The sequence below is a fragment of the Leptolyngbya sp. ST-U4 genome (assembly GCF_039962215.1).
GTDB lineage: Bacteria > Cyanobacteriota > Cyanobacteriia > Elainellales > Elainellaceae > Leptolyngbya_A.
Genome location: NZ_JAMPKZ010000022.1, coordinates 1 through 57,671 on the forward strand (window position 1 = coordinate 1; position 57,671 = coordinate 57,671).

The 57,671-nt window shown below is 49.1% G+C and carries 38 protein-coding genes and 2 pseudogenes (1 of these 40 running past the window's edge); 23 read left to right on the forward strand and 17 right to left on the reverse strand.

Going from position 1 to position 57,671, the window contains the following annotated elements:
- Positions 1–366: 366 nt before the first annotated feature.
- On the reverse strand, positions 367–1,839 hold the full coding sequence (locus tag NDA02_RS21780; protein WP_348255871.1) for an amidohydrolase family protein: 1,473 nt from the start codon (positions 1,837–1,839) through the stop codon (positions 367–369).
- A gap of 109 nt (positions 1,840–1,948) precedes the next feature.
- Here NDA02_RS21780 and NDA02_RS21785 point away from each other — a divergent pair, with 109 nt between their 5' ends.
- On the forward strand, positions 1,949–2,749 hold the full coding sequence (locus NDA02_RS21785; protein ID WP_348255873.1) for an aspartyl/asparaginyl beta-hydroxylase domain-containing protein: 801 nt from the start codon (positions 1,949–1,951) through the stop codon (positions 2,747–2,749).
- 15 nt (positions 2,750–2,764) lie between these two features.
- Here the strand turns inward: NDA02_RS21785 and NDA02_RS21790 are convergent, their stop codons facing one another.
- A complete protein-coding gene (locus NDA02_RS21790) occupies positions 2,765–3,160 on the reverse strand; it encodes a nuclear transport factor 2 family protein (protein ID WP_190789661.1) in 396 nt (131 codons plus the stop codon).
- A 30-nt stretch (positions 3,161–3,190) separates the two neighbouring features.
- On the reverse strand, positions 3,191–4,198 hold the full coding sequence (locus tag NDA02_RS21795) for a zinc-binding dehydrogenase (RefSeq protein ID WP_348255897.1): 1,008 nt from the start codon (positions 4,196–4,198) through the stop codon (positions 3,191–3,193).
- A gap of 183 nt (positions 4,199–4,381) precedes the next feature.
- Between NDA02_RS21795 and NDA02_RS21800 the strand changes: the two genes are divergently transcribed.
- On the forward strand, positions 4,382–5,275 hold the full coding sequence (locus NDA02_RS21800; protein WP_348255875.1) for a DUF4437 domain-containing protein: 894 nt from the start codon (positions 4,382–4,384) through the stop codon (positions 5,273–5,275).
- A gap of 40 nt (positions 5,276–5,315) precedes the next feature.
- Here NDA02_RS21800 and NDA02_RS21805 read toward each other — a convergent pair whose 3' ends face one another.
- The 3 genes from NDA02_RS21805 to NDA02_RS21815 are packed head-to-tail and all read right to left on the reverse strand — an operon-like array spanning position 5,316 to position 8,283.
- Positions 5,316–5,762 (reverse strand): DUF3598 family protein, encoded by a 447-nt coding sequence (locus NDA02_RS21805; protein WP_348255877.1) that lies wholly within the window; start codon positions 5,760–5,762, stop codon positions 5,316–5,318.
- 13 nt (positions 5,763–5,775) lie between these two features.
- Entirely contained in the window at positions 5,776–7,188 is a 1,413-nt protein-coding gene (locus NDA02_RS21810) for an aldehyde dehydrogenase family protein (RefSeq protein ID WP_348255878.1), read from the reverse strand.
- A gap of 39 nt (positions 7,189–7,227) precedes the next feature.
- Positions 7,228–8,283: a nitrilase-related carbon-nitrogen hydrolase gene (locus NDA02_RS21815; protein ID WP_190789657.1), complete on the reverse strand. Its 1,056-nt coding sequence runs from the start codon at positions 8,281–8,283 to the stop codon at positions 7,228–7,230.
- 334 nt (positions 8,284–8,617) lie between these two features.
- Between NDA02_RS21815 and NDA02_RS21820 the strand changes: the two genes are divergently transcribed.
- Positions 8,618–9,427 carry a DUF1838 domain-containing protein gene (locus tag NDA02_RS21820; protein ID WP_190789656.1) on the forward strand — a complete coding sequence of 270 codons (810 nt, stop codon included), beginning with the start codon at positions 8,618–8,620 and terminating at the stop codon, positions 9,425–9,427.
- On the opposite strand, the gene NDA02_RS21825 is transcribed toward NDA02_RS21820, so the two are convergent.
- The gene (locus NDA02_RS21825) at positions 9,424–10,458 is read right to left on the reverse strand and encodes a VOC family protein (RefSeq protein WP_190789655.1); all 1,035 of its coding nucleotides are present in this window, start codon (positions 10,456–10,458) and stop codon (positions 9,424–9,426) included. The genes NDA02_RS21820 and NDA02_RS21825 overlap by 4 nt on opposite strands.
- A gap of 134 nt (positions 10,459–10,592) precedes the next feature.
- Here NDA02_RS21825 and NDA02_RS21830 point away from each other — a divergent pair.
- Positions 10,593–10,817: pseudogene (locus tag NDA02_RS21830) on the forward strand (DDE-type integrase/transposase/recombinase); the annotation flags it as partial.
- A gap of 206 nt (positions 10,818–11,023) precedes the next feature.
- Here the strand turns inward: NDA02_RS21830 and NDA02_RS21835 are convergent.
- Complete coding sequence (locus NDA02_RS21835; protein WP_348255881.1) at positions 11,024–11,206, reverse strand: hypothetical protein; 183 nt, start codon at positions 11,204–11,206, stop codon at positions 11,024–11,026.
- 831 nt (positions 11,207–12,037) lie between these two features.
- On the opposite strand from NDA02_RS21835, the gene NDA02_RS21840 reads away from it, so the two are divergent.
- Both NDA02_RS21840 and NDA02_RS21845 read left to right on the forward strand, forming a co-directional pair.
- Positions 12,038–13,072, forward strand: a complete 1,035-nt coding sequence (locus tag NDA02_RS21840) for an aliphatic sulfonate ABC transporter substrate-binding protein (protein ID WP_348255883.1) — start codon at positions 12,038–12,040, stop codon at positions 13,070–13,072.
- A gap of 233 nt (positions 13,073–13,305) precedes the next feature.
- The gene (locus NDA02_RS21845; protein WP_348248132.1) at positions 13,306–14,217 is read left to right on the forward strand and encodes a TauD/TfdA family dioxygenase; all 912 of its coding nucleotides are present in this window, start codon (positions 13,306–13,308) and stop codon (positions 14,215–14,217) included.
- Between the two features lie 157 nt (positions 14,218–14,374).
- Here the strand turns inward: NDA02_RS21845 and NDA02_RS21850 are convergent.
- The 3 genes and pseudogenes from NDA02_RS21850 to NDA02_RS21860 form a co-directional block, all read right to left on the reverse strand.
- A pseudogene (locus NDA02_RS21850) lies at positions 14,375–14,719 on the reverse strand (transposase); the annotation flags it as partial.
- A 375-nt stretch (positions 14,720–15,094) separates the two neighbouring features.
- Positions 15,095–15,871 (reverse strand): DUF5602 domain-containing protein, encoded by a 777-nt coding sequence (locus tag NDA02_RS21855; RefSeq protein ID WP_190791825.1) that lies wholly within the window; start codon positions 15,869–15,871, stop codon positions 15,095–15,097.
- A 199-nt stretch (positions 15,872–16,070) separates the two neighbouring features.
- Complete coding sequence (locus tag NDA02_RS21860; protein WP_190791826.1) at positions 16,071–16,211, reverse strand: hypothetical protein; 141 nt, start codon at positions 16,209–16,211, stop codon at positions 16,071–16,073.
- A gap of 393 nt (positions 16,212–16,604) precedes the next feature.
- Between NDA02_RS21860 and NDA02_RS21865 the strand changes: the two genes are divergently transcribed.
- Both NDA02_RS21865 and NDA02_RS21870 read left to right on the forward strand, forming a co-directional pair.
- Complete coding sequence (locus tag NDA02_RS21865; RefSeq protein ID WP_348255884.1) at positions 16,605–21,161, forward strand: ATP-binding protein; 4,557 nt, start codon at positions 16,605–16,607, stop codon at positions 21,159–21,161.
- 42 nt (positions 21,162–21,203) lie between these two features.
- A complete protein-coding gene (locus NDA02_RS21870; protein WP_190793202.1) occupies positions 21,204–22,505 on the forward strand; it encodes a S41 family peptidase in 1,302 nt (433 codons plus the stop codon).
- Between the two features lie 123 nt (positions 22,506–22,628).
- Here NDA02_RS21870 and NDA02_RS21875 read toward each other — a convergent pair whose 3' ends face one another.
- Positions 22,629–23,132, reverse strand: coding sequence for a GNAT family N-acetyltransferase (locus NDA02_RS21875; RefSeq protein ID WP_190793203.1), 504 nt, complete (start codon positions 23,130–23,132; stop codon positions 22,629–22,631).
- A 485-nt stretch (positions 23,133–23,617) separates the two neighbouring features.
- On the opposite strand from NDA02_RS21875, the gene NDA02_RS21880 reads away from it, so the two are divergent.
- The 6 genes from NDA02_RS21880 (at position 23,618) to NDA02_RS21905 (ending at position 34,033) form a co-directional block, all read left to right on the forward strand.
- A complete protein-coding gene (locus NDA02_RS21880) occupies positions 23,618–24,235 on the forward strand; it encodes an Lrp/AsnC family transcriptional regulator (protein WP_242067460.1) in 618 nt (205 codons plus the stop codon).
- A gap of 433 nt (positions 24,236–24,668) precedes the next feature.
- On the forward strand, positions 24,669–25,553 hold the full coding sequence (locus NDA02_RS21885) for an alpha/beta hydrolase (protein ID WP_190793204.1): 885 nt from the start codon (positions 24,669–24,671) through the stop codon (positions 25,551–25,553).
- 109 nt (positions 25,554–25,662) lie between these two features.
- Complete coding sequence (locus NDA02_RS21890; protein WP_190793205.1) at positions 25,663–27,729, forward strand: AMP-binding protein; 2,067 nt, start codon at positions 25,663–25,665, stop codon at positions 27,727–27,729.
- Between the two features lie 41 nt (positions 27,730–27,770).
- Positions 27,771–30,194, forward strand: a complete 2,424-nt coding sequence (locus tag NDA02_RS21895) for a 3-hydroxyacyl-CoA dehydrogenase/enoyl-CoA hydratase family protein (RefSeq protein ID WP_190793206.1) — start codon at positions 27,771–27,773, stop codon at positions 30,192–30,194.
- A 44-nt stretch (positions 30,195–30,238) separates the two neighbouring features.
- A complete protein-coding gene (locus tag NDA02_RS21900; protein WP_190793211.1) occupies positions 30,239–31,420 on the forward strand; it encodes an acetyl-CoA C-acyltransferase in 1,182 nt (393 codons plus the stop codon).
- A gap of 204 nt (positions 31,421–31,624) precedes the next feature.
- Positions 31,625–34,033: an acyl-CoA dehydrogenase gene (locus tag NDA02_RS21905; RefSeq protein ID WP_348255885.1), complete on the forward strand. Its 2,409-nt coding sequence runs from the start codon at positions 31,625–31,627 to the stop codon at positions 34,031–34,033.
- Between the two features lie 129 nt (positions 34,034–34,162).
- Here NDA02_RS21905 and NDA02_RS21910 read toward each other — a convergent pair whose 3' ends face one another.
- From NDA02_RS21910 to NDA02_RS21920, 3 genes are all read right to left on the reverse strand, one after another.
- Positions 34,163–35,422 (reverse strand): cysteine desulfurase-like protein, encoded by a 1,260-nt coding sequence (locus NDA02_RS21910; RefSeq protein WP_190793208.1) that lies wholly within the window; start codon positions 35,420–35,422, stop codon positions 34,163–34,165.
- Positions 35,419–36,135, reverse strand: coding sequence for a 2OG-Fe dioxygenase family protein (locus NDA02_RS21915; protein ID WP_348255887.1), 717 nt, complete (start codon positions 36,133–36,135; stop codon positions 35,419–35,421). Before NDA02_RS21915 ends, NDA02_RS21910 begins: the two co-directional genes overlap by 4 nt.
- Before the next feature lie 536 nt (positions 36,136–36,671).
- A complete protein-coding gene (locus NDA02_RS21920; protein WP_199296594.1) occupies positions 36,672–36,899 on the reverse strand; it encodes a hypothetical protein in 228 nt (75 codons plus the stop codon).
- Between the two features lie 151 nt (positions 36,900–37,050).
- On the opposite strand from NDA02_RS21920, the gene NDA02_RS21925 reads away from it, so the two are divergent.
- The 5 genes from NDA02_RS21925 to NDA02_RS21945 all read left to right on the forward strand — a co-directional run bounded on the left by NDA02_RS21925 (position 37,051) and on the right by NDA02_RS21945 (position 46,606).
- Positions 37,051–38,226 carry an MFS transporter gene (locus NDA02_RS21925; protein ID WP_348255889.1) on the forward strand — a complete coding sequence of 392 codons (1,176 nt, stop codon included), beginning with the start codon at positions 37,051–37,053 and terminating at the stop codon, positions 38,224–38,226.
- 217 nt (positions 38,227–38,443) lie between these two features.
- Positions 38,444–38,737, forward strand: coding sequence for a helix-turn-helix transcriptional regulator (locus NDA02_RS21930; RefSeq protein WP_190794643.1), 294 nt, complete (start codon positions 38,444–38,446; stop codon positions 38,735–38,737).
- 329 nt (positions 38,738–39,066) lie between these two features.
- Positions 39,067–39,249: a hypothetical protein gene (locus NDA02_RS21935; RefSeq protein ID WP_190794642.1), complete on the forward strand. Its 183-nt coding sequence runs from the start codon at positions 39,067–39,069 to the stop codon at positions 39,247–39,249.
- 59 nt (positions 39,250–39,308) lie between these two features.
- Positions 39,309–42,686, forward strand: a complete 3,378-nt coding sequence (locus tag NDA02_RS21940; protein WP_190794641.1) for a GAF domain-containing protein — start codon at positions 39,309–39,311, stop codon at positions 42,684–42,686.
- Positions 42,632–46,606 carry a PAS domain-containing protein gene (locus tag NDA02_RS21945; RefSeq protein WP_190794640.1) on the forward strand — a complete coding sequence of 1,325 codons (3,975 nt, stop codon included), beginning with the start codon at positions 42,632–42,634 and terminating at the stop codon, positions 46,604–46,606. Before NDA02_RS21940 ends, NDA02_RS21945 begins: the two co-directional genes overlap by 55 nt.
- 171 nt (positions 46,607–46,777) lie before the next feature.
- Here the strand turns inward: NDA02_RS21945 and NDA02_RS21950 are convergent, their stop codons facing one another.
- Complete coding sequence (locus tag NDA02_RS21950; protein WP_190794639.1) at positions 46,778–50,566, reverse strand: NB-ARC domain-containing protein; 3,789 nt, start codon at positions 50,564–50,566, stop codon at positions 46,778–46,780.
- Between the two features lie 448 nt (positions 50,567–51,014).
- On the opposite strand from NDA02_RS21950, the gene NDA02_RS21955 reads away from it, so the two are divergent.
- From NDA02_RS21955 to NDA02_RS21970, 4 genes are all read left to right on the forward strand, one after another.
- On the forward strand, positions 51,015–52,184 hold the full coding sequence (locus tag NDA02_RS21955) for a calcium-binding protein (protein ID WP_190794638.1): 1,170 nt from the start codon (positions 51,015–51,017) through the stop codon (positions 52,182–52,184).
- Between the two features lie 132 nt (positions 52,185–52,316).
- The gene (locus tag NDA02_RS21960) at positions 52,317–53,603 is read left to right on the forward strand and encodes a calcium-binding protein (protein ID WP_190794637.1); all 1,287 of its coding nucleotides are present in this window, start codon (positions 52,317–52,319) and stop codon (positions 53,601–53,603) included.
- Positions 53,604–53,678: 75 nt separating this feature from the next.
- Positions 53,679–54,827, forward strand: coding sequence for an acyl-CoA dehydrogenase family protein (locus NDA02_RS21965; RefSeq protein WP_190794636.1), 1,149 nt, complete (start codon positions 53,679–53,681; stop codon positions 54,825–54,827).
- 411 nt (positions 54,828–55,238) lie between these two features.
- Positions 55,239–55,565, forward strand: a complete 327-nt coding sequence (locus NDA02_RS21970) for a hypothetical protein (RefSeq protein ID WP_190794635.1) — start codon at positions 55,239–55,241, stop codon at positions 55,563–55,565.
- A gap of 219 nt (positions 55,566–55,784) precedes the next feature.
- Here NDA02_RS21970 and NDA02_RS21975 read toward each other — a convergent pair whose 3' ends face one another.
- A protein-coding gene (locus NDA02_RS21975; RefSeq protein ID WP_242067594.1) for a glycerophosphodiester phosphodiesterase family protein crosses the window boundary here: on the reverse strand, positions 55,785–57,671 show its 3' end. The gene runs 2,016 nt beyond the window's last position; the window shows 1,887 of its 3,903 coding nt (coding positions 2,017–3,903); its start codon lies beyond the right edge, outside the window; its stop codon occupies positions 55,785–55,787.

Sequence of the window (57,671 nt, forward strand, 5' to 3'; positions counted from 1 at the left end):
CAACAAGATACGGGCACGGGTCAGTTTGCGAGCCGAGTGCTTTCCAGTCCTCAACAGGGTTTCTAGCTGTTGAACTTCGGCATCCGTTAAATCGACGATGTAACGCTTCTGACTCATAATGATCTTCCTGGATTTGAGTCACCTTACCAGAAATAACCCCACCAGGCAAAGTTCCCTTGGCAGACTACTAGGCACTTCTAGGGGATGCCAGTGCGAATTTACCTAACGCATTTGCTTCATAGGTCACGCAAGTTCAGACAATATCATTTGTCGAGTAATGCTTCAGATATCGGAGTGATTGGGCTGTACATCAACCGTTACTTTGGTCTCTCTATCTAACCAGCAACCAGCAACCCATGTAAAACATTACCGAAACCGCTTCAAATAATGCCCCTGAGGTGAACCCAATACCTGTCCCCGATCGTAAATCAAATTCCCACGCAGAAATGTATGCTTCACTCGCCCTGTTAGTTCCATTCCCTCAAAGGGGGTATAGCCTTGTTTCGACTCAGATTCAGCAGCACGAACCACAAACGTTTCATTGGGGTCGAGTAACGCTAGGTCAGCATCATACCCGATCGCGATGTCACCCTTTTGAGGAAGTCCAAACCGTTGCGCCGGATTCCAGCACAGTAATTTTGCCATATGGTTGTAGGACATCCCCCGCTTACTGCCTTCGCTGACAATTCCTGAGAGTAGATATTCTGTGCCTCCAAAGCCCGCCTTTGCGAGCCAGATATTGTCCGGATCCTGAAAGTTCGCTTTTTTCTCGGCAGAACAACAGGCATGATCGCTCACAATCCAATCCACTTGATTCTGCAACACTGCATTCCACAAGTACTCGACATCCGATCGCGGTCGAATTGGCGGATTCACTTTTGCCCATTTACCCGTAGGAACCTCGACATCAAGCAGCAGATGACCCACGGTCACTTCTCGCCTGAAATTGATGTGGGGAAAGGTCGTTTGCATCATCAAAGCTGCTTCCACCGCTTTGCGGGAACTGAGATGGAGCAAATTGATGTTGACGCAGTTTGTTTCATGGGCTAGATAAGAAGCAATACAAATGGCTAACCCCTCGGAGTGGGGAGGACGAGCAGCGCTATAAGCACTCAGTCCGGTGAGGCTTGAGTCTTGCTGCACAATTTTGGTATAGGCATTTAGAATATCAGCGACTTCGCAATGAAGACTAAGGCTAATGGTGTCTTGCAGAGTGGGATAACGTTCCCTTAACTGAGACAAACTGCGCATGATGAATTCAAAGTGGGCGAAGTCGTAACGCTCTTCTTTGTTGATCATCAGAAATAGATTTTGCTGATCGGAGAGACCATGCAAACCATACCCGCCATAAAACATAAAAATTTTGAACGAAGCAACGCCATGCTGTTCAAATAGCCATTGCATTTCGTCAATATGCTGGCTACTAATTGGTGCAACATGATAGCCATAATCGACAAAGAAGTTGCCTTCCGATAGGGCAAGCACCTCTGGAAAAAAATCTCGATAAGACCCGCCTTTATTCAGATAATACTGACCTGTGCGGATGTAGTTCAGGCTGGTCGTTACGCCTCCCATTGCGGCTGCTTTGCTTTCGGCGATCGCGTCTTGGTCAAGCGGTTGATAGATGCCAATGTGCATGTGAGCATCCACCACTCCTGGAAAGCCGAGCAGATTCTGAGCATCAAACACTTCCTTGGCCTGCTCAGGGGGAATTTCAGGTGAAATCTGGGCAAATTTGCCATCCTTAATGCCCAAATCGAGGGACTCCACGCTAGCTTGATTTGGACGAACGACACGAACGTTTTTGATCAATCTATCCAGAACTAGAGTTTCGGGCACAGCGCCTCCTGTAAAATTCAGTGAAACAGGTTTTTCCTGGAGTGGTTCAAGATAAAACTTTTAGAATGAAATTACAGGGCTAGGCTTAATTGAGTTTAGGAGGAGAACGATGGAAGCGTTTAATGAATATCATTTAGACCCCAAGCAGTTTCCTTTCTTGAACATTCTTCAGGAGAATTGGCAAATCATTCGTGATGAGTTTACATCGTTTCGGCAGAATGCTTCTCAGGAAGAGATGCAGTTTGCTTTTGATGTGATGGGTCCTAAGAGTAAAACAATTAAAACCAAAGGCAAGTCAAAATATAGTGCTTTTGGGGTGCTATTTCAAGGAATGTTTATTGATCAATACATTCAATTTCATCATATTGAATATCCTCACCATGAGTTACAGAGTGTTTCAGAGAAAGCACTCGAATTAAGAAAACGATACTTTCCAGGTTTGACGGGAGCGATCGAAGAAGCGAATTTGAGCAACGACAATGTTCTGAGAAATGTTTATTTTGGGACATTTCTTCCCGGCCTGGATGTCAAACTTCATGTAAACTACAACCCGCATATGAATCGCGGTTATCTAGGTCTGATTGTGCCTGAGGGAGATATCGCGATGAAAATATGCCATGACAAGCTGTATTGGCATGAAGGTGAATTTATGGTTTTAGATCACAGCTATCCTCACTGTCCGCACAACTACACGGAGAATGAGCGAACTGTTTTGGTGGTCGATTTCTTCAAAACAGATCAGCCGAGAGCAGAGGTCGAGCGATTTGAGCAGGATTTAGTCAGACAGCGGATGGAAGAGAACCATTACAGCCTGGGTGTTTTTGGTAAGAATGATCAAGCAAAACCAGAAGATTTTATCAAGTATGGTTTAAGTCATCAGCTGGAATGGGACAAAGCTTTGGGAGTATAGTTCACATTCATTTCATTAGTTTGATTTACCATCGCTACCTAGATATTCTCGGTAGCCGCAAATTTTATCGCCGCGAACATCAAACGAAACTGCGACTCGATTTTTATAAGGGTTTCCCCACATCAGCCCTTCATCACGAAACTCGAAAACAACGGTTGTTTCGTTGCTGGTCACCCGATCGAGGGTCAGGGTTAATCCCTCGCTGTACACTTCAGAGACATAGCTGAAGAACTCGATCGCACGCTCTTTTCCGACATTCAACCCATGAAACTGACCGAGCGGAAACCAGAATGAAAAATCGTCGGTGAGCATCTCGAAGAAGGCCTGCCAGTCTCCAGTTGACAGTCCATGTTCAAAATGGGCAAAGGCTTGCCGAGCAACGGCTAATGTATTGGCTGATTCTGTAGTCATAACGAGAGCTTTACGACTAGAGTTTTACGACTAAAGCTGTACAACAACCTTACCGCAATTCTTACCGCTCAGCAGATATTCCACGGCATCTGGAATCGCCTCAATGCCACGAAACACGGTCGGATCAACCGCCACCTTGATTTTGCCTGTATAAAACAAATCGAGCAAGCGATCGCGTCCCTCCTCCGCATACTCAGAAAAGTGAGGCATTAAAAACCCGCGTATCGAAGCGGCTTTCCAGAACAGCTTTTGATAAATTCGAGGTTGAGTCACACATTCTAAATCGTTTGTATATTCAGAAATAAAACCAACGACAACTAAGCGTCCTCGGATTGCTAAGTGATTTACACAAATATCAAAAACCTGTCTACCCACGCAATCAAACACCAGATTAATCCCGTTAGGATATTCTTCTCGGAGAACCGTATCGAGCGTTTCAGTTCGGTAATTGATAATTCGATCGCATCCTAACTTCTTTAGTAATGCTGCCTTCGCCTCAGAGCCACAAACCCCAATCACATGATTTCCAGCTAACTTGGCAAGCTGCACAGCAATATGTCCGGTTCCTCCTGCTGCCGCAGTGACTAAAACGACTTCCCCACGCTTCATTTCTCCAACTTTTTCTAGGGCAACGAGCGCGGAGAGCCCCGTGGGCATGAGCGTCAAAAGATCAGGCGTAGTATCGCGGATTTTGACTGCCAGATCTGCAGAGATAGCCTGATACTCGCGATAGCCCCCTCCCCGGACTGTTGTGGCAACCGCATCTCCAACTTGCAGGGTGTGAACATCTTGCCCGATCGCCACGACTTCCCCCACGGCTTCGACACCGAGATCAAACGGAGGAGTGAGATTTACATAGGGAACATTTCCTTTGCAAACCAGGGTGTCAAATCCGGCATTAATACCCGCAAATTTGTTGCGAATCAGAATCTCGCCAGAATTTGGGGCAGGAATTGGGAGTTCTTCAATCGCGATCGCTGAGCGAAAATCAGCGCTAAATTGTTTCGCAACCAGCTTTTTGTAGGTTTTGGAGTGCATGGCAACGCATCCACCTTCACAATAGAACGTTTCGTAAGGATGGCGATCGCAGTCCTCAAACATAAACATTAATCGTCACCCATTCCATTCAATTATTCCATTCAATCATGAGTCTATGAGACAGCAAGGGTATAGGATTAGATTAACGAACTCGCTTCAGATTTGTTTACAGGTTGTAAAGGTATGGATGACCAAAATCAATCCTCTGTCTCTATATCTTCAGAAGCAGATAATTTTTTAGAGGTAGTTCCAATTCCTGAAGATTGGGGTGGAGACGGTCAAGGGCGGATGAGTTTGTCTAGACGATGTACCGCGATCGCAGCAGGGCATGTTCCGAGCCAGTATCAGTATTTCTATACTCATCACATTTCAGAACAAGCGTGGCAGATTTATGGCATAGCAGAACAGACAGTAACAGCAACCTGTCAAATGCTTTCTTGGCATGAAAACAGCGCATCCACTGCGAAAGTTGTGCTGCCGTCCCAATTTGAAATGCCTGCGGGCAGGTTTACGGCAGATCTGGAAATTTTTGTGCTGAGTGGTGCTATTCAAGTGGGAGCGTGGAAACTTAGCAAACACGGCTACTCCTTCATTCCGGCAGGAGTCAGAGTTGGACCGTGGAAAGTCTTAAACGGTGAAGCGGCGGAAATTTTATGGATGGAAAACGGCAGTGTCCAGTATCAAGATTTGCCGAATCACTCACAAGCTCGAATCAATGAGTTTATTCCCGCATTAGACAGCAAATTGTTGCCCTGGGGAAAGACAGACACAAGACAGTTTACCGAATCGAACAAGAAGTGGCTGAGAAAAGCTCCAAACGGTGGGGGAGCATGGCTACTTGCCATCCTGCCTCATTATGACGGGAAGCAAGCGATGATTCAGTCTTATAACGAAGAAGCTTACTGCCTAGCAGGATGTTGCAATATTGGAAATTACCCGTTTGCGAAGGACCATTTTGGCTATGTTCCCAGCTTCACTACGTCTCCCAGACACATCTCAGAAGACGGTTGTTTATTCTTTATTCGAGTCGATCGAGATTTATCCCAATCTGGAGCAGTCTTGTCCTACGCCCATTAATTAATGCTTGCAACTTCTCAAAGTTATTTAATCATGATTCCTAGCGTTGTCGCTCCTCCTGAATCAGGGTGCGCTGATAGATTTGATTATTCTTAAACCAGTGCCAAGTGCGGGCGCGATGGCTGTTACAAGGACTAATTTGGATCATTTCATAAAGATAGAAATCGGGAACTGTTTTGTAAGCAAACCAAAGAATAACCGTTGAGTCATCAGCTTCCCACGCATGACCTTTGATGCGATCGGTATCAAACCAAAGCTTTTTGTCATGATAGGTTCCTGGAAAACGATGTTCTTCCTGCTTCCCATCTGCCCAGGTGTAACGATTGATTTGATAGTACTTTAGAGGATCATCTACCGGAAATTCACACGTTAAATGCGATTGATGGCGATCGAGGATGTTCCCATTGCAGTCGATCAAGGTATAGGTTCCAGTCCAATCTCCTGCATGTCGTGCAAGAACAGGCATTTCGTCCCGAATGTTTGCCATCATTACCTCCTTGTTATGATTTAAACCACCATGGATCATTCACAGGTTTTGTTTTAATTAAATACGCTTTCTTTCGCATAAATCGTTTCAAGGCTGCGGGTCCCATTCGCGATCCTCCCATGCCAGAGTAGTTGAAAGCATTCTTTTCTCCTTCATGGATTAAGGCGGTGAGCGCTGCATCGTTAATACTGACTGCGCCTGCCTTGATGCCATCGGCAACTTCTAACGCTTCTGTTTGTGAACCTGCAAAGACTGCGGCACTCAAACCATAGATCGTGTCATTTGCAAGGTAAATTGCTTCTTTGACAGTTCTAAATGTCATCATTGGCATGATGGGTCCAAAGGTTTCCTCAGTCATGATTTTCATTGTGTGATTCACATTGGTTAAAACCGTTGGGAAGCACCACAATCCACCATTCAAAATTTCAATCTTTCCACCGCATTGCACCATTGCTCCTTTCTCGATCGCATCTTGCAGATGATCTGCAATGATTGTTGCTTGTCGTTCTGCAATAATCGGACCAATTTCGCCGCTATTAACGGTTGGGTAAGCGAGTTTGAGTTGGGTTGCTTTAGCAACGAGTTGTTCTGTAAACGGTTTGACGATCGCTTCCGCTACATAAATCCGCTCGATCGAGAGACAAGACTGTCCTGTGTTCACCACTGAACCCCATAGAATAGCAGAGGTTGTTAGATCCAGATCCGCAGACTCCAGGACGATCGCAGGATCTTTTCCTCCCAATTCTAAGAATGCGGGAATAAATCGCTTCGCTGCGGTTTCTGCAACTTGCCGCCCTGTTTTCACACCACCTGTAAAACAAACGAGATCGACATAATCAATTAAAGCTGCTCCCGTATCTCCTGCACCTTCAATAAAAGTGAATACATCTCGTAACTTGGGAACTTTATCTAGTGTTTTTAGCAATGGAGTGATGAATCGCGGCGCAATTTCACTCGGTTTTACAATCACCGCACAACCGGATAACAGTGCTGGAATCGTGTCGATCATCGCGAGCAGCAATGGAAAATTCCACGGGCTGATGACACCCACGAGCGAATAAGGAACAGAATCTTGCTGCAAATGAATGAATGGAATTGCAGTAGGCTTCTCAATTTCTTGTAACAGTTCTGGAGCAAGCTGACACCAGCGATCGAGACTGGACAATACAGAATCAACCTCTAACACTGAAACTCCCAATCGACCCGTATCGTCAACTAATGCCTGGAGCAAATCTTCACGGTGTTCCTGAATCGCTTGTTTCCACTGCTGTAATGCGTTAATTCGTTGCTCTAAACCTGCTTTGTGCCAGCCAGTTTGAGCAGTACGGAGACGATCGCACTGTGCGGAAAGTTGATCTGGGGTGGGGGAAGAAATCCAGTCGTCGATTGCTCCAGTGCGAGGATTACGAACAGGAATTTTCGACATGATACAAGCCCTCCAAAGTTATTGCTACGATCGCTGGATTTAAATCACTCCCTGCTGGGCTAGACGCTCGATCGTGGCTAACTGAGTTTGGATAAAATGTTTGCGCTCAACCGCTCCATTTCGCATTGTGTTACTGGGATAGAACTGTGACTGGCGGTAGCTATCCATATAAGCATCAAATCGCTGACGCGAGAGCAAATTCATTAATCCAGGGTGCCGCCGATAGCGCCGCAAAGCGGCTAAGTCCACTTCTGCAAAGGCTGCCATGCTTTCTCCCGCTCCGGTTTCGGCTAACACTAATCCCCGGTAGTCCACGATTTTTGAACCCCCATCGACCGACGCGATCGGAATCGAACTATTGGCAATCCCTGCTGTATTTGCCGAAATCACGTACATCATATTTTCCACCGCACGGCTAATTTTAGCGGCCTCCTTGGGTGCTCGCGCCTGTCCATACACTTCTGATGTAGGATGAAGCAACACTTCTGCGCCACGCATTGCTAAACAGCGAGCAACTTCTGGAAACAGGATTTCGTCTGATGCGACAGCAGCAAGATTTCCAATTTCAGTTTTGGCAACCGGAAATACGCCGTCGAGTCCGTAATGCTCAAGGTATTGGTCCCACACATCATGAGGCGTAGGGGCAAACAATGAGTTGAGCCGACGATAGCGCAAAACTACAGACCCACTCGGATCTAAAACAAAACAGGTTTGAAAGTATAGCCCTGGAAAATGTGGATCAACCTCATAAGCGTTTCCTGCTAGGAAGATACGATGCTTTTGAGCGATGTTTCCCAGTGCTTCATACTCTGCCCCTGCCATGTCCAAACAAGCTTTTTCTGCCCAATCCTCCAGGGCTTCACTGATTGGAAAGCCAGTCAGAAAATATTCTGGTAGCACGACCAAACGGCAGTCCGATCCAATAAAAGCAAGACTCGCAGCAATTTGTTGTCCTAAACGCTCGATCGCGGTTTGCATTAAAGATCGAGCTTCCTGCCGATCGCGGCTTTGGTTGACTGCATGGCAGGTAACTTGCAGCGCTAGTGCTTTGTAAGCAAGCCCAGTATCAATCAACTCCTGGTCAGTAATTTTCATATTAATTTAAGCAACGTCAGTGCTTCTGAACATTCAATTTCTTTAGAATCTTAGAATCATCCTTATGGAGTTGCTGGAGTGAATGTTCGATTGAATTAAGGCTACTGAATTAAGGCTACTGAATTAAGGCTATTGTAGAGAAACCACTGCTCGATACGTTTAGAAACTTGATACGTTTAAAAAATTCAATTTTAGAAGATTAAATGTGAATTTTAGCATTGATGTAGCATTCTTGAATCCTAACGTTGTAAAACTTGAGGGAAACCGTGATTCCTTCGTTTACAGCTAGTCTTGCCAAGCTCTAGATCATGAAGTGATATAAAGGAACTTGAAGATGGCGGTTCTAACTCAACTGCTTAATGCCCAAAACTGGGTGAAGGTGCGATCGTCTCTTGATTCCACGCGATCGACTTTCTTAGCCTGGACAGGTTCGATTTACGCCTTCATTCCCGGCGAGAAGCGGCAACGCCTGTTCAAAATGGTCGGCATGAGTGTGAGCCGATGTCTTTTAGTCGAAGAGGGTCACTGGGCGTTTACTTCTAGAGAATTGACATATTACTTAGATCCAGAAACCGAAGAGAAACTCCAAACCTGGAAGAACCCGTGGACTGAGGAAGTGTTACCCGTGATGCACGTTGCTAACAATCCGGTTCAAGGCAACTTTAAGGGGCAATTTCCGGCCCAAGTAGACGAAGAAACGACAACACTCGTCTTTGATATCTTTCCTGCCTATCCAAATCCCCTGGCTGATCCAAAATTTGCGGAATACAGTTCCAATCCTCATTACCAAGCTGCCGAATTGTTTAAATTTAAGGTTCCAACTGCCGAGTTATTTGATGAGAAGTTACCGTCCGTTTCTAAACTATGGTTGACTTGGGATCGAATTGGCCCCTGGGTACCGTGGATGAAAATGGGCGATCGAGCTGGACAATTAATCTATAGTGCTTCAGGGACAAAAGTGGATGATTTTGATCAGCTCCCACAACTGCTCCAGGACGAAATTAATACACGAATGCCTCTTTACCGACACGCACCAGAGGCTCCACTGGATGACGAAGATATGACCTCCTGGCTCTACTTCCAGAAGCATTTTGACGCTTATCTTGCCGGGGAATCATTTCCGATTCCTGAACCCATAGATTAGTTTTCAACGAGTGTCCAGAAGTAGCCATCTGGGGCAATAAACGAAAAACTACGATCGCTAAATTCATTCATATACACCTCTGTAACCGCTTCAGCGGAACTTGTCTGCACCCGATCGCGGTAGGCTTCAATGTCACTCACGCGATAGGTGTACAGTGATATCCCTAAACAACCAGGTTGCGACATCTCAAACCGCTCAGGCACCGATTGTGTCTCTGGAAAGCGAACAATGTACAATCTACCCGATCGAGCTGCCTGCAAATCTGTTACCGACGATCGCGGATCATCAAAGGCAGTCACAAAAAATTTTTCGCCTGGCTGCAAATCAAAAATTTGCCGTCCTGCCTGAGAAGACTCATAGGTGGTCTCTACGTCATCCCGCACTCGCAGCAGTCCCAAAACGTCCTCATAGAACTTAAGCGTTTCCTTGCTGTCATCCTGAACAACCATTCCCATATGTGTAACTTGACTAGCTTTGAATGCCGCCTGCTCATTAATCTGTCCATAGTGCGGCAGCGTATATCCAAAGCGTTGAAATAACACTTGTCGCGTTAAGGGTTGTAGCAATAGCATCTCACGCACTCCAATCGCAGGATCAATAAACGGACGCATCTTGCGATCTTTGTTGTAGATAATTTCCCAGTGCGGCGTTGTATAGCGAATTGGTAATCCCGCCCGATCTGCTTCTTCAGCCTGATTGAGAATGGTTAATATATCAGCCGTGAGGGTCGTTGCCCAGCGATTGCCTCTTGCTTTCATCGAGCCTAGTCCCAACCCCTCATTTCGCGGCTGCTCCCACTGCATCAGTCGAATCAAACCATGATCAGCAGTTTGATGCAAAAGACGAACGGAGCGGAGGCCAGAATTAGTATGATACAAAGCTTGAGCGGTTTCTGCTGAAAGGTTTCCTTCTTCACCAACACAGTATCCAAACTGCTCCCAATATTCGATCGATGTATCTAAATCAGGTACACCGATACCCACTTCATAAATTCCGATAAGGGAGGGGGTAACTGCCTGGGATGATGACATATCGCAATCCTAAGCCAGACGTGAAAAATTAGAGTAATACCAATTTAACTTAAACTTGCATAGAATTAGGGTCAAAGCTTGGCAATACTCACTTAGGGCTAGACAAGCGCAACTCGAGATTGCGAGAGCGCAGAAGGCAAAGCAAATATCTGGATAATATTGTCGAGCAGGAGCATCGGAACATCAAGCGCCTTGTGAAGCCGATGATGGGGTTCAAGTCATTTAACACGGCAAGAAGGACATTGAGCGGGATTGAAGCGATGAATATGATTTGCAAAGAACAAGTCAATGGCATCGCACGAGGGGATATTGTCTCTCAGGCCAGATTTATCGAAGCACTTTTTGAAGTTGCTGCCTAAGACGATGACTTTAATAGATATCGTTTGTCTTTAAGAAGTTTTTGCGACACGATCTATCTGCCTTTTGCACCCACGCCAGCCCCACTTTTAAGCTTGAGCAAATTGGTTGCTTCGAGCAGCTTCAGCGATCGTCCCAAATTCGTTGCATCTCGAGATTCAGTCCGGCTATCTATGCCAAATTTGTCTTTTACAGACTATTGATAAATCTATTGATTAACCTGCTGTAAGTCTTTCTGTGGCTCGGCGGAATGAGAATCACTGAATCGATCGCGAATTGCGTGATAGAGCACTAAATAAACCAAGCTTGCTAGCAGTAATGCACAAACCCTTGCTACCACAAGATAGGGATACAAAATTTGCCAAACCGACCGAACAGGAGAAATGCTCATACGTTACATGAATCGAGAATAAGACGAAAATAATTTGAACGATTCAATCGCTCCAGAATAGGCAAACGCTCGATCGCTCAAACCAAAATCTGCAACTAAGCAAAGAGAATTGCTGCTCCAGACTCAAAGTACTAAAACCCTACCGATTTACCGTATTTTATTGGTAGATAGTAGGATATCACATATTACGCAGGAAAATCAAGCTCATTGAATTCAGCCTGAGAATAATTAGAACAGAAGCAATTGAAATCAGTTGCTCTGGATTGAATAACCTACCCCAGAATACACGGCTTAACTGCCCTTGAGGTAGAGAATTGATTAAACGACCCGAAGCGAAAGGCTTTGGCTTTAGAGCCATACTGACCAGGGTACCGAATGCAGAAAGGTTGAAACACGAGAACTATAGTACGATAAGTCGACCAACTTATAGGAATTTCATAAATACTTAAGAAGAAAACAGGCAGGAATCTGGCACTACATCTTGCAAGAAATACGAAAACATCCTATTTTTAAATAGTAAATACGGTATTCCGACCAATTTACTGTATTTATATGGAAACCACATTTATACTTCAGCAGCTCGGCGATCATTCTGCAATTTTCTGAGCTACCTCTTTATGCCAGTGCTATTTCTTTCTAGAGTAAGGTTGTGGCTCAGAAGGGTTGTGTTTCTTTGTGCTTGAGCGAGTTTTCAAGAAAAGCAGCTCTTAACAATTAATTCTTGCTGTGGAAACAGGCTTACTTTTGTTTCTCATATGTCATTTCTTGCAAGAAAAGCAGGAAGTTTGTCGATATAACCATCAGTTAAGCTAGGAAACAAGGATTCTAACGATGCGCATAAAGCGAAGGACATTTCTCTCTGGTCTGGTCGGTCTGAGTCTTCCGTTTGCTGTTTCAAGCTGCACGAACGATACATCGAATTTAACTGCGAGTTCACCTCAATCAGCTTCCAGTTCTGCTACTCCATCCAGTAATGCTGCATCAGGCACAACCATTCGAATTGGTTATCAAAAAGCAACCGAACTTGATCTGCTGCGCTCTAGGGGTAAGCTCGATCAGCAACTCAAAGAACAGGGGATCGCGATCGAATGGTCGCTGTTTCCGGCAGGTCCGCCCATGCTGGAAGCAATGAATGCAGGCCAAATTGACTTTGGCGGCGTAGGCGAATCTCCACCAATCTTTGCCCAAGCCGGAGGTGGACAGTTTTACTATGTCAGCGTCACGCCTTTGAGCTCTCAAACGCAGGATATTGTAGTGCCCAGGAATTCCGCAATCCAAGCGGCAGCTGATTTGAAGGGCAAGCGGATAGCCTTTCAGAAAGGATCGAGTGCCCATTACCTGCTGCTGAAAGTGCTGGAGGAACAGGGCATAAGTATCAAGGATATTGAAGCCGTTTCCCTTCCCCCTGCTGATGCGCGAGCTGCCTTTGAGCAGGGTAATGTTGATGCCTGGTCGATTTGGGATCCGTTTCTTGCTGTTGCTGAAGGGACAGGTAGCATTCGCAATCTCAATCTGGGGCGTGAGCGACGTGCCTACTTCCTTGCTTCGCAAAAGTTTGCCCAGAACCAGCCGGATTCTGTCAAAACGATTCTCGCAGCCGCAAAAGAAAACGGACAATGGGCAAAACAGAATTTCCGACAAGTTGCAGAGCAGTTTTCTGGAGAAATCAAAGTAGATGCCAATATTCTAGAAAAAGTGTATCAGCGACGAAGCTGGGAGGTGCTGCCTGTAGATGCTCAGATTCAGCAGGCGCAGCAAGAGGTAGCAGACATCTTTTATAAAGCGCAAATCATTCCTAAATCGATCGACGTGAAGGAAGCCTTCTTGCCCTCAGAAGAATACAGCAAAGTATTCCCAGCTAGATAACGTTTCACTACAAGGCAATGTTTATGCAGCCGACAAACTCAACCATCAGCAGCGTTCCCCTACTCGTTATTAGCCTCAGCTGCACACTTGGCTTTTTTCTATCCCTAGCGTTGGCTTTTACTAAGTACATCCAGTGACAATTAAAGCGATCGCTGTTTCATCTCCTTGAGACGACTTGAAGCATAAACAATTCGCTCCACTTCTATCTGTTCTTTAGTTTTACAGCAATCATCATGAGTTTTACAACGTTTGATCTCACTCCGCTCTCTGGACGTATCGGTGCAGAAATTCTAGGTGTTAATCTGAATGCGGCTCTCAGCGATACTCTAATTCAAGAAATTCGTCAGGCATTAATCCAATACAAAGTTATTTTCTTTCGGCGGCAGTCGCTAGATGCAGCAGGGCAAATTGCTTTTGCTCGCCGCTTTGGTGAAATCACTACGGCTCATCCGACACTTCCGCCTCTGGGCGAACATCACGAAGTTCTGGATCTCGACTATGGGCGCACGGCAACCCGATCGAATGAATGGCATACCGATGTCACCTTTGTCGATCGTCCCCCACTCGGCTCCATTCTTCGGGCAGTAGAGATTCCGCCAGTCGGAGGAGATACTGTTTGGGCAAACACCGCGGCGGCTTATCAAGATCTACCCGATCATCTCCGCACCCTTGCTGATCAACTTTGGGCAGTGCATAGCAATGTGTATGACTACGCTGAAGCTGCAATTACCGTGTCTGACGCATTAAAGGACTATCAAAAAGTCTTTACCTCAACCGTGTACGAGACATTGCATCCTGTTGTGCGTGTGCATCCAGAGTCCGGTGAGCGAGGGTTATTTATCGGTGCATTTGTCCAGCGCATTCAGGGGCTATCCGAAACAGAATCGAAGGATTTGCTGCGACTGTTGCAAGCTTATGTAACGCGATTAGAAAACACGGTGCGCTGGAAGTGGCAGGTGGGCGATATTGCCTTCTGGGATAATCGATCGACTCAACACTATGCCATTTACGACTATGAAGGACAACCCCGTCGAGTCCAGCGAGTGACGATCGTAGGCGATTTGCCACGAAGCATTGATGGCAAATTCAGTCAGGCGATTAAAGGTAATTCTTCAAACTATGTTCGTCAACCCGTTCTAGCTTAAACCCTCTTTTGTTACTACCGCAGAGGAGAAGATTTTCAAGTCCTATCAAGCTGCTTTCAGGTCTGGAATTGAAAGAATCTGGAAGGTATCCATCCAATCCATCAACTGATGTAAGGCTCGTTTGAGTCTAGGCACTGGAAAAACATGTAACCATTGTTCTAGGTTTATAAATCTTGGACAGCAAGGGATAGGTAATGCCATCAACAACGGCATAGGCATTGACACTGACGATTCCATTGGCAGTTTTACCCAGATTACCAATGTATTGTTTGGCAACGTAGTCAGTGGTGCTGCCCTTCTTGGCATCTCCTGTTTTATCAATACACAAGCTGATGGGTCGAGTTCCAATCTGTTGCCGAATCAGATGCAACCGAATAGCTCTGGCTTGTTCAATCTGCCACATCGCATCGCGCAGAAAGTGATGTAAATTTTGCCCATCTTTGAGTCCGGTGAGTTTGGCATTATGCTGCAAGTTCCCGGTAGGGACGTGATTAGAATATATTTGGCTAGGCGTTTGAGAGTAGGTTTGCCCAGTTGCAGCCGCATAACGTTCCGCTTGCACACCGACCGTATTGGGGTAATCGATTGAGTCCGAAAAGCCACTAGCGGCGACTGAAGCGGATGTGTTAACTGGCGCTGCCCCAAGCCCTTGCCCTTGTTCTGTAAGGTGATTAGCCATTTCCGAAACTGCTCAGGAAGCGACCCTTGCGGTATCTGCGAAGCAGCACGGGTGGGGCAGCGGAAGGCGATCGCTCAGTAGGAGAGGATTGATGATCCTAGAGAAGCAATTTGGGAACCCTCATTCTCTAGTCATTTTAGAGGAGGGTGAACCCTGTGATGCAAAATGTGTCGAAAATCAATCCCGTCAAATCAGCTTTTAATGGTTTGGGGCCTGGCTGATTGGGGCCGATCGCGTAAAATCAGTTAGTGCAATAACGTGTTCTCCGGTAGCTTCGTTGTAGGTAATGCGATAAGCGGTCGGATAGGCACCCGGTCTGGCATAACGGGCAGGAAGCGCGATTGCACCCTCAAACTCTTGTTGGCTTTGTAAAAAGTCGATCGTCACCATCGGTTCTACAAACGCCATTTCCCCGTTGTAAAAACCATAAATCATTGTGTGGTCAAACCCGTGTGGAACACCGTGAAACTCGTCTGCGGTGGGGTCGATCCAATGGGCACCCTGACGAGGTTCCGCACTTTCTGGAGCTAACACATACCCCGCTGGAATTAACTCTGGGGCAGGGGTGGCATACACCGTTTCTAGATTGGCTCCGGTTGCCGTAATCGCTTCTCGCTCTTGGGGGGAGATGACATAAGCATGAACATCAAAATGAGGGAGATGATAAATCTCATCGGGGGCGTGACCATGCGAGCGCCAATCCAACCCAATGTGGGTAATGGCAGTGGTTGAAGCCTCGGGAGGGAGTTGCAGCAGATATTCCTCTGCATGATCGGGAAGGTTAGACAGGGCATCGCCGGATAAGATCACACCAACTTCCGTAGGGCTGCCCTTGTCGTCTAACTCAACATAAGTGCGAACGGTGCCGTCCCCAAGCGATCGCGGTTGGCTCTCAAAGGTAGATGCTTGGCATCCAATCTGGATGGACAGAACAAGCAAAGTGGAGCAAGCCGAAACCAGAAAATTGCTACGCATAATGAAACCTCAGACTTTTACAATGATTCAGCTGCCAGATTTTGGAACAGGATACTCTTCTCGTTTTCAGGGTTGATCTGGGGATGTTTGTAGAGAGGCTCTACCTCATGAAGGGGAGAGAGATAAAACCTTTGGATTTCATCACACAAAGCCCTGTAACGGGAAGACTGCGCCAGCGATAGAATACGGGTCTGGCTAATTACGTACCGTGGGCATTCTCTGCGATCGCAATATACGCATTATGAAACAGGGGAAACTCAAAAAATTGTCCATTCATTAGTTCGGCAAGGACTTCGGCAACACGGCTGGGGTTTGCAGCGAAAATGATGTGGCGTAACATCTTGACGACCTCAAACGTTTTTCTTAAAAGGGGTTCTAGAAGAACTTGATGTTTTTAGTATGGCAATGCCCAGTTGAAAAGCCCAGGGAATATAAGACCACTTAGTTAGTAATTTAAGCGGTAAGTTAAAAGGATAGTTGAGATGGATCAAATAGTTTACAGTTGCTTGCTCAATTCGCCATCCTAAGGCTTTGGAGCCAAGCCAGATTTAACAGACCTGGACAAGCGCAATTGTTGTAAACGCGGAGTGGTTTTAACCGCACAGGGACAGCAGAAATTACAGGCGGCACGGCGGCAAGCAGGAGCAAGCATAACATTTACGAAGAGACGGGACTGCCAGCTTCCCCACTCGAACCGCGAAATGCCTAATATGAAGAAGAGGGAGGACGGCGAATGAACAGACACAGAACAAGTCCCTTCCCCAAGTTTGGGGAGATGGGAACACGGATGCAGGCAATGGAGTGGGCACAAACGCCAGTGGGGGCTGTCGAATCCTGGTCGCAAAGCCTGAAATCAACTGTTCGCACGCTGTTAGGCTCGCGTTACCCCATGATCTTGCTGTGGGAGCAAGAGCTAATTCAGATTTACAACGATGCTTACATCAATCTGATTGGCACGAAACATCCCTATGCGCTGGGACGATCGATCCGGGAAACTCAAGCTGAGTCCTGGGATGTGATCGGTCCGATGATTACCGAAGTCATGACGACTGGGGTTCCCAACTGGGTGGAAGACCAGATGCTCGCAGTGAACCGCTCCGGCTACAACGAGGAAGCTCATTTTAGTTTGTCCTACAGTGCCGTTGAAGATGATGCAGGCACGATTCGCGGAATGCTCTGTGTCTGTAGCGAAGTGACGCAGCAGGTGTTAGGAGAGCGACGGTTGCGTTTGCAGCGCGACCTGGCAGCACAGGCAGGGGAAACGCGTAGTGTGGATGCAACCTGTCAGGATATTCTGGCGACGATCGCGGACTGTCTGCTAGATGTACCCTTTGCCCTGATCTACTTGAGCGACTTCAACGACCAAACCCTAAAGCTCTGCGGCAGCGTGGGGATGAACGGCAATCTAGCGATTGTTCCAACAGCTGTCCTGCTTTCAGAATCACTGGCAGAAACAGCGGATCGATGGTCTCTAGCAAAAGCGATGGCAGGTCAAACCGCGATCGTCTCAGAGCTTGATCGGGACACCACCATTCCTGGCGGACCTTGGAACGAAAGCGTGAGCCAGGCGATCGCCTTACCGATTCCGTCGTCGAATGTGGCTGCACCGCTAGGAGTGCTGATTTGTGGCATCAGTCCGAATCGGGCGCTGGATGAAGGCTACCAGTCGTTTTATGAGCTGTTGGCTGGACAGGTTTCCGTGTCGATCCGCAATGCTCAAGCTTATGAAGAAGAACGCCGCCGCGCCGAAATGCTGGCAGAAATCGATCGGGCAAAAACGGTTTTCTTTTCCAATGTCAGCCACGAGTTTCGCACACCGCTGACCTTGATGCTGAATCCGCTAGAGGATTTGCTTCAGAATGACCATTTGCCTGCCGCCGAACGAGAACAAATTGCCGTGGCGCATCGCAACAGCCAGCGTTTGTTAAAGCTGGTCAACACATTACTCGACTTTTCTCGGCTTGAGGCGGGGCGAATTCAAGCCGTTTATGAGGCAACCGATCTGGCAAGCCTGACGGCTGATCTCGCTAGTGGGTTTCGATCGGCGATCGAGAAAGCAGGGTTACAGCTTGTCGTGAATTGTCTTCCGCTGCCTGAACCCGTGTATGTCGATCGCGAAATGTGGGAGAAGATTGTCCTTAACTTGCTCTCTAACGCCTTCAAGTTCACCTTTGAGGGACAAATCTCGGTGTCACTGTATCCGGTGGACGCTGCGGTTGAACTGATCGTTCAAGATACGGGAACTGGCATTCCGGCTCATGAGCTGCCCCGTCTATTTGAACGATTTCATCGGGTTGCCGGGGCGCAGGGTCGCTCCTATGAAGGTTCGGGCATTGGACTGTCGCTGGTGCAGGAATTGGTCAAGCTGCATGGGGGAACGGTGACTGCGAGCAGTGTGGAGAAGGAAGGAAGTACTTTTGTTGTGCGATTGCCGATCGGGTGTGCTCACCTGCCGTCGGAGCAGATTCAATCCGTCCGAACCCAGGCTTCAACGGCTTCAGGCGCAACGGCTTATGTCGAAGAAGCCCTAGAGTGGGTTGTGGAGCGCCGCGAAGACTCAGCAGCGTTACCTCCCCGTGTTTCTGCCCGAATTTTGTTAGCCGATGACAATGCGGATATGCGTCACTACCTGCAACGGCTCCTGAGGGAACACTATGAGGTCGAAGCAGTTGCCGATGGTCAAGCTGCCCTGGAAGCGGCTCGTGCCCAATTGCCGGATTTAGTGCTCACCGATGTGATGATGCCCCGGCTCGATGGCTTTGAACTGCTGCGGCAACTCCGGGCTGATCCCCAAACTCGCGAGATTCCCATTTTGCTGCTCTCAGCGCGAGCGGGTGAAGAAGCTGCCGTTGAGGGACTGGAAGCAGGAGCCGATGATTATTTGGTCAAGCCTTTTAGCGCAAGAGAACTGCTGGCACGGGTGGCAACGAATTTGGAGTTGGGTCGATCGCGTCGCATCGCCAACCAACAGCGTTTTCGCTTTCTCGCAGAATCGATTCCGCAAATGGTTTGGACAGCGGATGCTCAAGGTTGGGTTGATTATTACAGCCCTCGCTGGTTCGACTACACCGGGCTAACCCTGGCACAAACTCAGGGATTGGGCTGGCAGAAAATTATTCATCCCGACGATCGCGCCGACAGCATCAGGCGATGGACTCAAGCCGCTGAGCAAAAGACAAGCTATGACGTAGAACATCGCTTGAAACGAGCGGACGGCAGCTACTGTTGGCATCTCACCCGCGCCCTGCCGATGCTGGATGAGCAAGGTCAAGTCATTCGCTGGTTTGGCACCTGTACAGACATTACCGAGCGCAAACAAGCGGAAAAAGCATTAAAAGAGAGTACTGAGCAATTAAGTTTGGCATTGGCGGCTGCAAAACTGGGAGACTGGAGTTGGAACGCAGCAACCGACATCGTGACATTGTCAGGGCAAGCGGCTGAGATATTTGGCATTCCACCAGGACCCTATATGACCTGGATCCAAATGCAAAAACTCCTTCATCCAGACGATCGAGAGCGAGCAGGTTTACAGGTTGAAAAAGCGATTGCTGGACGCAGCGACTACGACATTGAATATCGAGTGATTCATCCGGATGGAACAGAACGATGGATCGCTGCCAAAGGACGTGCTCAGTACGACTCGTTCGGGCAGGTTCTCGGAATGATGGGTGTTGTGCAAGACATCACGCATCGAAAGCAAGCTGAGACAGAGCGAGAACAGCTTTTGGCAAGAGCGCAGTCAGCCAGTGAAACGCTTCAAAGATTTATTGAACGTACTCCGGCTGCGGTTGTTATGCTGGATCGAGAAATGCGCTACCTTTTTGCCAGCGATCGCTGGATGAGCGAGTATGCTCCAGGTTATACCAATCTCAAGGGTTTATCGCATTACGAGGTCATAACGGATATTCCAGAACGCTGGCAGCAGGTTCATCAGCGTTGTCTGGCAGGAGCAACAGAACGATGCGAAGAGGATTGCTACCTGCGCTCAGATGGATCAATGGTCTGGCTCCATTGGGAAATTTTGCCCTGGTATGCCAGCGGTGGCGAAATTGGCGGCATTATCATTTTTGCTGAAAACATTACCGAACGAAAGCAAGCCGAACAAGAACGTGAAAAATTGTTAGAACGCGAACAGAATGCCCGGAGAGAAGCCGAACAAGCCAACCGGATTAAAGATGAATTTTTGGCAGTGCTGTCTCACGAACTGCGATCACCCCTTAATCCCATTCTGGGATGGGCAAAGCTGCTGCAAGCACATCAGTTTGATGAAGCAGCAACAAGGCGTGCCCTGGAAACGATCGAGCGCAATGCTAAGCTGCAAACCCAACTCATTGATGATTTACTCGATGTCTCACGGATTCTGCGCGGCAAACTGATGCTAGATGTTTGTCCAGTTAATTTAGTCACGGTCGTTGATGCTGCTCTGGAAACCGTACACTTGTCTGCTGAAGCAAAAGGGATTGAAGTACAGAAGGTTATCGCCAGTGAAATTGAACCAGTCTCAGGGGATGTCGCTCGTCTTCAACAGGTGGTCTGGAATTTGCTCAGTAATGCAATCAAATTTACCCCGTCAGGCGGAACCGTAGAGATTCGACTAGCGCAAACCAATACTCACGTTCAAATTCAAGTTCAAGACACCGGCAAAGGAATTGCTCCGCAGTTTCTACCCCATGTGTTTGAATACTTCCGACAGGAGGACGGCACAACAACCCGTAAGTTTGGTGGATTGGGGTTAGGGTTGGCGATCGTCCAGTACTTAACGGAACTACACGGCGGAACGGTTCAGGCAGAAAGCCCTGGAGAAGGATTAGGCGCAACATTTACTGTTCTATTACCAGCGTCAAAAAGTCGACGTGGAGAAAATCCAGGTCAGCCCGAGCCTTTAAGCTCCTCAGTAAAAGCTCTCCCCCTGGCAGGCTTCCGAGTTTTAGCGGTAGACGATCAAGCCGATATGCGAGAACTGGTTCTTGCCATTTTGGAACAAACCGGAGCAGAAATAAAAGTGACAACCTCTGCGATCGAAGCTCTAGAAACCTTAGATGTATTCAAGCCTGATGTTGTCATTAGTGATATTGGGATGCCAGAAATGGATGGCTATGAACTCCTACGTCAGATTAGAAGCCGATCGTCAGAAGACAACGGGGATGTTCTTGCAATTGCGCTAACAGCTTACGCCGGGGAACTTAACCAACAACAGGCACTTGCAGCAGGATTCCAGGGGCACGTTGCTAAACCAGTTGACCCGGAGAAGTTAGTGGATGTAATCATCTCCTTAATGAAAGAGAAATAGATGGGTGAAGTTCCACTTATTTGAATAGGGATTAGAACAGTAATGGCTCGTTTTTCTTCTCGTTTTTATAAACCAGCGAAGTATTTTGCAAAGTATTTTTCGATCGCGCTGATTAGCTTTGCAGCGTTGTTTTTGCTTTGGTTTATATCTCCTGTTTCATCTCAGGAATCAATCGAAGAGAAAGTATTTAACGAGGTTTGGCAGACGGTCAATGAGAATTTTTACGATGAGAATTTTAACGGGATTGACTGGGCAGCGATGCGAGACAAATACAAACCGCAAGCCGCAGCAGTTCAAACTCGTCAACAGCTTGCAGGAATCGTGAATCAGATGCTAGCTGAACTGAAGACTTCTCATACCCATTTCTACTTGCCCAATGAAACTGCTTATTATCAACTTTTAGGAATTTTTCAGCCTGACATTCAAGATCTGCCGTCCGCTGCAAAAGCACTGTTTCCAAATGACAAGTATGAGTACACGGGCATTGGTATCTTTACAAAAAACATTAACGAGAAACTATTTGTAAGCGGGATATTAGAGGGCAGTCCAGCCGCAAGTACCAGCCTGAGGGTCGGCGATCAATTGCTGAACGTAGACGGCAAACCTTATCAAGCGATTGATTCTTTTGCAGGTAAAGCCGGGCAGAGTGTGACACTGTTAGTTCAGCGATCGCCTGACCCGAATAGCCAGCAAGAAATTAGTGTAACTCCGCAGAAATTTGACGCGACGACCCTATTCAAAGATGCTCAACAGGCAAGCACTCAAATCATTGAGCAGCAAGGGAAACGCATTGGCTATCTTCATATCTGGTCCAATGCCGCTGACTCTCACCAGCAGCAAATGATCCAAGAGTTGATGTTTGGTAAACTCGCCGAGGCAGATGGCTTAGTGCTCGATATCCGTGACGGCTGGGGCGGGGGGTCGATCGATTATCTCAATTTCTTCACGGGCGAGAGTCCGAGCGTCACCAGTATCAGACGAGATGGCAATGCGTTCGTTGCAAACTATCGCTGGAAAAAACCTGTGGTGCTGTTGATGAACGAAGGCAGCAGAAGCAGCAAAGAGATTATTGCTTATGGCTTTCAGCAGTCCAAAATCGGGGCTTCAGTTGGCACGACGACCGCAGGCGCAGTGGTAGCAGGACGTGGATTTGTGATGCAGGATGGCAGTTTGGTGTATGTCGCTGTAGCTGATGTTTTGGTGGATGGAAATCAGCGATTAGAAGGAAAAGGAGTTACCCCAGAGATTGCTGTGACCTTTCCACTCCAATATGCAGCAGGGGCCGATCCTCAAAAACAGCAGGCGATCGACACGCTTATCAGCGCAATTGCAAACTCGCCCTGAAGATAGCAGCAGAGGAGCAAGGCGATTTGTCCAAAAGTGATTCAAGCCAGCGGAAAGAGCTACGCGATTCAGCAGGATAAAGGACAATTTCTCGCTGTGGGCATCGAAGCAGGCTAACCACGGCTAGAAATCTTTCAGCCGCTTGTATTTCTCGTCTACCAGAACAACTGAAGTCTCAACTTGCCGAGCTGAAATCGTCCAATATCGCTTCAGCAGGTCATTCTTCTCCTCCTCGGCAACAAGACAAAAACCGTTCTTCTCATAAAAACCGATTGCCCAACTAGCCGCTTTCCAGGTTCCAATCAAAATTGGTTTTGTTGAATCTCTAATTAATTCCCGAAGTAGAAGTGTTCCGATGCCTGTGTTCCTTTGTTTTGTTCTGACATACGCATGGCGAATTAGCTCAACATCCGTTTTGTCCTGAATTCCCATCACTCCAATCATTTCATTATTATCGATGTAACATGAAAACTCTACGCCGCTCTCAATTTGCACTTTTAACTCTTCTTGAGTCATATAGGGCTCGTGCCAGCAGTCAGGGGGAATAATCCCTTTATAAGCAATTGCCGCATCATTAATGATATTGAAGATTTCCTCAAAGTCTTTATCAGCACTTTTTCGTATCATGGGATTTACATTTCTCGTCAAATTTTCTGTTAACTTCAGAATTGTAAACTGCAGACTATCGTTAACAATGCCTGTTGATTCCAGCTCTATCCGATGTTAACTAATTGCTTTTCGTTAAACGGTTCACTTTTCTCCCACAATTGCTCAAATGCCAGGCTCATTATACTGACCCTACCTGGGTGACGAATCGCGATCGACGGGAAGCTGGGCGAGCCTCCCAACGAGTTTTGCATCCAGACCAAGGCAATAGCATCAAACACCTACATCTCTAACGGCAGCTCTTGCCAGTTAAACACATCTGTACAAGGACAGATTTTATTCAGACTAAAGTTTCATTTATAAACTCGATCGTTCCATCTAGATCAGAAAGCTCTGTTTTATCGAGTTCAGAGTGTTAAAAATTAACTCGAATTCTTGACTTTATTTAGAACAATTTACTAGATTGTGAGTATAAAAAATTAGTAGCTGAAGCCGGAGGGGGAGACTTGAAGAAGAAACTCTCTGGGGTCAAACTCACCGATAAGCTGACAACTAACGAGCAAAATACGAACGAACAAGATACAAACAAGCAAAATACAAGCAAACAAAATACGAACAAGCAAAATACAAATAAACAAGTCGGGCAATCCCAGCAACTCGACGAGCGAGATCGGCTACTGCTGCAACTTCTTCAAGAAAACAGCCGAATGAGTAATGCCGAACTTGCGCGCCAGCTAAAACTTACCGCTCCTGGGCTGCAAAAGCGGCTCAAAAAGTTAGAAGACAACGGGTTTATCGATCGCTACGTAACCCTAGTCAACCGCGAGGCGTTGGGATTGGATCTGCTGTGCTTTGCTCAGGTCACTCTTGCCCATCATCAACCGGAGTGCGTGGGGCAGTTTTGTGAACAGGTGCAAGGGCTACCGGAGGTGCTGGAATGCCATCACTTGACTGGGGAATTTGACTACCTGCTTAAAGTGGTTGCATTCGATCGTCAATGCTTGGAACAACTAATGAGTGAAACTATCACCCAAATTCCAGGTGTCGATAGAGTTAAAACGAATATTGTTTTAACCGAGGTCAAAGCCTCAACCTCCCTGCCGTTAACAAATCAGCATTGTTGACTTGAAAAACGCTTTCGTGGGAGGCAACTCGGCGCAAACGCTGGTACTTGCGTTACCTGTTAGAGCCTGGTAGGAACCGAGGCCGTGAGGGTGAACTTGTATTGCGCTGAATGCACAATACGTTGACTCCAACGGTTTACTCCAGAATTGCCTTCCCTCAACGAATTTGGCTCCATTCTTTCAAGTGTCACAGGTTCAGTTGCTGAGTGTGTGATGCCTGCTTTCAGGGTGTGTCTTAGAACTCTTGATAGTCCGAAAAAAGGCGTTGCTGAATAAGCGTATGATACGCCCCCCTAGCCCCCCAAAGTTGGGGGGAACCAGAATTCAAAGTCCCCCAGCATTGGGGGATTTAAGGGGCGATGCAGAAACTAAATTTGCACCGTTCATATCCCGATCCAGCAACGCCCGAAAAAATACCTGTTGGGGGAATTCCATGAAGCATAAACAGGGAAGGTTTAAAGGATTTCGAGGATGTCAACTGTATTATCAAAGCTGGCTGCCAACGCAACCCAGTCAGGCGATGATTATCCTGGTGCATGGGCTGGGAGGACATAGCGGTGTTTTTAAAAATGTCGTTGAGTACTTAGTTCCCCAAGGCTATGAGGTATATGCCTTTGATTTGCGAGGACATGGGCGATCGCCCGGACAACGAGGGCATATCAACCACTGGAAGGAATTTCGAGAGGACTTGAGTGCCTTCTTGCACTATATTCGGTCGCAGCGCACCTGCTGCCCCTTGATTATCTGGGGACATAGCCTCGGTGGAACCATTACTCTGGACTATGCATTACGATCGCCCAACGACATTCAAGGACTCATTCTCTCAGCACCAGCACTCAGTAAAATCAATATTGCCCGAACAAAACTGGTGTTGGGGCGGATGTTGTCCAGAACGGTGCCGCGCTTCAGCCTCAAATTGGGAATTCGCAATGAGTATGGTTCACGGGATCCAGAAGCGATCGCTGCCTATACTCAAGACCCTCTGCGCCATGAATACGGCAGTGCCCGGTTGGCAACGGAGTTCTTTAAAACAGTGAATTGGATTCAGTCCCACGCCTCTGAACTGAAAATTCCACTCCTGATTATGCATGGCAGCAGCGATCGCGTCACGTTACCTGAAGGAAGCCGTGCATTCTTTCAGCAGGTCATTTTTCCTGATAAAGAACATCGCGAATACGAAGGAAATTACCACGATTTATATATTGATAACGACTATGAGGAAATCTTCTCCGATCTCATCACCTGGCTCGATCAACACCTTGACCAGGCAGAATACTGCCAGCCTTTTAGCAGTTTTGGGTTAACCAATCCAACCTAATGCGCAAGCTTTGTCGATTCAAAAATAATTTTGAGTGGACGTAAGTTTAACAAAAAACCATCCTTCAATATGCAATTGAGGAGAAGAAATTGTTTCTTCTGGAAAAACCATGCTATGGACAAAATCCCCTCGCTTGCCGACTGCATTTGTTCCCACCATCCCAGACACAACGCTACCTGCTCTGCTTGATCTAGCCTGCGATCGCACTCTCAACTCCACCGCACTGAACCAACCAAGTCCTACAGGCTGGCAATCGCTTTCAAACTATGCGTTTCGGGAGCAGTGTCAGACTGTGGCGCAAGGACTGTTAAGCCTGGGTTTGCAGCCGGGCGATCGAATTGCCCTGCTGACTCAAAATGATACTCGGTTTGCGATCGCAGACATGGGGAGTTTGATGGCAAGTTTAGTTAATGTACCGATCGATCTAACACAGACGATCGAAAACATTATTTTCATCCTGCAACACAGCGAAGCCAGGCTACTGTGGGTCGCTCAGTGGGATTGGCTCGAACAACTTGTGCCCTACCTGGATCAGTTGCCTGTGCTCCAGCATGTTGTCGTTGAGTCTGTTCCTGAATCTATTCCTGAATCCGGGGCTGATTCTGAGGCTGAATTTGGGACTGAGCCTGAGAAGTGGAGGGCGATTAGCGCGAAGCGCAACTCCGAAGGAACCGCTCTGCCCCATTTCTGTCACATTCTTTCGCTGACGGAATTGCAAAATCGGGGACAAAAACAGGCAGCAACGGGGTTAGAGCGACCTATCCTGTCTCCTCAGAATTTAGCGACCATCATTTATATTCCCGCAGCCAACGGCGAACTGTTAGGGGTAATGCTGACTCATCGCAATTTAGTAGGCAGTGCTTTGGCTGCATTTGCCAGTTTATCGGGTTTACAGTGGGGGGCAGAGGAAACCGTTCTTTCATTTCTACCGTTAACGCACGTATTTGCTCGCTGTTTGCTCTACGGGCATCTGTACTATGGACACAGCATTTACTTTTCCACTCCCAATCAGATCCTCAAACATCTCAAACAAGTTCAGCCAACGATTCTCGCAACCGTTCCCATTTTTCTAGAAAAAATCTTTAATAAGTTTCTGGAGTGGGGGCAACAGGTTGAATCGAAGTGGAAGCAGCGCGTTTTTACCTGGACTCTCAAGCTGATGCGATCCAACGCTTCAGGTCGACCGTTGAGCAGACATCATGCGGTTTTGCTGCGGCTCGCAGATCGATTGGTGCTGTCGCAGTGGCGATCGCTGTTTGGCGGACGAATCAAGTATATCCTCTGTGGCGGGGCTGCCCTGAAAGCAGAGTTGGTTCGTGGATTTGCGACGGCAGGGGTGACGGTTTTACAGGGCTATGGGCTGACGCAGGCAGGTGTTGTTTGCTTCAATCGCGCGGAGCACAATCAAGCGGGAACCGTTGGCGTACCCATCCCTGGAACGGAAGTGGCAATCGCCCCTGATTCCGAAATTCTGGTGCGGGGAGATTTTATCACGCCGGGGTATTACAAAAATCCAGCGGCAACCCTGGAGCTGATTGATGCTCAGGGCTGGCTGCACACAGGCGATTTGGGTCACTTTACCTCCGATGGGCTACTGCAAATCACAGGTATTAAAAAACCACTGTTCAAGCTCTCGATAGGCAAATACATTGCCCCTCAGCCCATCGAAGCCCGGTTGATGCGATCGCCCTTTGTTGCGCGAGCCTTAATTGTTGGTGCTGATCGGAAGTATTGTGCTGCCCTGATTCTGCCGGATTGGAGCGCGTTGGGCGATTACCCCTTCGGGGAACTGCAAAGCAACCGCCTGCAATCGCTCAGCCTGGATGATGAGAGGCTCTTGCAGCATCCTTGTACATTGGCACTTTATCAGTCTGTGGTTAACGCTGCAAATTGCCATTTGCCTTACTGGGCGATCGTCAAGCGGTTTCGGTTAATCTCGCCGCACTCCCACTCCGGAAAAGATTGGTTGAACGGAAACTTGAATCGAAATGAAGTGGCGATCGCCCTTACTTCAGACATCAACGATTTATATCAGGAAAGAAGCCCAAAAGATTCACCAAGTCAGCTAGCAGTGACCGATCGGGAGATGTCAGAAGTGATTTTAGAAATCACCTGTCCGATTCCTCCTGCTGTGGTTTGTCCCACTTACGCTCAGTCACTCCACATTACTCGCTAGACACTTCACCTTCAACTCATTGCACAGGAGGCATTTGACTCATGTTCCAACCTTTTCAAACGGTCGCTGTTTTGGGCGCGGGAGTCATGGGCAGCCAGATCGCAGCCCACCTTGCAAATGCAGGGCTAACCGTCCATCTTCTGGATCTGCCGGGATCGGAGGCAAACAAAAACGATCGGGTTGAAGCTCTGTTTAAGAAAGCACTCAAGCTTTCACCCCCAATCTGCTTCACCGGAAAGATAATTCACAGAATCACGCTGGGGAACTATGAGGAACACTTTCATCGTTTGAGCGGAGTCGATTGGGTGATTGAGGCAGTGATCGAAGATCTCCAGATTAAGCAACAATTGATGGAACGTCTGGAGGAGGTGATTCGCCCGGATGCGGTCGTCTCCAGTAATACGAGCGGATTAAGGATTGGGTCGATAGCCCAACATCGCTCTCTCTCCTTCCGTAAACGCTTTCTCGGCACTCATTTCTTTAATCCTCCCCGCTACCTCAAATTACTGGAACTGATTCCCACCGCTGACACCGATCCGGCTGTTGTGGAGTGCGTCCAGTGGTTTGCTGAGATGCATCTGGGCAAAGCGATCGTCCACGCCAAAGATACACCTAATTTCATCGCCAATCGAATTGGTGTATATGTCACGATGCTAGGTCTACAAGCCTGGACTCAGCAAGGATATACCATTGAGGAAATTGACACGCTCACTGGAGCGCTGATGGGCAGACCCAAATCTGCCACCTTCCGCACCGCCGACCTGGTGGGACTCGACACCCTGCTTGCGGTTCTGGAACACCTCTACCCCGCCCTACCAGACGACGAGAGCCGCGAAATCTTTCAGGTTCCCGAGATTCTGCGAAAACTGGTTTCTACGGGGACGCTGGGTGCGAAATCAGGACAGGGATTTTACAAGAAACAGCAATCTCAAATTCTCTCCGTCAACCCGGTGACGCTGGCGTATGAGCCTGCACAACCGATGAACCTGGGGGACAACCTGAAAGCGATTGCCAAAATTCCTGACCTGCACGATCGCCTGCGGGCACTGTATGACGATTCTAGCCGTGCGGGAGACTTCTTCCGCCAAACCATCCTGAACATCCTGACGTACAGTGCCCGTCGCATTCCAGAAATTGCCGATAGTCCCCTGGAAACCGATCGGGCGATGCGCTGGGGCTTTGGTTGGGAACTGGGCGTGTTTGAAATCTGGGATGCGCTGGGTTTCCAGCGGATACTCACCGCTCTGCAGACAGCACACCAGTCAATTCCAGATTGGGTTCTCCAAATGGCGGAGGCAGGGAACGATCGCTTTTATCAGCTCGAAAAAGCACCGTTATCCGATGCTCAAGTTTCCGCCCCGGTTCCCCAGATCTCGCCGTCACAACAGTGGCAGGTGTATCAGCCCAGTAATCAGCCCAGAGGTCAATATGTCCCAATCCCTTCGCCCGTCGATGAGATCAATCTATCCATGCTGCGAAGCGACCCCAAACGGGTTGTCTGGCAGAACGCGGAAGCGGGATTAATCGATCTGGATGATGGCGTTTTGCTGTACGAGTTTCGATCGAAGGGCAATACGCTGAGCTTTAAAGTGATAGAGGGATTAACCGAAACGCTACGAATTTTAGAAAGTGATGACAACGTTAAAGGAGTCGTGATCGGCAATGAGAGCGATAATTTCTCAGGAGGCGCAAATTTAGCCGAGATAGGAATGCTCGCGCAGTCAAATCCAGCAGCGATCGCTCAACTGATTGAACAATTTCAGTCTACCCTTCAGCGTCTCCACTACGCGCCTAAACCGATCGTTGCTGCAATTCAAGGGCGAGTGTTGGGGGGCGGCTGCGAACTCGTAATGGCTTGTCCTCAGGTGGTTGCTGCCGCAGAGACGTATATCGGTCTGGTTGAGCTGAGTGTAGGACTGATTCCCGGTGCGGGTGGCATTATGCGAATGGTGGCACGGGCAGGCGAACGAGCAGCTACCGCTACACCGGGACATGTTCAACCTTTCCTTCACAACGCCTTCGAGACGATCGCCACTGCCAAAGTTTCTAATAGTGCGGAGGAAGCAAAAGAGCTAGGATTTTTGCCGCCCACGGCTCGAATTGTGATGAATGGCGATCGCCGCCTTGCCATTGCCAAAGCAGAAGTCCTGCACCTCGATCGCATCGGTTATCTTCCTCCCCCCCGACAGCCTGCCATCCTGGTTGCAGGACGCTCAGGACAGGCAATGCTAGATCATGCCGCCTACGTGTTTGAACAAGCAGGGTACGCCAGCGAATACGATCGCTACCTGGCAGAACGATTGGCCTATGTGATGACGGGAGGAATGCTCTCGGCTCCAACGCAGGTATCCGAAGAATATTTGTTGCGGCTAGAGCGAGAAACATTCTTGCCCCTCCTCGCGCAACCCAAAACTCAAGAACGGATTGCTCACATTCTTAAAACGAAAAAGCCATTAAGAAATTAATCGTTCAACCAATCCTTGATGATTCCAAAGAGGACGCGAAGATGATGGAAACAGCTTATATCGTCAGTAGTGTACGAACTGCGGTTGGTAAAGCGCCTCGCGGTACGCTGCGAAATATGCGGCCAGATGACCTGGGGGCGATCGCCGTTGAAGGTGCTCTGAATGCAGTCGAAGGGGTGGAGCCGAAGGATATCGAAGACGTGGTTTTTGGCTGTGCCTTTCCCGAAGCAGAGCAGGGCTTCAACCTGGGACGAATTGTTGCTCAACGCGCAGGACTCCCCGATTCTGCGGCTGGCGTCACGGTCAACCGCTTCTGTGCCTCTGGGCTACAGTCGATCGCCTTAGCATCCCAGTCGATTGCGATGGGACAGGCAGATGCGATCGTGGCGGGAGGGGCTGAATCGATGAGCCTGATTCCAATGGGGGGACACCTGATTGCTCCCAATCCGGATCTGATTGACAACACTCCTCAGGTTTACACCACGATGGGTTTGACCGCTGAAAATGTAGCGCAACAGTACGGTGTTTCTCGTGCCGACCAGGATGCCTTTGCGCTGCGATCGCATCAGCGGGCAATTGCCGCCAACCAGTCGGGCAGGTTCGACGAGGAACTGGTCCCGATCACGGTTCAAACCACCCAGTATCACGAGGGACAGGTGCAGTCCAGCGAAATGGTTTTATCTCAGGATGAGGGACCGCGCCGCGATACGAGTCTGGAAGCCCTGTCTCAACTGCCGACAGCCTTTAAGGTCGGGGGCAGTGTGACAGCAGGTAACGCATCGCAAATGTCTGACGGGGCAGCCGCCACACTCCTGCTCAGTCAGCGCAAGGTCGAAGCGTTGGGTTTAAAACCGCTGGGACGCTTGCTCGGATTTGCCGTCGCGGGTGTTCCTCCCGAAATGATGGGCATTGGTCCTGTTGTCGCCATTCCTAAAGTCCTGGAACAGGTGGGACTCACGCTAAATGACATCGGCTTGATTGAATTGAACGAAGCGTTTGCCGCTCAATCTCTCGCCGTCATTCGCAAACTAGGCTTGAACGAAGACATTACCAACGTGAATGGTGGGGCGATCGCCCTCGGACATCCCCTGGGCTGCACCGGAGCCAAACTCACTGCTACCCTGCTGCACGAAATGAAACGCCGGGGGGTGCGCTACGGGTTAGTGACAATGTGCGTTGGAGGCGGCATGGGTGCTGCGGGCGTTTTCGAGAATTTGATGGCGTGACAGCAGACCATTGGTGCGATTTCACCAAGTCTGAACGTTTCAGCGCAGATGCCCTGTCGTGACAGTAATACCAAATCCTCAACATAGGGTTACAGAAGATTGACAAGGGCGGCTTAGAGATAAGGGCAATTCGCGAGCCGCCCCCACCGGATCTGTAATCTCACTTCAGGGAATCGGTATAGCCCTTATCTGGGGAAAACAACTATGATTTCATTGCCATTCACAATCATCATTTCTGTTTTTTTACTGTTCATTTTGGGATATTGGGGTGTTTCACTCTGGTTGTGGTCGATCTACCTCAGTCTTGTTCTTTTTGCATTCGCTTCGCCGATCTGGCTATGGGGAGTTTGGGCTATTGTTGCAGTCATTCTCAATGTTCCTCTGTTACGACGGGCTTTGATTAGCACACCGATTTTGCGGGGAGTGCGATCGCTCCAACTTCTGCCCCAAATCTCCGAAACCGAGCGGGCTGCCATTGATGCGGGCACTGTTTGGATTGAGGGCGAGTTTTTCTCTGGGCAACCAAACTTCCAGCGCATCCAGCACCAGCCTTATCCAGAGGCAAGCCCCACACTTCAGGCGTTTCTCGATGGTCCTGTAGAGAATGTTTGTCGCATGGCAACCGATTGGGAGATTCATCGCCGCAAAGACTTGCCGCCGGAGGTCTGGCGTTATCTCAAACAGGAAGGCTTTTTGGGGATGCTCATTCCTCAAAAGTACGGTGGATTGGGCTTCTCTAATCTCGACTACAGCACGATTATGGTGAAGCTCGCCTCTCGCTCTTTTATCTATACCGCGACCGTGGGTGTGACCAATTCGCTGGGACCCGCTAAACTGCTGCTCAACTACGGCACTGCCGCCCAGAAGGAATACTACCTGCCGCGACTGGCACGGGGAGAAGAAATTCCCTGCTTTGCCCTGACCGAACCGACCGCCGGTTCTGACGCTGCCAGCATTACTTCTCAAGGCACGGTGTTTCGGGGAGAGGATGGCAAGTGTTACGTGCGGTTGAATTTCCGCAAACGGTACATCACGTTGGGGGCGATCGCCACTCTGATTGGACTCGCCTTTAAACTCCATGATCCCGACAACCTTCTAGGCAAAGGCCCTGATATTGGAATTACCTGCGCCCTGGTTCCCGCCAACACGTCTGGTGTGATTCTCGGTAAACGCCACGACCCAATGGGCGTTCCCTTCTACAACTCTCCGATCGAAGGACAGGACGTTGTTATTTCTGTAGATCAAATTATTGGTGGTGTCGAGCAGGCAGGGCAAGGTTGGAAGATGCTGATGCAATCGCTGGCGGCAGGACGGGGCATCAGTTTTCCTGCGAGCTGCACAGGCATCGCTAAATTCGTCACCCGTGTCACCAGTGCCCATGCGACGGTGAGGCAACAGTTTGGCTTGTCGATCGGACGATTTGAGGGTATCGAGGAGCCGCTCGCTCGCATTGCAGGCATCACCTATCTGCTGGAAGCTGCCCGCGTTTATACCTGTGCTGCGGTGGATCAGGGCGAAAAGCCGTCGGTGGCGTCCGCGATCGCCAAATATCAGTTCACCGAACTTGCTCGCAAACTGGTCAACGATGGCATGGATATCCTGGGTGGTGCGGGAATTTGCCGGGGACCGAGAAATCTGCTGGCGAACGTTTACAGTGCCATGCCGATTCCCATTACCGTTGAAGGCTCTAATATCCTCACTCGCACCCTAATGATCTTTGGTCAGGGGGTAATTCGTTGCCATCCTTATCTCTATGCCGAAGTCAAAGCCGTTCAAGAAAATGACCCCGTAGCATTCGATCGCCTGCTGTGGCAACATCTCGGTTTTGTTTGCAGAAATATCTTTAGAACATTGCTTTTAAGTCTTTCGCGAGGGACGATCGCCCGCTCTCCAATTCCCGGACCCACCGCTCGCTACTACCGCAAACTCACCTGGATTTCTGCCCAATTCGCCCTGCTCACTGACCTTGCGCTGCTCTGCTTTGGGGGCAGTTTGAAACGTCACGAAAAAATCACTGCACGCTTTGCTGACATCGCCTCATGGCTATACCTCAGCGTTGCGACCCTACGGCGTTTCGAGGCGGAAGGACAACAGCCCGAAGACCTACCCCTGGTCGATTGGTCTCTGCAATACAGCCTGATGCAAATCCAGCAAGCGATCGAGGGGATCTGGAGCAACCTGCCTATCCTCGCAATGGTTCGCGCCATCGTTCTAATGAGCTGTCGGCTCAATCCCGTGGGGCAGCCTCCTCTCGATCGTTTGGGAAGCCAAATTGCTCAGCAAATCCAGAAACCGGGTTTGGAACGCGATCGCCTGACTGCCGGAATTTACCTTCCCACTCACCCGGACGAAGCATTGGGACGTTTGGAACAAGCCTTTGTACTCTGTACCCAGGCAGAAAGTGCGACCAAAACTCTGAAAACTGCCATTCGCAAGGGTCAGTTTACTGCTCATTCTTCCGAATCGCCTTTCTCCGATCCAGCATTGAATGCGGCAGCCGAGGCTGAAATCATTTCCGCGATCGATGCCCAGTTCATTCGTGTTGCCGAAACGGCTCGTCAGGCTGCAATTCAAGTCGATACCTTCACGCTAGCAGAATATCAACTGCTGTAGCGAGCAAATGCTTTGCTTAAAATTTAGGGCGTTGCTGAATCGAACACGGGATCAAAAGTCCCCCCTGGGGTTGGGGGGCATATTCATCGCCTGACTCAGCAACGCCAAATCCTGTTTATCGATCCAACCTCATGCCGCAACCGGATGCACTGCCAACTCGTGCAGGGTATGCAACAGACGATAAATTTCTTCTGGCGTGTTGTAGTGGGTACAGCCAATTCGCAGCAGTCCTCCTCTTGCCTCCAGTCCAAGGTGCTGAATCAAATTCAACGCATAGAAATGACCGTGCCAGGCGAAAATACCTCGGTCGCCCAAAGCTCCTGCCAGTTCAGCCGGGGAATATCCTGCCAAGCGAAAGGCAATGGTGGGAGTTCGCCAGACAAAATGGGCTGGGTTCTGGATGCCATAAAGCGTGAGACCCGGAATCTCTAACAGGTGAGGAATCAGAGAGTCGGAGAGCGATCGCTCATATTCTTGAATGGCAACCATTGCGGTCATCAAAGCCTGGCGGCGATCGGTTGCAGTGGAGATGATGCGGCGACCCAGTTCAGCTAAATAATCAATACAAGCAACGACACCAGCCAATCCCTCAAAGTTCAGCGTCCCCGTTTCCCAGCGACAGGGCACTTCATTGGGCGCAGGCAAGACTTTATAAGGATATAGCCGAGCCAAGTGTTCTCGTTTGCCGTAGAGGATTCCCACATGGGGGCCGAAGAATTTGTAGGCAGAGCAAACCAGAAAATCGCAGTCTAGCGATCGCACATTGATTAAACCGTGGGGCGCATAGTGAACGGCATCCACAAAGGTCGCAGCACCGACAGCATGAGCCAGCTTGATAATCTGAGCCACATTGTTAATCGTGCCTACCGCATTCGAGGCATAGCCGATCGCCACCAGTTTGGTTCGAGGTGTAATCTGCCGTTCTAAATCGACTAAATCCAGCGTGCAGTCTTCTAGATGAATATTTGCCGTGCGAACGATCACGCCTCGTTCTTTTAGTGCCAGCCAGGGGGAGACATTGGCATCATGATCAAGTTGCGTGACCACGATTTCATCCCCTGCTTGCAACAACCGCCCAATGGCACGGCTGATGGCAAAGGTAAGGGTCGTCATGTTGGCTCCAAACACGACTTCACCCGCATCGCAACCCAAGAAATCAGCCACGGCAGCTCTCGCCTGGTTCACCAAAGCATCGGTGTAAACACTTGTAGCAAATGCCCCATGCTGATTGGCATTCGCGGTCAGGAGATAGTTAGTGATCGCATCAATGACTCGCTGAGGAACTTGAGTGCCCCCAGGTCCATCCAGAAACAGAACGGGGTGTCCGTTGATCTGTTGCCGCAAAGCGGGAAACTGAGCGCGAATCCAACTGAGATCAAGCACTGTCATAGCCTGCTTTCCTCTGATACTTCATCCGGTGGAAATAGCCCTGGGCAGGTCAATACAAAAACATCTCTTGTCCCTTGTCCATAGCCGATCGCCTTCACTGGGGAGGTGTAGTGAAAATATTGATCGTCCTTAAACACCAAAAATTCTCCCGGATGCAGCACTTTACTAAATACGGGCTGTTTGTCTTGCTTGTTCTGGTAAAGATGAGTTTCACCACCGCGAATATTGTGGCGATCGACCGAGAAAATGCCAACCAGATCCACCCCATCCCGATGAATGCCTTCAGGCGCAGGATTGCCCATCTTTTGAGCCGATGCGACCGTCCGAATCTGATGCACGCCAATCTCTTTGTAGGGCGAGCAAAGCTGGCAGAACTGGTAAAATTCCCAAACTAATCGCTGAAAGACTTCCTGCTGAATCAGTTCATCCTCTAGCTCGGCATACTCTCGAACCACGTCCCCCAGGAGTGGGTTATACTGCCGACTCTGAAATAGACGACGATGGGGCTGCTGAATTAAGCGATCGCCATCGATCTTGAAGTGCGAAAGTCGCCGGAACCGATACCCGCCCTCCAGGTAAGGATCGGCAGGTAAATGAGCGAAAGAAGGCTGGAGCTGCTCGACATCAATCGCCGTTAACATTTCCAGCACATAGCTTGCCAGACAGTTTGCTTCTGGCTTAATAAATTCTTGAGGCTTAGAGAGATTTAACATTGGATTCAACTGCCTTGCTTAAATACAATTGCGGCAGCAAAATGATCTGCCATTGACAAAAGTAGGCGAATACAGTGAATGATTGAAAAATGAATGGAATGATTGAGAAATGAATGAAAAAAAGATAGAACCGATCAAGCTCTAAAGAATTTTTCTCGAAAGGCAACCAATAAGGTTTATAAAGGTTTGTAGCGATCTTGTAGTGGTACCCTAAACAGTTTTGTTTGAATTATTTTGTTCGCATTGAGCCGAACAAGTTGAACGATGCAAGAGGCAACCTTAGCTCTTAATGCCAACTCTTCCTTTGTTGACTCTTCCTTTGTTGACTCTTCCTGATGTCAGCTCTCCCTGATGTTGGCTTTTACTTAAAGAAGAGAGTTTAGCTGTACCAGTCCAATACTGATTATTGTAATTAGATTTCTGTCGATCGTCGATCCCCAATCGGTTAGAGGCCGGTTTTCATCAATTGGTCGTAGTCGGGGTAACGTCAGATTCCAGTGTGACTAAGACAGCCGATTCTGGAAAACGGCATGATTCTAGTTGCCAGAGTTCTTGAGCAGGTCGGCTTCGATCGCTCCCGGTTCGTAGGCTGACCAGTAGCCAAACCAGAATGCGAGTTTGACGAATACAGGCATCACCCCCATTACGCTGGGCGTTTTTTCAATGCCAACCCAGGTTTCACTCAGGCTGGCAACCCAAATTGCCATGTTCACCTCGCGCTTCATAATGAGCGATTCACCCTGGTGAACATGAACAACTTGCACTCATTCTGTGTATAAATTTGATTGATGTAATCGCTGAACGATCTTAGAATAGCGGTTTCATTTTCGTCAAAATGCCGATCGTAGCCTGCTTTCCCGATCGACTCTACTATCCTATCGCTTCCCAGTCTCGTTACCCTCCACGCCTTCCATCATGTTTAACCCAGCCAATCGCACTGTTCTTCTACTTGCTCTTTGTCAGACCCTAGCAATGACAGGCAGTACGATTCTCTTTATCACTTCCGCCCTGATCGGACAATCGATCGCCTCAGACAAATCCCTTGTCACATTGCCACTGGCTCTCCTTCAAATTGCCACCATGATCGGCACGATCCCGGCTTCTCTTTTAATGCAGCGAATTGGTCGGCAAAAGGGATTTATGTTGGGGGTGCTGCTGGGGTTGGCGGGCGCAGGTTTGGGGCTATATGCGATCGTTTCTCGTCAGTTTTTCTTGTACTGCATTGCGACGATCGTGTTTGGCAGCTTCAACAGCTTTGTTGGGTTTTACCGATTTGCGGCTGCCGAAGCGACAAGTGAAGCCAACCGATCGCAGGCGATTTCCTACGTGATTGCGGGAGGCGTCATCGCGGCTGTGGCTGGACCTCAGCTTGCAAACTGGGCAAAAGATTGGCTTCCCAATGCAACCTTTGCTGGCTCCGTTGGAATCCTTATTCTTCTACAAATTGCAGCTTTTATGCTGCTCACGGGGGTCAAGCTGCCCCGCCCCGAACGATTTGAACAGCAAAAGGGACGACCGATCGGGAAAATTATGCGTCAGCCTGTGTTTATGGTGGCGGCAGTGGGCAGTATGTTGGGCTACGGCGTGATGGCGTTTGTGATGACCGCAACTCCCCTGGCAATGGTGGCAGCAAATCATCCGTTTCACGATGCGGCAAATGTGATGCAGTGGCACGTTCTGGGAATGTTTGCGCCGTCGTTTTTCACAGGCTCACTGATTGCCCGATTTGGAGTGCTGCAAATGATGGCGACCGGAGCAGTCTTGAGCCTGCTTTGCATTGCCATTAATTTAATCCAGAACGATTTGCTGAGTTTTTCGATCGCCCTCACGCTCCTCGGCATCGGCTGGAATTTCCTGTACATCGGCTCAACTACACTCCTGACCCAGGCATATCAGCCTGAAGAAAAGGCAAAAACCCAGGCAGCCCACGACTTTCTTATGTTTGCCTTTGTCGCAACGGTTACGCTCCTGGCAGGCAGTGTATTTGAGCATCAGGGCTGGGGTGCAGTGAATTGGGGTGGCGTTCCCATGATGCTGCTGGTTTTGGGAGCAGTCTACTGGCTAAAGCGACAGCCGCTCAAACAGGTGTAATTTCTAAAAAACATCCCAATCCTCGATCGTAGGGAATTGAGGTCAAGTCGGGGTCATTCGCTAATTTCAAGATGGACAATTCACCTTTCTTTCTACAACATGCAAACTCGATAATTTTAAAATTCTTCTATCGTAGGGTAGAGACTGACTACGACCTGGTAGGGAGATAATTCGGCTGTAACATCTGTTATATGCTCCCCATATCTGCTCTCTAATTATGAAAGCTCCCATTCAAACCATTTTGCTGCCGAAAACTTCAATGTTAGAGCAGCCTCAGGTTAGCCAGTTAATTCGAGAACTGCGCCAGCTCACGGCTTGGACTCAGGAAGAGCTTGCTGTCGCTTTAGGTGTTGCCTACGGCACGATTAATCGCTGGGAGAACGGACGAGTTCAGCCCTCCATGCTTGCCCTTAAACAAATTTACGCCGTTCTTCAAGACATCAACCAATCTGCAATTCAGGAGGTGCGGGAACAGAGTCAGCAGCTTTTAGAGAAATATTTTGCTGCTTAACTTTAAGAACTCTCTTGCGTAGCAAACTTCTGAGCAGCGTCTATTGTTGAGTGCCCAAGAGCTGCTTTAAATTTCCCTAGAAGTGTTATCTTTCAGGCAAAAGAAACAGGGTTTGACCGAGCTTTAAGGCACGCCCTTGCAGGAATGTTAGTAAGGATAGAACGATGACTAGTCAGGCGATCGCCTCAACACTGAAAGGTTCTTCTTGCAGTTGGTTCAACCAAAAGCGATTTGTCAGGTTGGAATGCCAGACCTAGATGGTGATAGGTTGCCGCGTCAAGTTCGTAGCCGTGAGGCTTCGCGAAGCAACTTGCGTCCTTTAAATCGACTTGCATCCTTCAAATCGGGGAGGAACAGTTCCAGCGATCGCGTTGACCGCCTATGCTGGAGAAATCGATCAACAGCAAGCCTTTGCGGCTGACTTGCAGCGACACATTACCCAGCTTGGGGAGCCAGAGCCATGGGTGGAAGCGATCGCCTTGGTCGATCCGAAACCTCATCGCCCGACCTGAGCTAAGTAAAACAACCATGCCTCTTCTTGATAGTCCAATTTCTGTCTGCTGACCTTCCCATGACTGAACCCTTCACCACTCCTGCAACCCCCACCCCCCAATCGGTGATACCTCCGGATGAAGCAAAACGATTGGAAGCACTGCGTCGCTACAATATTCTAGACACGCCGCCCGAAGCTGCTTTTGATCGCATCACCTCACTTGCGGCACAGGTGTTTGATGTACCGATCGCCCTGGTTTCATTGATTGACGAGTCGCGGGGATGGTTCAAGTCCTCCTATGGCTTTAAGCTCCAGGAAGTTCAGCGCGATGACACGATTTGCAGTTTGGCACTGTTATCAAATCAGATTCTCGTCATTCCCGATACGCGCCAGGACGATCGCCTTGTTTGCAATCCTTTTGTTCAGAGTGAACCGGGCTTGCGATTTTATGCGGGTGCGCCCTTGATAACCCATGATGGCTTTAATCTGGGAACACTTTGTCTGCTTGATACCAAGCCTCGCGAACCGCTCACGGAAAAGCAGGAGACAATGCTGCTGGACCTTGCAGCAACGGTGATGGATGAACTGGAGCTTCATTTGGCAGTTCGTAAAGTGGCTCAAATCGATGCGGCACTGCTGGAGGTGACTCAGGGGGTTTCTGCAGTGGTGGGGGATGCTTTTTTCTCAGCCCTGGTGCAACATCTGGCGAAAACGTTGGGTTTTGACTATGCCTACATCGGACTGGTCAGCGGCAAGCAGCAGGAAACCATTCGCACGATCGCTGCCTGCGCCAAAGAGCAGCTGATCGACAATTTTGAATATTTATTAGAAGGAACCCCTTGTTGGGAGGTACTTCAGCAGCGAAAACTATGCTGCCATTCCCACAGTGTTCAGACCTTGTTTCCTGACGCACCGCTTCTAGAACCGCTGGGAATAGAGAGCTACATTGCAGTTCCATTCTTTGATGCAGCAGGAGTTCCGCTCGGCTTGCTGAGCGTGATGGATGGAAAACCGATCGCCAATGTTCAACTGGCAGAATCGCTGCTGACCATCTTTTCGCTCCGAATTACCAGCGAACTAGAGCGACAGCAAATTGAGACAGTCCGACAGGAAACCCAGCAAGATTTAGAACATCTGGTCGAACAGCGAACGATCGAATTGTCTCAGACCAACGAACAGCTTCAGCGAGAAATTACAGAGCGACAGCAGGCACAGCTGGCACTAGAGAAAGAACGGGAAGTTCTCAGGGTGCTGCTGGATACGGTGCAGGCAGGCATTGTCGCCTGTAATGCTGAGGGAGTTTTGACGCTGTTCAATCAGGCAGCGCGAGAATTTCATGGATTGCCCGAAGAACCCCTACCGCCGGACCAGTGGGCAGTACGCTACAACCTCTATCGACCCGATGGCAAAACTCTGCTGCCCAGAAATGAGATTCCGCTGTTTCGGGCAGTGCAGGGTGAAACGATTCACAATGCTGAAATGGTAATCGCGCCCAAAGGGGGAACCGCACGAACGCTCCTTGCGAGTGGACAGGTCATTATCGATCGCCAGGGCAAGAAACAGGGCGCAGTCGTCGTCATGCATGACATCACCGATCGCAAACAGCAGGAAGCCGAACGCGCCCAACTCCTCCGGCAGCAGGTTCAAGAGCAAACGGCGCGTCTAGAAGCGGAAGCTGATCAGCGCAAAGCCGCATTTCTTTCAGAAGTCAGCACGGTGCTGGCATCTTCTCTGGATTATCAGCAAACCCTACCGCAGGTCGCGAACCTGATCACCCCGTTTTTTGCCGATTGGTGCGCGATCGACTTACTGCAAGACAACTCCGTTCAGCGCGTTGCGGTGGCTCACCGTGACCCAGCAAAAGTGAAATTGGGCTGGCAAATTCATCAGCAGTTTCCCACCCAAATGGATGTTCCCCACGGAGTGGCAAAGGTGCTGCGAACGGGCAAGTTAGAGATGGCGGCTGAAATTCCTGATGCGGCACTGGCGGCTGCGGCTCAGAATGCTGAACATTTGCAGATTTTACGCGAACTCGGTTTAAAGTCTTGCATTATCATGCCCCTGATCGCACGAGGACAAATTTTAGGCGCAGTTTCTTTTATTACCGCAGAATCCGATCGCCGTTACCAGGAGGCAGATTTGGTTCTGGCAGAAGACATTGCCCATCGGGTGGCGATCGCCATTGATAATGCGAATCTCTATGAGGCAGAGCGCACGGCGAGAAGCACAGCGGAGGCGGCAAATCGCGTCAAGGATGAATTTCTTGCCATTTTGTCCCATGAGCTGCGAACGCCTCTTAATCCCATTATGGGTTGGACGAAGCTGCTGCGGAGCGGTAAATTAGATGCGGCTAAAACGGCTCATGCTCTGGAAACGATCGAGCGCAACGCCCAACTTCAGATCCAACTCATTGAAGACCTGCTCGATGTCTCACGAATTTTGCAGGGCAAACTCAGCTTAAAAATAGCTGCGGTTGATCTCGAATCCATGATCCAGTCTGCGCTGGAAACTGTTCGACTGACAGCAGAGGAAAAGTCAATTCAGCTAGATACAAAGTTTGATCTGGCGATCGGAGAAGTTTTAGGGGATGCAATTCGGCTTCAGCAAGTGGTTTGGAATCTGCTCACTAATGCGATTAAATTTACTCCCAGAGGGGGGCGAGTTGAGGTGAAATTATTATTTATTGCTGACGGTTCGTTATCCCTAAAAGACAAATCACAAACAACAGACGAAGAACAGATCGGTTATGCCCAGATCGAGGTGCAGGATACAGGCAAGGGAATCAGTCCTGACTTTTTACCGCACGTCTTTGAGTATTTCCGGCAAGCTGATTCGTCTACCACGCGCAACTTTAATGGTTTGGGGCTGGGGCTGGCGATCGTGCGAAATTTAGTGGAATTACACGGCGGGACCATTTCAATCAATAGCCCCGGAGAGGATCAAGGAACAACCTCCACAGTGAGACTACCGCTGAGGAGCAGAGCAAGCAGCAAGACAAAGCCCGAAACTCATTTACCTCCCCTTGCTTTGGACAGTCAGCCTTTGCAGGGAGTTCAGATTTTAGTCGTGGATGATGAACCAGATTCCCGCGCTTTAGCGGTTTCGATTCTGGAAGAAGCAGGCGCAATTCCTACTGCTGCGGGTGATGCGATCGAGGCACTGGCAATCCTTGCCCACAGCAAACCCGATGTGCTAGTCAGCGATATCGGAATGCCAAACATGGATGGCTATACCCTGCTGAAGAAAATTAGACAAATGCTGCCAGCACAGATGATTCCAGCAATTGCAATCACCGCTTATGCCGCAGAAATTGACCAGCAACAAGCAATTCGTGCAGGTTTTCAACAGTACATGACAAAGCCGATTGAGCCAGAAGAGTTTGTCAGGGCAATTCGCACACTGTGCAATTCCAAAGAACCCGCAGCATTGGTAAACCGGAGGCAAGAACAGCCATGAGCACGACAGGGGCAACGAGTCTGTCAACAAATGAACAGGACTTTTTAGAATGCTTCGGGGATGGCATGGCTGCGCTCGATCGCGAGTGGCGATTGACTTACCTCAATCGTAAACAGGCGGAGTGGTTCGACCTGCCCAAGCAGGAGGTACTGGGCAAAACGATTTGGGAAGTTTGTCCTCAGTGGACTGTTCCTGAGATGCAAGGACAGCTTCAGCAGGCGATGACTCACCAAACCCCGGTTCAGGTTGAGTACTGTTGCCCCAAGCGGCAGGGCTGGTTTGAGCTGCGGGTTTATCCATCCCCGAGCGGAATTACGGTTTTAACGATCGATATTACAGAACGCAAACATAGGGAAGAAGCACTGCGGGAAAGTGAATTGCGGTTTCAGGCATTCATGAACCACTGTCCTGCTTCGGCTTGGATTACCAGCGAATCCGGGCAACTGCTCTATCTCAGTCCGTTTTACTTAGAAACTTTTTCTTGCGACCAGGATGCGGTTGGGAAATACGTCGCTGACCTTTTTCCGCCGGAAACTGCTCAACAATTTTTACAGAATGATCAATACGTTTTTGAGACAGGAGAAGTTCTGCAAACCGTGGAGTATGCTCCTGGTTCTGATGGCAGCGTCAAGAGTTTTTTAGTGAGCAAGTTCCCGATGAAGCATCCATCCGGAGAGAAGCTCCTGGGTGGATTTGCGGTCGATATTACTGAGCAAAAACGCATCGAAGCCGCCCTTCAGGAGCGGGAACAGCACTTGAAGATTGCCCTTCGCACCGCCAAGCTCGGCTCCTGGCAGCATGATTTAATGACCAATACGCTCATCTGTTCTGACCAGTGCAAAGCCAACTTTGGGCTACCGCCCGACGCTGAATTTACCCATGAAATCTTATTCGCTGCGCTGCATCCAGACGATCGCGATCACGTTCAAGCTGCAATTCGGCGATCGATCGAAGAACGGACCGATTACGAAGTGGAAGAACGCTGTTTTCACCCGGATGGTAGCCTGCACTGGCTGATCGCACGGGGCGGATTGATCTGCGATGAGGGTGGAAATCCTATTCGTCTGGTCGGAGTGACGCTTGACATCACAGAGCGCAAACAGTTTGAGGAATCTCTTCAAGAGGCGAATCAAAAAGTTTCTGAGATTCTCGAAAGTATTACCGATGCGTTTATCACATTTGATCAGGACTGGCACTATACCTATGTCAATCAGGAAGCTGCCCGATTATTGGGAAAATTGCCGGAAGAATTGTTAGGCAGACGCTGGCAGGATGTTTTTCCAGATGTCGTGCAACAAAAAACGATCTTTGCTCAGCAGTTTCAGCGAGCGATGGCTGAACGGGTTACAGTCCACTTTGAAGGCTTTTCTGCGGCAGCCAATCGTTGGTTGGAAGCTGCCGTTTTTCCAGCGGCAAACGGAATCGCAGTATTCTTTCGAGACATTGGCGATCGCAAACAAGAAGAACAGCGCAAAGCCCTTCAGTACAGCATTTCTCAAATTCTCGCGGAAGCAACGACCGTAGCGGGTGTTGTTCCAACGCTCTTGCAAACCATCTGCGAGGCATTAGGGTGGCAGGTGGGCATCATTTGGAGCCTTGATCACGCTGACGCTAGTTTGCACTGCATGCATAGCTGGTTTAGTGGAGCTGAACTGGCGGTCAGGGCGAATCCGTTTATCGAAGCCTGTCAGCGTGCCGCGTTTGAGTTTGGGCTTGGACTTCCGGGTCGCATCTGGAAAAGTCGCCAGTCAGCCTGGATTCCTGATTTATCGCGGGACAGTAATTTTCCTAGACTGGCAGCAGCTTCCGACGCAGGATTACAGGCTGGATTTGGCTTCCCAATTTTGCTGGCTGATGATTTTTTTGGAGTGATTGAGTGCTATAGCGATCGGACTCAGGAACCCGACGAAGACTTACTTCAGCTCATGACAGCGATCGGCAGACAAATTGGGCAATTTATGGAGCGTAAGCGGACTGAAGCAGCATTGCGCGAAAGCGAGGAGTTATTCCAGAGCTTTATGAACAATAGCCCGGTTGCTGCATACATTAAAGATGAATCAGGACAGTACGTTTATGTCAATGCGGTGATCGAACGACTGTTTGAACATCCTGCCTCGGAACTGGTGGGACGTCGCGATACAGATTGGTTTCCCTCTCAGGCGATCGAGCAGATTCATGCAAATGATGCGGCAGTGTTCGCGCAAAACCAGGCACTCCAGTTTCTTGAAACCGTGCCCTTTGGCGAGCAGGTTCGTCACTTTATGGCATTTAAGTTTCCGCTCCGAGATGCTTCTGGTAAAAGGCTTCTAGGAGGAGTATCAGCAGATATTACCGATCGGGTTCAGGCAGAAGCGTTCCTTCGGCAGCGTGAAGAAGAATTGCGCGTCATTACAAACACGGTTCCGGTATTGATTTCGTTTGTTGATGCGGATCAACGCTACCGCTTTAATAGCCAACGCTATCAGTCTTGGTTGGGACAATCGCCCGCTGAAATTCAGGGTCAATACCTTTGGAACGTGCTGGGTGAAGCAGCGTATACCGCAATCCGTCCTTATGTTGAGCAAGCTCTATCGGGTCAAGCGGTGACGTTTGAAAGTGAGATTTCCTATCAAGACGGCGCAACCCGCTACATCAGTGCCAGCTATATTCCCCAGTTTGACGAGCAGCAAGTCACGGGATTTGTGGCGTTGGTAAGCGATATCAGCGATCGCAGGCAGGCAGAGCAAGAACGTGAACAGCTATTAGCCCGCGAACAAGCAGCACGAGAACAAGCGGAAACGGCAAATCGGCTGAAAGACGAATTTCTCGCCATCCTGTCCCATGAGCTGCGATCGCCCCTCAACCCCATTTTGGGCTGGACAAGGCTTTTGCGATCGCGTGAGTTTGCCCCTGAAGCCCGCGATCGGGCACTGGAAACCATCGAACGAAATGCCAAACTGCAAACTCAACTGATTGAAGACCTGCTAGATGTTTCTCGAATTCTGCGGGGAAAGCTGTTGCTTGATATGCAGCCCGTTAATCTTGCAATGGTGATTGACTCGGCATTAGAAACCGTTCGATTGGCGGCAGAAGCAAAAGGAATCGCCATTCAAAAGCAATTACCAGAAATAACCGTCTGTGTGAGTGGAGATTCGAGCCGTCTACAACAGATTGTCTGGAATTTGATTTCGAATGCGGTCAAATTTACCCCCACTGGTGGACAGGTCAACGCGACGCTAAAACGGCTTGAGAATGAAGCGATCATTCAAGTAAAAGATACAGGAAAAGGCATTGCTGCTGCATTTCTGCCCCATGTGTTTGACTACTTCCGTCAGGAAGACAGTACCACAACTCGTAAATTTGGGGGGTTGGGGTTGGGGCTGGCGATCGTGCGCTACCTGACCGAACTGCATGGCGGCACAGTTGAAGTCGAAAGTGCAGGCGCAAATTTGGGAACCACGTTTACTGTTCGATTGCCGTTACTTGCACACTCAGGCAAGGCGGTCAACTCGCAGCAAAATGGCGACTCAGATTGGACAGAGCGATCGCTTCTGGCAAATCTCCGAATTCTAGCAGTGGATGACGAAGCTGATATGCGAGAGCTCTTAGCCACCATTCTCACGGGCTATGGTGCGGAAGTTGAGGTCGTGAGTTCGGCTCAAGCAGTACTGGCTGCGCTCGATCGCACCGTACCCGACGTTCTCATTAGCGACATTGGAATGCCTGACATCGATGGCTATGCCCTGATACAGCGAATTCGCATGCAACCACCCGAAAAAGGGGGAAATGTTTTAGCTGTTGCCCTGACTGCTTACGCCGGGGAAATCAATGAACAGCAGGCACATCAGGCTGGGTTTCAGCAGCACATTGCGAAGCCCGTGGAACCGGAGGAATTAGGAAAAGCAATTGTCAACTTATTGGCAAGGCAGAGCAATCGCTGAACCGAGACCCGGTTGAGTCACGACGCTGGCACTTACGTAGGCTGACAGCATTAGCAATTTCTTTGTAGGTTTCCCCTTGCCAGAAGCCACTTAAAATCGCAGCTTCAACCGAACTGAACCGCCGCCTTGTTTTGGCAAAAACTAGGCTATTTGCAACTTCAAGCACCTTGTCTACATCCATTCAACAGCTCCTAACTGTTTCAACACGGCTTTTTGCCCGTCACTTAAGCCTGTCGCTCTCCGGATGTTCATGCCTTCATAAAGTCGATCGCTCTTCAAGACTCGCAAACATTCACCAGATTCCACATCCCAGAGGCGAATTGTTTCATCAAAACTGCCGCTGGCAAGCAGCAATCGTCCGGTCGCATCACACCCAAACGCAACTGAAAAGATGATGCCTGTATGACCTTCTAAGACGTTTAAGCATTTTCCAGAATCAACATCCCAGAGGCGAATCGTATTGTCAGCGCTACCGCTAGCAAGGATTTGCGGGCGATTGGAGGTCGGGGGACGGAGGGCAAGCGATCGCACCAGTGCTGTATGCCCTCTCAGGACTTGCAGACATTCACCTGTGGCAATGTCCCACTGCTTAATGCTGTTGTCACTGCCAATGCCGAGCAGCGTTTGCCCATCGGCACAAAACTCTACTTCAAACCCCAATAAATCGTGCTGATCGAAAACCTGCATACAGGTGCCTGCTTCCACCTGCCACAGCCGCACAATTCCATTCTTAGCGATACTGGCTAGCCAGCGTCCGTCGGGGCTAAAGGTGACGTGCCACACCGGAAAGTCATGTCCAACCAGCGTGTGCAGATGAGTTCCGCTATGCAGATCCCAGAGTTTAACCGTAGCATCATTACTGGCACTCGCCAGGATAGATCCATCTGGGCTGATTGCGGTACCAAAGATGCAATTAGCGTGGCAATGCAGCGTGTTGATGCACTGTTGGGTTTGGACATCCCAGAGCTTAACTGTGCCATCGGAACTGCCGCTGACAAAGGTTTTGCCATCGCGGCTAAAGGTCACATCCCACACCCAGTGGGTATGCTCGTTAAAGGTTTTCAGGCAGGTATCCTCCAGAGGGTTCCAGAGCCTAACCAGTAGATCTGTGGCACTGCCGCTGATAATGTGTTGCCCGTCGGGACTAAACGCAACAGACCAGACGCGGCTGAGGTGTCCCTGCCAGGTTTTCAACGCCTGCCCAGTGGTAACGTCCCAAACTTTCTGCATACTATCGGCGCTACCACTTAACAGGGTTTTGCCATCAGGATGAAAGGCGATCGCAGACACACAGGCCCGATGTCCCAGCAATGTCCGGATCGGTTGCTCAGTTTGCAGATCCCACAGGCGAATTGTCTGATCTTGTCCAGCAGTCGCCAGCAGCAAACCATCCGGACTAAAGGACACTGTCCAAACGAGGTCTGTATGTCCCTCAAAGCAGATGGGTTCTCCGGTTGCCAAATGCCATAGTCTCACGGTTTTATCCCAACTGGCACTGGCAACATACTGACCATTTGGGCTAAAGGAGACTGACAACACAGTGTGACGGTGTCCTTCAAATTGACGCATTTCGCTGAAAGTTGAAAGATCCCAGAGCCGCACAGCACAATCACCACTTCCACTCACTAACCTTTTACCATCGGGGCTGAAGGCAACCGAGTGAACAATGTCAGAATGTCCTTCCAGAAATGCCAGACGAATTCCCGTCTCGACATCCCACAGTTCCAAAAATCCCTCTTCTTCACCGATCGCCAGCCATTTGCCATCGGGACTGAATCGTACTGCCCAGCTCGTCTTGGCGATTTGAAATGGTTCGCGCAAGAGTTGTCCTGTCTGTACATCCCAGAGCTTGATCAGAGAGTCGTGAGGACTGCCGCTGGCGATCGTTTGACCATCAGGACTAAACGAAAACCCCCAGACAAATTCGTTGTGCGCCTGCCAACTCAGCTTGGGCTGCCCGGAAGCCGTATCCCAGAGGTGAATTCTACCGTCCGAATCGCAGCTTAGCATCAAACAACCATCGGGACTGAAGGCAACATTGACTAAACTGCTGAGGGTTTGAGCAAACACAGATCCCGTAAAATCACACTCGGTGAAATTAACCTGATGCAGTGGGGTATCCGGAAGATACGCCTGCCAAATAGGTAGATGAGAAAAATCCCATCCGTTCAGATCAATTTGGAGGTAATTGAGCAAACTCAGCAGGTTGGCTGCTGCATACCCTGGATAAGTTTCAGGAGTGTTTTTTAATTGTCGCAACTGCTGCTGCAAGTGTTGGCTGAGGGCAGCGGTAGAACCAAATGCACTGCATAACTGAGTTGCGATCGGTTCCAGAATCAACCGAATTTGGCTCTCGCGAATATAATCACTGGCGCTGGCTTTGATGAGAGCATAGTGACTCAGCAGGTTGAAGGACTGTGTCCCCTTGAGTTCGGCAACAGCAGTTTCAATGATGTGTTCTATGACATATTCCATCACCACTGGCTGTTGGGTAAAACTGGAGGGAATGCGTTCGGCTTTACTGTTCTGCTTTGCATCACCGTTTTGTACACTTTTCCGTTCAATTCGCGTTTGTGCAATAGTTTCTATCAGGCATCGTCGCCCTAATCGTTCCAATACCTCCAACAATCGCGCCTTAGACACCGTAGGGATAATATCGGCGTGAAGCTGATCAATCGTTGTTCCTTCTCGATTGATCGCTAACCAATTCATCACTTGCTGTTCCAACCCTGACAGACGTTCAATTTGCTCATCCAGCAAACGACGCAGCCCGTTAAAAACGATCGTCCCTTGTTCTAAAAATTCTGCAATATCGCCATCAAACAGTTCACGAATAGATGTGGCGACAATCTTCAACGCCAGAGGATTACCCCGGTAATGTTCGATCAGCTGGTTGCGATCGGCATCACTTCCCATTAACCCTTTGGCTTCTAGGATGCTGTTACTGTCTGTTGTCGTTAGTCCAGTTAGTTGCAGCGATCGGACTGGCAGCGCATCGCCTTCCAGAGTTGCGATTTCTGAGGGCTTTTCTCGACTGGTCAACAGCAAACAACTTTGGTGTTCCGTTGCACCCACACGCTGAAACAACTCTCCATACGCTTCATAGCCGGAGCGATAACTACCCACAACCTGTCCACTCTGAAGAATGGACTCCACATTGTCTAACACCAGCAGGCAGCGATCCTGCTTCAGGTATTGAATCAATCGGGTGATTTTTGCGGAAGTGCCTTTCGGCAGGTCAATGTCTTGTTGGCGAGAGAGCAGCGGAATCAGGTCTTCGAGTAGATCGTCTAGAGGTGGAGCATCACGCAGCGATCGCCAGATCACAAATTCAAAAAGGGAATCGGGTTTTGTAGATGATCGATCGCCTTCCTCAGTTCGACTGATAGCAATTTGCTGAGCCAGTTTAATCGATAGAGAGGTTTTGCCAATGCCTCCCATACCCAACAAACAAATCAAACGGCAGCGTGAAGCCTGCGGTACTCCAGAAGGGCTTTGCTTCCCAAAAGGGAATTTGCCTTTAATCCATTGGTGTAAAAGCTCTAGTTCCGGTTGACGACCATAGAAGGTGAAAACATCCACGGCTTCGCCCCAATCAACACAGGGAGAAGCGGTGTCTGCTCTGTGTTCACTGTTGCGTTGTTCAGATGCCTTATTTTTCGGCTCGCTGGCTTCTGCTTGAACCTCTTCACTTTCTCGCTGGTAAAGATGCTCCAACGAAGCCCGAAAGTTGGTCTTGCTGACTGCTTCACCAAGCACATCGGAAAGTAATTGCCAGAGTTTTGGTCCCGCATACCGCTTCAAGTAACTGGCAGCATAATTGGTGCTACTGGCAATCTCTTCGTAGGTTTGCCCCTGCCAGGAGCCGCTTAAAATCGCAACTTCAACCGGACTCAGCCGTCGCCTAGTTTTTGCCAAAACAACGGTATTTGCGACTTCAAGTCCTTTCTCTACGTCCATGAGCTGGCATACCTAGCGGTGACTTGCCTTGCCTAGAAATCTAGCAAATTTCACCAAGTTGCTTTACTTTTAGCAATCTTTCTATAACATTCTGGTCACGCAATATATGAACTTCTATCTATTGACGATTCATCCATTGTTCGATATCGAAATGGTTCATTAGCAAAAGCTACATAGATAGAGGTTCATACCCTTCATATCCCTCATGCGATCGGGTGAAGGGCTTTGAATTGGCAAAGAACTAAAGTCTAAATATCAAAGGCGACGACACATTCAATCAATCCTTTATTCATTGATGAATGTAACTTCTACTTTTGTACTGTTCTTATCTCATTAAGTGTTTTGTGTTCGCGTTATGCACAAAGTTGTTTATTTTAGCGATCGCTTCACTTAATGTCTTTTCGATTGTTTTTCAAGTCAAACCACAATCATCTTAGGAAAAATCAAAATGGCTAATATCCCTGGAAGTGAAAACAATGACACGCTCTACGGCGATATCAATGGTGAAGCTGAGAACGATGTCATTAGGGGACTAGGAGGAGATGACATAATTTGGGGTTTTGGTGGTAACGATATAATCGACGGCGGCGAGGGTAACGATTGGATTCATGCTGGCTCTGATAGCGGTTTCTTTTCTCAGGCTATCTATGGTGGCAACGGTAACGACACGATGTTGGGTGACGGTAGCGAGATCATGGAAGGTGGTGCTGGCGACGACCTTTACTATGTCAATCGTGCAGATGACACCGTTATTGAGGAGCTTAATCAGGGGGTTGATGTTGTACGCGCTAGCATCAGCTATAACTTGTCATCGGGCGGATATGTCGAAAAACTAGTTTTGGAGGGCAATGCCGCCAACGGCACAGGCAACAGTTTGGATAATGAACTCTACGGTAACGCCGCCGACAACCTCCTCTCGGGTGGCGATGGCAATGACGTTCTTCGAGGTGGTGATGGCAATGATGTTCTTCGGGGTGACAACGGAGACGATCACCTGAATGGGGGTTCTGGTAACAACCAATTGACTGGGGGGAGCGGCAACGACGTCTACTATGTCGAGAATGCAACCACCGCTATTTTTGAGGCTGTTTCGGGGGGATATGATGGTGTGCGCTCCACCGTCAGCTATACCCTGACAGCAGAGGTCGAGATCTTAGCCCTGGATGGCTTCAGTGCCATTAACGGGACAGGTAACGGCTTAGATAATAGTATCCACGGTAACGTTGCCAACAACTCCATCTCTGGCGGTGGCGGAAATGACTATTTAGCGGGTCTCGGGGGAAATGACATTATAACGGGTGGCTCAGGGCAAGATGGCTTTCTCATCACTGCTCCACACCAGGGTATTGACACGATCAAGGATTTCAGCGTTGTGGATGACAGTTTCTGTATTGAGCGAACTGGCTTTGGGGCTGGATTAGCAGCAGGAGTTATCACAACCGATCAATTTCGGATTGGGTCGAGTGCTCAAGATGGTAGCGATCGCTTTATCTACAACAAAGGTACTGGAGCAGTGTACTTCGACGCTGATGGCATCGGGGGAACATCTCAGATTCAGATTGCCAAGATATCGACTGGCTTAGCGATGACGAACAGAGACTTCTTTGTAGTCGGCTAACCGCATACGAATTGCCTGCTAGAAGAAATCGCATTCCTAGAGTGCACTGAGAACGATCGTCTATATCACCTCAAATCAGGGCGATCGTTCTCTAGAAAAACACAGAAATTCAGAAATTAGGAGTAAGGTTCAATGTCCACAATTAAAGGGACACGATACAACGACAGTTTGTATGGTACGAGCGATGCCGATACAATTTATGGCTACGGTGGCTACGACAATCTCGTAGGCAAAGGAGGAAATGATTATATCTACGGTGGGGATAACGACGATGACCTCTTTGGAGATGAGGGCGATGATGTTCTCTACGGCGAATACGGCAACGACTACCTCTCTAGTGGCGTTGGCAACGATACCCTGTATGGCGGCGATGGCAACGATTACCTCTATGGTGGCGATGGCGATGACTCCAGTGTGGGCGGCATAGGCGACGATAAGCTCTATGGTGGCGCAGGCAGCGATTCGCTCTATGGCGGCGATGGCAACGATACGATCGATGCGGGCACTGGCAACGATACCCTCGATGGCTGGAATGGTAACGATAAACTCCTCGGTGGTGCGGGTGTCGATTCGCTTTCGGGCGGCGCAGGCAGCGATCTGCTCGACGGCGGAGATGACAACGACTTTCTCGACGGTGCAGATGGCAACGATCGCCTCTATGGAAGCGGGGGTGACGATCAGATGGTTGGCGGCAGGGGCAGCGATATTCTCTATGGCAATGCAGGCACAAACACCCTCTACGGCGGCTATGACGATGATGCCCTCTATGGCGGTCATGAAAACGATACCCTTTACGGCGAAGATGGTAAAGATCGCCTCGAAGGTGGCTTAGGTGACGATCGCCTCGAAGGTGGCTTGGGCGACGATTCGCTCTATGGCAACGACGGCAGCGACAAACTCTACGGTAATGACGGCAGCGACTACTTGGACGGCGGCAACGGCAACGATTCGCTCACGGGTGGCAACGGGAACGACTCACTCTTTGGCGGTGCAGATAGCGATTATCTGTTTGGCGGTGCAGGCACCGATTATGTCTATGGTCAAGAAGGAACTGATGACCTCTATGGCGGCGATAGCTACGATATCCTTTATGGCGGTGATGGCAACGATCGGTTCATGGGCGGGTTAGGCAGCGATCTCCTGGTTGGGGAAACGGGCGCAGATACATTTAGTTTCTTTTCAGCATCGGAGGGACTTGACACCATCAAAGACTTCGATCGCACTCAGGGCGACAAAATTTGGATCGCCGCTGCCTCGTTTGAAGCAACCTCGCTCGGTCAGTTCAAATACAACGGTACGACAGGGGCTTTGTCCTTTGATGCTTCACCGTTTGATAATGTTGCGCCCGTTCAGTTTGCAATTCTGGAGAATAAGCCTGCTGGCTTCTCGGTGCAAACAGACCTAACTCTTTTTGTATAAATCCAGCAAAGTTTTTTCATTCGGTTGCGCTTACTTGTACTCAAATCCATTTCTATCCATTTAAGGAGAACAATGATGTTGGAATTACATACTCCTACAACTCATCAACCGACTCGATCTTGGGTCGAACAGGCGAAACAGTTAGGATCTCAATTTGCCCAACGCCGCACCAATACCACTGAACCCGATCGCTTTGTGGCTGAAAACTTTGCCGATTTAAGGCAACAGGGTCTTGTCTCAGCAGGTGTTCCCATTGAGCTGGGTGGAGGCGGAGCCAGCTACCTCGAAATGGGTGAAGTGCTGCGTGAACTTGCCCATCATTGCAGTTCAACTGCTCTCGCTTTTGCCATGCACACCCATCAAGTGATGGTTCCTGTTTGGCGACGTCAACATCAAAACGCGCCTGTTGAGGGACTGCTGCGACGAGTGGCAACCGAACAAATCATCCTCCTCAGCAGCGGTGGCTCTGACTGGCTAGATGGCTCTGGTACGGCAATTCGTGTCGAAGGTGGCTTTCGCATCAATGGTTGCAAAGTCTTTGCCAGTGGCGCACCCGCAGGCGATTTGCTAATGACCAGTGCTGTCTATCATGACCCGGAAGTCGGGGCGAGTGTGCTACATTTTGCCGTTCCAGTTCGGGCTGAGGGAGTCAGAATTGATCCGGTTTGGCAGGCAATGGGAATGCAGGGCACAGGTTCTCATAACATTGTACTCTCGGATGTGTTTATCCCAGATTCAGGAATTGCGCTGAAACGTCCTCAAGGAAAGTGGCATCCTCTGTTTCACATCATTTGTATGCTGGCATTTCCATTGATTTACTCGGTCTATGTGGGCGTGGCAGAAGCAGCACGAAACTTGACAGTGCAGTTAATTCAGGAACGCCCAGAAAACAGCCATACTGCCTATCTGGTGGGTGGCATGGAGAATGAGCTGATGGCAGCACAGCTAGCACTCCAGCACATGATGACGATCGCAGAAACCAGCCAGCCCGGACTTGAGACCACGAATCAGATCATGATGGGTCGCACGCTAGCTGCACGTGGTGTCTTGAATGTGGTCGATCTGGCAATGGAAGCAGCGGGGGGCACTGCTTTTTATCGTTCGCTGGGGCTGGAGCAACTGTTCCGTGATGCTCAAGCGGCTCGCTATCATCCTCTACGAGAAGGCGATCAGCGTCGATTGGCAGGACAACTCGTTCTCAATTGGACGGCTGATCATACCTAGTAATACTAATTCTCCAAAGCTAGGCTACAGATGGTAGAACAGAGCGCGCGTGTTGAGAGAGGAGCGATGGCAGGAGTCTAGCTTGGGAGAATCGGTATAAGGCGAAAGCGATAAATGGGGGCAGGTGCAAGCGATAAATGAGGGCAGGTGCATTCGGAGGAATCATCCCACGTGAAACAGGGTTAAATTCTGTATCAGTTTTTACAAATGTTGAATCAACATAACGAACTGAGTCAGAATAAGGGTTAAGAGTGGATAGGGTCGCCTTTAAGTTTGAGTTAAAACTTCCTGCTGCAACCCATTTGTTGAAGGGACATTCGCTTGCTCTATCCGCTCTTACCCAGCAACTAGATAACTTTGAGCAGCAGATTCGGAAAGTTTTAGCTGTGTTTTAACGTAGGGAATAACATAATGGGAAACAAGAAAAAAGATAAGAAAAAAAACAAGAAAAAAGACGGCAAGAAATCAAAGGGTATTGCCGCTGCTGTCGAGTCGGTAGGAAATGCAATTACGAGCGTTCCTTCTGTTCTCACAGAGACAGTTGATACTGCTACTCACACCACTGCTCATGTTGCTGAAGATGCCAGTGGAGAAGCGAGACAGTTTATCGCGGATGCAGCAAAAAACACCGCTGGCACAGCACAAGCTGTAGTTGAAAAATTACACCTTGACCATCACCCGGATGGAAAGGGTAAGAAGAAAGACAAGAAGGATAAAAAGAAGGATAAAAAGAAATAGGTTTTAATCAGGTTCTGAATTATTTAGCCAGAATTAATGTAGTGGTAGTCAGGTAGAATGACTAATCTCAAGATGTTCAACGATAGAAATTACAGACCAGTCCGGGTATCAGGTAAGCGATAGACCAGCTTAGTCCAATTAGCTCACCTATCCGGCAGAATTGCTCCCCCTTTCAGCCCATTCAATGAGCGAAGGGGGGAGTTGATTGACTAGGTCTGCTTAAGCAAGGGGTTTAACCGAGTTGATAGTGACAACCAAGTCGTTGAAGTCGTTGTCATTCAGGTCTTCAAAGCTCCAGACGTTACCCTCCCGCTTAATCCGCACATTACCCAGGGTGGCATCTTCGATCGTTGCCAGACTGGTCGAACTACCGTTGATGAGCAATGCTGGGGCATAGAACCCACCGCCTTTCAGGGGCAGACTAACTTCAGCAGAGGCATGATTGTTCACAAACAGCTCGGCATCAAGCAGATTAGCAGCAACGGCTGCTTCATAACCCGTTTCACCCGGTAGAAGACCGCCGACAGCCCCTCGAGCATCGGTTTCGTAGAACTTCAACACGTTGTTAAAGCTTGCTTCACGAGTGATAGTGACATTCACACCAACCTCATTATCAAATCCGGTCAAATCGACGAGTTCTGCAACGGGTCTTTCAGATAACCCAGCAACACCCAAGCGAGGGTCCAGGTTCAGGGGCTTGTCTAGCTGAATCTGAATGATTTCGTTATTGTCGATATCCGGCCCTCGACCGACAGAGAAGGGATAGTTGTTGTCGTTTGCAACCAGGATTGTGTCTTTATCGAGTACCAGTACGTCTTCGATGGTTTGGAAGGGAAAGTCAAAGGTGGTGCTACCGTCGCCATTGAGATCGTTTGGATCGCTGAGGTTCAGCAGATCAACCACTTCTTCTTTCTCAACGAAGCCTTCGCTATTGAGCTGAGATAAGTCAACTTTGAAGATCTTCTTGAACTCAGCCGCTTCACCCTGGTTGTTATCCCGCTCAATGATGAGGAACTCGTTGTCATTGATGGGAGTGAAGTCTCCGATCGCATGACCAGCCGACTCCAATCGATAGAGACCAGCCAATCCGGTAAAGGAACTGCTAGCGACATCAAATTCATAAATCCGCAGGGAGTTAGCAGGGTCCCCAACCACCATGCCTTCCAGCATTGGATACAGGGTTGTGCGATCGGGGCTGAACGCCATGCCTTCAAAACCGCGAGAGCTAGCTAGATTAGAAACTGCCGGTTCTTCGATGAAGGTGCTCCGAGCCGTAAACCCAGTGCCAGGGAAGTCAGTGAAGAAACCGTCTACCCCTAATTCAATGAACTGCTTGTATTCGTTGAGCGGATTGCCTTCATAACTGTCGGGCAGGAAGAAGCTTTCATCCCGCAGGGTATAAAGGTGAACCAGCAACCCGGCATCATGGGCGTCTTGAATCAAAGTGGTGGGAGTTCCCGTGACGCGATCGCCATCACTAATGGTGTCATCGCCATTCAGGTCATCGGGCTGACCGTTGCCATCCGCATCGACGGTCGATAGGGGCACAATGCGCTGCTTGTTGGGACCAATCCCTTCAGCATATTCAGCGATTTCAGCCAATCCACCTGGAGTAGAGAGATCGGTGTAGGTGCGGGTGTCGCCATTAACAACAAAGTCATAGGGTTGACCCGAACCCCCAAAGAGCTGCACCAGGGGAATATCAATGTTTGCTGCGGGCATGATTGTGTCATTTAGTTCCTTCAGGTTGCTCACCTCAAAGGACTGGATAAACACGCGGCTGGGATCGGTAAACTCCTCTGCTACCAGAGTCTCCACCAGGATTTGACTGGTATTGTAGCCCTGTTGCTGAAAGAACGTAGGGTGCTTGGTTTCGGGATAGATGCCGATTTTGCGCCCGGTCTCCGCCTCAACCTCCTGTACGAGGTTAATCACTTCAGCCAGCGTAGGGACCTTCAACCCATCGTTATTGAATTCAGTGCCACGGATCAGGGGAATCCGCTCAATGGCATTGAGCTGTTTGACTTCTGCCAGGGTAAAGTCTTCGGCAAACCAGCCACCGACCGAGCGACCATCCAGGTTCTTTACGGTTAGGCGATCGGCAAA

Coding starts and splice junctions, on each gene's coding strand:
- NDA02_RS21785 (WP_348255873.1), top strand. CDS start 1,949: ATGGAAGCGTTTAATGAATATCATTTAGACCCCAAGCAGTTTCCTTTC.
- NDA02_RS21790 (WP_190789661.1), bottom strand. CDS start 3,160: ATGACTACAGAATCAGCCAATACATTAGCCGTTGCTCGGCAAGCCTTT.
- NDA02_RS21795 (WP_348255897.1), bottom strand. CDS start 4,198: ATGCACTCCAAAACCTACAAAAAGCTGGTTGCGAAACAATTTAGCGCT.
- NDA02_RS21800 (WP_348255875.1), top strand. CDS start 4,382: ATGGATGACCAAAATCAATCCTCTGTCTCTATATCTTCAGAAGCAGAT.
- NDA02_RS21805 (WP_348255877.1), bottom strand. CDS start 5,762: ATGGCAAACATTCGGGACGAAATGCCTGTTCTTGCACGACATGCAGGA.
- NDA02_RS21810 (WP_348255878.1), bottom strand. CDS start 7,188: ATGTCGAAAATTCCTGTTCGTAATCCTCGCACTGGAGCAATCGACGAC.
- NDA02_RS21815 (WP_190789657.1), bottom strand. CDS start 8,283: ATGAAAATTACTGACCAGGAGTTGATTGATACTGGGCTTGCTTACAAA.
- NDA02_RS21820 (WP_190789656.1), top strand. CDS start 8,618: ATGGCGGTTCTAACTCAACTGCTTAATGCCCAAAACTGGGTGAAGGTG.
- NDA02_RS21825 (WP_190789655.1), bottom strand. CDS start 10,458: ATGTCATCATCCCAGGCAGTTACCCCCTCCCTTATCGGAATTTATGAA.
- NDA02_RS21835 (WP_348255881.1), bottom strand. CDS start 11,206: ATGAGCATTTCTCCTGTTCGGTCGGTTTGGCAAATTTTGTATCCCTAT.
- NDA02_RS21840 (WP_348255883.1), top strand. CDS start 12,038: ATGCGCATAAAGCGAAGGACATTTCTCTCTGGTCTGGTCGGTCTGAGT.
- NDA02_RS21845 (WP_348248132.1), top strand. CDS start 13,306: ATGAGTTTTACAACGTTTGATCTCACTCCGCTCTCTGGACGTATCGGT.
- NDA02_RS21855 (WP_190791825.1), bottom strand. CDS start 15,871: ATGCGTAGCAATTTTCTGGTTTCGGCTTGCTCCACTTTGCTTGTTCTG.
- NDA02_RS21860 (WP_190791826.1), bottom strand. CDS start 16,211: ATGTTACGCCACATCATTTTCGCTGCAAACCCCAGCCGTGTTGCCGAA.
- NDA02_RS21865 (WP_348255884.1), top strand. CDS start 16,605: ATGAACAGACACAGAACAAGTCCCTTCCCCAAGTTTGGGGAGATGGGA.
- NDA02_RS21870 (WP_190793202.1), top strand. CDS start 21,204: ATGGCTCGTTTTTCTTCTCGTTTTTATAAACCAGCGAAGTATTTTGCA.
- NDA02_RS21875 (WP_190793203.1), bottom strand. CDS start 23,132: ATGATACGAAAAAGTGCTGATAAAGACTTTGAGGAAATCTTCAATATC.
- NDA02_RS21885 (WP_190793204.1), top strand. CDS start 24,669: ATGAAGCATAAACAGGGAAGGTTTAAAGGATTTCGAGGATGTCAACTG.
- NDA02_RS21890 (WP_190793205.1), top strand. CDS start 25,663: ATGCTATGGACAAAATCCCCTCGCTTGCCGACTGCATTTGTTCCCACC.
- NDA02_RS21895 (WP_190793206.1), top strand. CDS start 27,771: ATGTTCCAACCTTTTCAAACGGTCGCTGTTTTGGGCGCGGGAGTCATG.
- NDA02_RS21900 (WP_190793211.1), top strand. CDS start 30,239: ATGGAAACAGCTTATATCGTCAGTAGTGTACGAACTGCGGTTGGTAAA.
- NDA02_RS21905 (WP_348255885.1), top strand. CDS start 31,625: ATGATTTCATTGCCATTCACAATCATCATTTCTGTTTTTTTACTGTTC.
- NDA02_RS21910 (WP_190793208.1), bottom strand. CDS start 35,422: ATGACAGTGCTTGATCTCAGTTGGATTCGCGCTCAGTTTCCCGCTTTG.
- NDA02_RS21915 (WP_348255887.1), bottom strand. CDS start 36,135: ATGTTAAATCTCTCTAAGCCTCAAGAATTTATTAAGCCAGAAGCAAAC.
- NDA02_RS21925 (WP_348255889.1), top strand. CDS start 37,051: ATGTTTAACCCAGCCAATCGCACTGTTCTTCTACTTGCTCTTTGTCAG.
- NDA02_RS21930 (WP_190794643.1), top strand. CDS start 38,444: ATGAAAGCTCCCATTCAAACCATTTTGCTGCCGAAAACTTCAATGTTA.
- NDA02_RS21940 (WP_190794641.1), top strand. CDS start 39,309: ATGACTGAACCCTTCACCACTCCTGCAACCCCCACCCCCCAATCGGTG.
- NDA02_RS21950 (WP_190794639.1), bottom strand. CDS start 50,566: ATGGACGTAGAGAAAGGACTTGAAGTCGCAAATACCGTTGTTTTGGCA.
- NDA02_RS21955 (WP_190794638.1), top strand. CDS start 51,015: ATGGCTAATATCCCTGGAAGTGAAAACAATGACACGCTCTACGGCGAT.
- NDA02_RS21960 (WP_190794637.1), top strand. CDS start 52,317: ATGTCCACAATTAAAGGGACACGATACAACGACAGTTTGTATGGTACG.
- NDA02_RS21965 (WP_190794636.1), top strand. CDS start 53,679: ATGTTGGAATTACATACTCCTACAACTCATCAACCGACTCGATCTTGG.
- NDA02_RS21970 (WP_190794635.1), top strand. CDS start 55,239: ATGGGAAACAAGAAAAAAGATAAGAAAAAAAACAAGAAAAAAGACGGC.